The organism is Acidovorax sp. NB1 (assembly GCF_005405905.1).
GTDB lineage: Bacteria > Pseudomonadota > Gammaproteobacteria > Burkholderiales > Burkholderiaceae_C > Acidovorax.
This window is the reverse complement of sequence record NZ_BJHU01000057.1, coordinates 279821-331542: the sequence shown is the minus strand read 5'-3', so window position 1 is coordinate 331542 and position 51722 is coordinate 279821. Positions and strand designations below refer to the sequence as shown.

General features: G+C 66.8%; 43 protein-coding genes (1 of these 43 cut by a window edge). 31 read left to right on the top strand and 12 right to left on the bottom strand.

Translation table 11 applies throughout. From position 1 onward, the window contains the following. The 6 genes from AvAM_RS24175 to AvAM_RS24150 all read left to right on the top strand — a co-directional run. A partial coding sequence (locus tag AvAM_RS24175; protein WP_283202048.1) for a SwmB domain-containing protein occupies positions 1 to 1352 on the top strand: 1352 nt, incomplete at its 5' end. Between the two features lie 65 nt (positions 1353 to 1417). After that, complete coding sequence (locus AvAM_RS24170) at positions 1418 to 2173, top strand: hypothetical protein (protein ID WP_137749439.1); 756 nt, start codon at positions 1418 to 1420, stop codon at positions 2171 to 2173. Positions 2174 to 2279: 106 nt separating this feature from the next. Continuing rightward, a complete protein-coding gene (locus AvAM_RS24165) occupies positions 2280 to 4007 on the top strand; it encodes a type I secretion system permease/ATPase (protein ID WP_137749438.1) in 1728 nt (575 codons plus the stop codon). A 27-nt stretch (positions 4008 to 4034) separates the two neighbouring features. After that, positions 4035 to 5780 (top strand): type I secretion system permease/ATPase, encoded by a 1746-nt coding sequence (locus tag AvAM_RS24160; protein ID WP_137749437.1) that lies wholly within the window; start codon positions 4035 to 4037, stop codon positions 5778 to 5780. A 49-nt stretch (positions 5781 to 5829) separates the two neighbouring features. Continuing rightward, a complete protein-coding gene (locus AvAM_RS24155) occupies positions 5830 to 7188 on the top strand; it encodes an HlyD family type I secretion periplasmic adaptor subunit (RefSeq protein ID WP_137749436.1) in 1359 nt (452 codons plus the stop codon). A gap of 89 nt (positions 7189 to 7277) precedes the next feature. After that, positions 7278 to 8549, top strand: a complete 1272-nt coding sequence (locus AvAM_RS24150; protein ID WP_249368365.1) for a TolC family outer membrane protein — start codon at positions 7278 to 7280, stop codon at positions 8547 to 8549. A gap of 111 nt (positions 8550 to 8660) precedes the next feature. Here AvAM_RS24150 and AvAM_RS24145 read toward each other — a convergent pair whose 3' ends face one another. The 3 genes from AvAM_RS24145 to AvAM_RS24135 all read right to left on the bottom strand — a co-directional run bounded on the left by AvAM_RS24145 (position 8661) and on the right by AvAM_RS24135 (position 12287). After that, positions 8661 to 10178, bottom strand: a complete 1518-nt coding sequence (locus AvAM_RS24145; RefSeq protein WP_137749434.1) for a CoA-acylating methylmalonate-semialdehyde dehydrogenase — start codon at positions 10176 to 10178, stop codon at positions 8661 to 8663. Between the two features lie 79 nt (positions 10179 to 10257). Continuing rightward, positions 10258 to 10896, bottom strand: coding sequence for a DJ-1/PfpI family protein (locus AvAM_RS24140; protein ID WP_137749433.1), 639 nt, complete (start codon positions 10894 to 10896; stop codon positions 10258 to 10260). A 29-nt stretch (positions 10897 to 10925) separates the two neighbouring features. Beyond that, a complete protein-coding gene (locus AvAM_RS24135) occupies positions 10926 to 12287 on the bottom strand; it encodes an aspartate aminotransferase family protein (RefSeq protein ID WP_137749432.1) in 1362 nt (453 codons plus the stop codon). A 230-nt stretch (positions 12288 to 12517) separates the two neighbouring features. Between AvAM_RS24135 and AvAM_RS24130 the strand changes: the two genes are divergently transcribed. Both AvAM_RS24130 and AvAM_RS24125 read left to right on the top strand, forming a co-directional pair. Beyond that, complete coding sequence (locus AvAM_RS24130; RefSeq protein ID WP_137749459.1) at positions 12518 to 13408, top strand: LysR family transcriptional regulator; 891 nt, start codon at positions 12518 to 12520, stop codon at positions 13406 to 13408. A gap of 94 nt (positions 13409 to 13502) precedes the next feature. Continuing rightward, positions 13503 to 13808, top strand: coding sequence for a flagellar basal body protein (locus AvAM_RS24125; RefSeq protein WP_015016359.1), 306 nt, complete (start codon positions 13503 to 13505; stop codon positions 13806 to 13808). A 235-nt stretch (positions 13809 to 14043) separates the two neighbouring features. On the opposite strand, the gene AvAM_RS24120 is transcribed toward AvAM_RS24125, so the two are convergent. Continuing rightward, positions 14044 to 14316, bottom strand: coding sequence for a DUF2061 domain-containing protein (locus tag AvAM_RS24120; RefSeq protein ID WP_137749431.1), 273 nt, complete (start codon positions 14314 to 14316; stop codon positions 14044 to 14046). A gap of 272 nt (positions 14317 to 14588) precedes the next feature. Between AvAM_RS24120 and AvAM_RS24115 the strand changes: the two genes are divergently transcribed. From AvAM_RS24115 to AvAM_RS24055, 12 genes are all read left to right on the top strand, one after another. Continuing rightward, positions 14589 to 15629 carry an SPFH domain-containing protein gene (locus tag AvAM_RS24115; RefSeq protein WP_137749430.1) on the top strand — a complete coding sequence of 347 codons (1041 nt, stop codon included), beginning with the start codon at positions 14589 to 14591 and terminating at the stop codon, positions 15627 to 15629. A 129-nt stretch (positions 15630 to 15758) separates the two neighbouring features. Beyond that, a complete protein-coding gene (locus AvAM_RS24110) occupies positions 15759 to 17270 on the top strand; it encodes a DUF4178 domain-containing protein (protein ID WP_137749429.1) in 1512 nt (503 codons plus the stop codon). Positions 17271 to 17364: 94 nt separating this feature from the next. Then, entirely contained in the window at positions 17365 to 17583 is a 219-nt protein-coding gene (locus AvAM_RS24105) for a DUF350 domain-containing protein (protein WP_171012392.1), read from the top strand. Between the two features lie 67 nt (positions 17584 to 17650). Next, a complete protein-coding gene (locus AvAM_RS24100; RefSeq protein WP_137749427.1) occupies positions 17651 to 19216 on the top strand; it encodes a polyamine aminopropyltransferase in 1566 nt (521 codons plus the stop codon). Positions 19217 to 19352: 136 nt separating this feature from the next. After that, a complete protein-coding gene (locus tag AvAM_RS24095) occupies positions 19353 to 23114 on the top strand; it encodes a PAS domain S-box protein (RefSeq protein ID WP_137749426.1) in 3762 nt (1253 codons plus the stop codon). After that, positions 23111 to 24103 carry a two-component system response regulator gene (locus tag AvAM_RS24090; protein ID WP_137749425.1) on the top strand — a complete coding sequence of 331 codons (993 nt, stop codon included), beginning with the start codon at positions 23111 to 23113 and terminating at the stop codon, positions 24101 to 24103. Before AvAM_RS24095 ends, AvAM_RS24090 begins: the two co-directional genes overlap by 4 nt. Positions 24104 to 24132: 29 nt before the next feature. Then, positions 24133 to 25836 carry an FAD-dependent oxidoreductase gene (locus tag AvAM_RS24085; RefSeq protein ID WP_137749424.1) on the top strand — a complete coding sequence of 568 codons (1704 nt, stop codon included), beginning with the start codon at positions 24133 to 24135 and terminating at the stop codon, positions 25834 to 25836. A 24-nt stretch (positions 25837 to 25860) separates the two neighbouring features. Then, the gene (locus AvAM_RS24080) at positions 25861 to 26382 is read left to right on the top strand and encodes a L,D-transpeptidase (protein ID WP_137749423.1); all 522 of its coding nucleotides are present in this window, start codon (positions 25861 to 25863) and stop codon (positions 26380 to 26382) included. Then, a complete protein-coding gene (locus AvAM_RS24075) occupies positions 26379 to 27749 on the top strand; it encodes an MATE family efflux transporter (RefSeq protein ID WP_137749422.1) in 1371 nt (456 codons plus the stop codon). The genes AvAM_RS24080 and AvAM_RS24075 overlap by 4 nt, the downstream gene beginning before the upstream one ends. Before the next feature lie 156 nt (positions 27750 to 27905). Further along, positions 27906 to 29264, top strand: a complete 1359-nt coding sequence (locus AvAM_RS24070) for an esterase-like activity of phytase family protein (protein WP_137749421.1) — start codon at positions 27906 to 27908, stop codon at positions 29262 to 29264. Between the two features lie 257 nt (positions 29265 to 29521). Further along, positions 29522 to 30226 carry a riboflavin synthase subunit alpha gene (locus AvAM_RS24060; RefSeq protein ID WP_094289742.1) on the top strand — a complete coding sequence of 235 codons (705 nt, stop codon included), beginning with the start codon at positions 29522 to 29524 and terminating at the stop codon, positions 30224 to 30226. Positions 30227 to 30243: 17 nt separating this feature from the next. Continuing rightward, on the top strand, positions 30244 to 30756 hold the full coding sequence (locus tag AvAM_RS24055; protein ID WP_137749420.1) for a GNAT family N-acetyltransferase: 513 nt from the start codon (positions 30244 to 30246) through the stop codon (positions 30754 to 30756). A gap of 3 nt (positions 30757 to 30759) precedes the next feature. Here AvAM_RS24055 and AvAM_RS24050 read toward each other — a convergent pair whose 3' ends face one another. Next, positions 30760 to 31653 (bottom strand): LysR substrate-binding domain-containing protein, encoded by an 894-nt coding sequence (locus AvAM_RS24050; protein ID WP_137749419.1) that lies wholly within the window; start codon positions 31651 to 31653, stop codon positions 30760 to 30762. A 131-nt stretch (positions 31654 to 31784) separates the two neighbouring features. Here AvAM_RS24050 and AvAM_RS24045 point away from each other — a divergent pair, with 131 nt between their 5' ends. The 4 genes from AvAM_RS24045 to AvAM_RS26095 all read left to right on the top strand — a co-directional run bounded on the left by AvAM_RS24045 (position 31785) and on the right by AvAM_RS26095 (position 35543). Continuing rightward, complete coding sequence (locus AvAM_RS24045; RefSeq protein WP_137749418.1) at positions 31785 to 32708, top strand: DMT family transporter; 924 nt, start codon at positions 31785 to 31787, stop codon at positions 32706 to 32708. Between the two features lie 107 nt (positions 32709 to 32815). After that, positions 32816 to 33304 (top strand): NUDIX hydrolase, encoded by a 489-nt coding sequence (locus AvAM_RS24040; protein WP_137749417.1) that lies wholly within the window; start codon positions 32816 to 32818, stop codon positions 33302 to 33304. 142 nt (positions 33305 to 33446) lie between these two features. After that, the gene (locus tag AvAM_RS24035; RefSeq protein WP_171012387.1) at positions 33447 to 33740 is read left to right on the top strand and encodes a hypothetical protein; all 294 of its coding nucleotides are present in this window, start codon (positions 33447 to 33449) and stop codon (positions 33738 to 33740) included. A gap of 144 nt (positions 33741 to 33884) precedes the next feature. Then, positions 33885 to 35543, top strand: coding sequence for a DUF692 family multinuclear iron-containing protein (locus tag AvAM_RS26095; protein ID WP_137749416.1), 1659 nt, complete (start codon positions 33885 to 33887; stop codon positions 35541 to 35543). A 37-nt stretch (positions 35544 to 35580) separates the two neighbouring features. On the opposite strand, the gene AvAM_RS24025 is transcribed toward AvAM_RS26095, so the two are convergent. The 7 genes from AvAM_RS24025 to AvAM_RS23995 form a co-directional block, all read right to left on the bottom strand. After that, entirely contained in the window at positions 35581 to 36561 is a 981-nt protein-coding gene (locus AvAM_RS24025; RefSeq protein ID WP_137749415.1) for a tripartite tricarboxylate transporter substrate binding protein, read from the bottom strand. A 36-nt stretch (positions 36562 to 36597) separates the two neighbouring features. Then, positions 36598 to 37779, bottom strand: coding sequence for a tricarballylate utilization 4Fe-4S protein TcuB (tcuB, locus tag AvAM_RS24020; protein WP_137749414.1), 1182 nt, complete (start codon positions 37777 to 37779; stop codon positions 36598 to 36600). After that, positions 37766 to 39259 (bottom strand): FAD-dependent tricarballylate dehydrogenase TcuA, encoded by a 1494-nt coding sequence (gene tcuA, locus AvAM_RS24015; RefSeq protein WP_137749457.1) that lies wholly within the window; start codon positions 39257 to 39259, stop codon positions 37766 to 37768. The genes tcuB and tcuA overlap by 14 nt, the downstream gene beginning before the upstream one ends. A 137-nt stretch (positions 39260 to 39396) precedes the next feature. Continuing rightward, positions 39397 to 40347: a LysR substrate-binding domain-containing protein gene (locus AvAM_RS24010; RefSeq protein ID WP_137749413.1), complete on the bottom strand. Its 951-nt coding sequence runs from the start codon at positions 40345 to 40347 to the stop codon at positions 39397 to 39399. Between the two features lie 57 nt (positions 40348 to 40404). Beyond that, a complete protein-coding gene (locus AvAM_RS24005; protein WP_137749412.1) occupies positions 40405 to 41469 on the bottom strand; it encodes a porin in 1065 nt (354 codons plus the stop codon). A gap of 80 nt (positions 41470 to 41549) precedes the next feature. Continuing rightward, a complete protein-coding gene (locus AvAM_RS24000; protein WP_137749411.1) occupies positions 41550 to 42548 on the bottom strand; it encodes a tripartite tricarboxylate transporter substrate binding protein in 999 nt (332 codons plus the stop codon). Between the two features lie 87 nt (positions 42549 to 42635). Further along, the gene (locus tag AvAM_RS23995; RefSeq protein ID WP_137749410.1) at positions 42636 to 43727 is read right to left on the bottom strand and encodes a 4-oxalomesaconate tautomerase; all 1092 of its coding nucleotides are present in this window, start codon (positions 43725 to 43727) and stop codon (positions 42636 to 42638) included. A gap of 190 nt (positions 43728 to 43917) precedes the next feature. Between AvAM_RS23995 and AvAM_RS23990 the strand changes: the two genes are divergently transcribed. From AvAM_RS23990 to bcsB, 7 genes are all read left to right on the top strand, one after another. Further along, entirely contained in the window at positions 43918 to 44838 is a 921-nt protein-coding gene (locus AvAM_RS23990) for a LysR family transcriptional regulator (RefSeq protein WP_137749409.1), read from the top strand. Positions 44839 to 44855: 17 nt separating this feature from the next. Beyond that, on the top strand, positions 44856 to 45977 hold the full coding sequence (mnmA, locus tag AvAM_RS23985; protein ID WP_137749408.1) for a tRNA 2-thiouridine(34) synthase MnmA: 1122 nt from the start codon (positions 44856 to 44858) through the stop codon (positions 45975 to 45977). A gap of 338 nt (positions 45978 to 46315) precedes the next feature. Continuing rightward, positions 46316 to 46792: a cellulose biosynthesis protein BcsD gene (bcsD, locus tag AvAM_RS23980; protein ID WP_249368362.1), complete on the top strand. Its 477-nt coding sequence runs from the start codon at positions 46316 to 46318 to the stop codon at positions 46790 to 46792. A gap of 45 nt (positions 46793 to 46837) precedes the next feature. Then, on the top strand, positions 46838 to 47398 hold the full coding sequence (bcsP, locus tag AvAM_RS23975; RefSeq protein ID WP_137749407.1) for a cellulose biosynthesis protein BcsP: 561 nt from the start codon (positions 46838 to 46840) through the stop codon (positions 47396 to 47398). Beyond that, positions 47395 to 48177 carry a cellulose biosynthesis protein BcsQ gene (gene bcsQ / locus AvAM_RS23970; RefSeq protein ID WP_137749406.1) on the top strand — a complete coding sequence of 261 codons (783 nt, stop codon included), beginning with the start codon at positions 47395 to 47397 and terminating at the stop codon, positions 48175 to 48177. The genes bcsP and bcsQ overlap by 4 nt, the downstream gene beginning before the upstream one ends. Beyond that, positions 48174 to 50360, top strand: a complete 2187-nt coding sequence (gene bcsA / locus AvAM_RS23965; protein WP_137749405.1) for a UDP-forming cellulose synthase catalytic subunit — start codon at positions 48174 to 48176, stop codon at positions 50358 to 50360. The genes bcsQ and bcsA overlap by 4 nt, the downstream gene beginning before the upstream one ends. Before the next feature lie 64 nt (positions 50361 to 50424). Beyond that, positions 50425 to 51722 carry the 5' portion of a cellulose biosynthesis cyclic di-GMP-binding regulatory protein BcsB gene (gene bcsB, locus AvAM_RS23960; RefSeq protein ID WP_137749404.1) on the top strand. 1021 nt of this gene lie beyond the right edge of the window, so 1298 of the gene's 2319 nt are visible here — the first part of the coding sequence; the start codon lies at positions 50425 to 50427; its stop codon lies beyond the right edge, outside the window.

Below are 51722 nucleotides of genomic sequence, written 5' to 3'. Positions count from 1 at the left end.
CTTCAGCCAGCGCCAATGGCGCCAGCCTGGTGCTGACCTACACCGACGCCAGCGACCTGGACGCCGTCAACCCGCCAGCTACAGGCGCCTTCGCCGTGGTCTCCGGTGGAATCGCCAACACCGTGACCGGCGTGGCCGTGAACGCTGCCGCTAAAACCGTCACCCTGACCCTGGGCACCCCGGTGGATTATGGCCAGAGCGTCACCGTCGCCTACACCGACCCCACGGCAGGCAACGACGCCAACGCCATCCAGGACATCCAGGGCAACGACGCAGCCAGCCTGGGCGTAACCACTGTCACCAACAACACACTGGATACCACCCCCCCGGTGGTGAGCACAGCCACCGTCAACGGCAATCAACTGGTGCTGAGCTACACCGAGGCGACCACACTGGACGCCGTGAACACCGCGCCCGTTGGCGCCTTTGCGGTGACGGCGGGAGGCTTTGCCAATGCTGTCACCGGCTTAGCTGTCAACGCAGCCGCCAAGACCGTCACCCTGACCCTTGCATTCGTTGTGGGAGCAGGCCAGACCGTCACGGTCGCTTACACCGATCCCACAGGCGGCAACGACACCAATGCTGTCCAGGACGCAGCAGGCAATGACGCAGCGAGCTTCGCCGCGCGGCCTGTGACCAACCTCACCCCCGCAGACCCCGACCCGACCCCGGTTCCCCCAGTGCCTACGCCTAACCCGGTACCCGGAGTGCCGGACAACGACGGAGTACCTAACGCCATAGAAGACCTGACCCCAGGGATCCCTGGCCCCGGTGGCACCACAACCCCCGGGGACGGCAACGGAGACGGCGTCAGGGACAGCGAACAGCCGGGAGTGGCCTCGACAGGCTTCGTGCTCAGCCCCACAGGGCAGAGCAACCCCGGAAGTGCGCCACCCACCTTCACGACGCTGGTGGCCAGCAGCACCAATGGCAAGGTGGGCAGCGGCAACGACAATGCACGCATCACGAGCCTGATGCAAAAGGATGCACCGACGGGGCTGCCAGCGGGCCTGCAAATGCCGATAGGGCTGGTGAGCTTCACGGTGGAGCTTGGAGCGGGCAAGACGGGAGAGAACTTCAGCCTGTACGTAGACCCGGCGCTGGGGGTGAACGGCTACTGGAAGCAGGACAGCCACGGGCAATGGGTGAACCTTGCGAGCGAGCCGTACGGGGGCAAGATGGTGATGGAAGGGGGACGGGTAAGGCTGGACTTCCACATCGAGGACGGAGGGCAGTTCGACGCGGACGGCAAGGCGGACGGCATCATCACGGACCCAGGGGCGCCAGGGCACATGGCGCTGTCCATCGTGGGGCTGGCGCCGGATGTGGGATCCCATCCTTTCTGGTTCTGAGTAGCCCCGCATACTGGCAACAGCCTCATCCTTACAGATTTGACAACATGAAACGGAGAACATCGATGACAACCAACATGCTCATGGCGGCACCTCGGTACGCTTTGCGCAAGCTGCCTGCAGCAGCACTCGTCCTGAGCGGCCTGCTGGTGGCTTGCGGAGGCGGTGGTGGGGGCGATGCTTCCGGCCCCACCATCGACCCCGCCCAGCTCAAGGGACGCTGGGTCACCGCTGCAGGCGTGGCACCGGCCACGACCGCCGTGGTGGTGCCCGAGGCCAACGGAACCGCCAGCGCCTGGCTGTTGGCCCAGGACGCCAGCCGGCTGGTCAAGCTGGTGGTGCGCAGTGACAGCAGCGCCAACGGGAAAAGCTACGCGCTGGGGCAAGCCAACGCCACTGGCCAGGCGGTGACAGGCCAGGTCAACGCGGCACTTGCGGCCAGCCCCAAGACGATTGCATTCACGGGCCTGAACACGGGGACCCTGACCCAGAGCGATGCACTGGCCACGCCGGCCGTCCAGACGGAAGTGCAGGGCAACTGGAGTGCCACATTGGGAGGCAATGCCCAGACCGTGCAGTGGAGTCTTGCGGCGACCGGCAGCATGACAGGGAGCTCGACCACGGGGTGTTCTTACACGGGCAACGTAGCGGCGATGGCCAGCACGGCTGCGTACAGCGTCAGCTTCAACGAAAGCTGTGCGGACGGGAGCAAGACTGCATTCAGTGGGGTGGGTACGCTCAACGTGGCCAAGAATGGGCTGACGGTGGTGGTGACGAGCGCGGACGAGACCCGAGGGACTGCGGTCTTCTTCGCAAAGTAATTTCACAGACAATTAAAACCATCCCAGGGCCTGGCTTTGCATTGGCAAATGCCGGGCGTTTGTACTGTGTGCACAGAAGCGTACACATTCACCAGATCTTTTCCGCATGTCCGTATCTGCAGCGCCATCCGAAATCCACCAGGCTCTGGCAAGGCTTACGCCCTATTTTTGGCGGGCTCTCTGCCTGAGTGTGCTGGCGGGGCTTCTGGTTCTGGCGCCTACTGTCTACATGTTCGAGGTGTACGACCGCGTGGTGAACAGCCGCAACGCCATGACCCTCGCCATGCTGACGCTGGCCGTGTTTTTGGCCATCGGTGTGATGGAAGTGCTGGAATGGGCTCGTTCGGAAACCTTGCGTGAGGCGGGTGCGGCCCTGGACCGTGCGTTGGCCCCCCGTGTTTTCACAGCCATTCATGCTGCGCATCTGAGGCAGGGGGGGGCTGCGGGAGCCCAACCCTTGATGGATTTGCGGGCCGTGCGTGACTTTTTTCACGGACCTGCACTGGGGGCTGCGATGGAAACGCCGGTGGCCCTGGTGATGTTGGTTCTTCTGTTTGTGATTCATCCACTGCTGGGGTGGGTATCCCTTGCTGGTGCTCTGCTTCAGGTTGGACTCTCGTGGCTGAACGAGCGCAGCACCAGTCCAGCCTTGCTGCGGGCCAATCAGTCGGACATGGGCGCGCGGGCCTATGTGGATGGCACCTTGCGCCACAGCGACGTGATTGCGGCCATGGGCATGGAGAAAAACATGCGCCGCCGCTGGTTGGCACAGCACGAGGAGGGTCTGGGATTGCAGTCACTGGCGTCTGACCGTGCAGGGGTGTTGCAGGCGCTGGGCAAGATGCTGCAGACGACTTTGTCGTCGGCGCTTTTGGGCTTGGGTGCCTGGCTTTTGATGCATGACCAGTTGCTCGGCGGGCCTGGGATGCTGATCGTGGGGTCGGTGCTGGGCGGGCGTGTACTGGCGCCTCTGGTGCAAATGGTGTCGCAGTGGCGTGCGGTGGTGCAGGCGCAGGCTGCATGGGGGCGGCTTGGGCAGCTTCTGGAGCGGTTGCCGCCCCCTGTGCAGGGGATGCCACTGCCCAAGCCACGGGGGCGTGTGACGGTCGAGAGCCTGGTCGCAGGGGCTTCTGCTGGTGCACCGCCTTTTGTCAAAGGGGTTGCCTTTTCATTGCAACCGGGGGAAGTGCTTGCGGTCCTGGGCGCGTCTGCTGCGGGCAAGACCACCTTGGCCCGCATGCTGATGGGGCTGTGGCCTCCCGTGGCGGGCAGCGTCCGGCTGGACGGAGTGGATGTCAGTGTGTGGAACAAGGCGGAGCTGGGGCCCCACGTGGGTTATGTGCCGCAGGACGTCGAACTGTTGGAAGGCACGCTGGGCGAGAACATCGTCCGCTTTGGCGAGGTGGACGAAAAGGCCATGGTGGATGCCGCACAGGCGGTGGGTGTGCACACCTGGATCACATCGCTCCCACAAGGTTATGCCACCCCTGTGGGGGCGGCCGGCGTGATGCTCTCCGGCGGGCAACGCCAGCGAATCGCGTTGGCACGTGCTCTCTATGGCAATCCGGTTTTTGTCGTGCTGGACGAGCCCAACGCCAGCCTGGACGAGGATGGCAATATCGCATTGAGCCGGGCCTTACAGGAGTTCAAGGCCCGGGGCACCACTTTTGTGGTGATGACCCATCTGCCCAGCGTGCTGGCGGTGGCGGATAAATTACTCATCATGCAGGGTGGGGGGCAGCAGGCCTTTGGCCCCCGAGATGATGTGCTGGCGGCATTGCGAAATGCTTCTGCGGGTACTCCGGCTGCCGCCATCGCGCCGCGTGCCGCCTGATCCCCTTCTTCCAACCCAACTGACACCATGTCCATCAGCGGATTTTTCTCGCGCAGCGAAATCACCCAGGCCCTGCGTAGCCTGCAGCGTGAATGGGTCGTGATCGCAATTTTCAGCATGGTGGCCAATCTGCTCATGCTGGCACCCACGCTGTACATGCTGCAGATCTACGACCGTGTGCTGGTCAGCCGCAACGAGCTCACCTTGCTGGTGGTCTCGCTGCTTATCCTGTTCCTGTTTGCCGCCATGGCATTTGCGGAATGGGCGCGGTCCCGGCTGCTCGTGCGCGCGGGGGTGCGTCTGGACCGGTTGCTGGGGGAGCGTGTTTTCTCGGCAGGTTTCGCGCGCAGCGTCCGTGAGGGCGGGGGAAGCCCTGGCCAGTCGTTCACGGACCTGACGGAGGTGCGCCAGTTCCTGACGGGCCCCAGCATTTTTGCCTTTTTCGATCTGCCATGGGCCCCTATCTACATCGGGGTGCTGTTCTTGCTGCACCCCCTGCTGGGCGCCGTGGCCGTGGTCTTTGCTCTGATCCAGGCCGCCTTGGCATGGCTGGGGCACCAGCGCACGGTGGCGCCTTCCGAATCCCTGGCCAAGGCGCAGGGCCGGTCGCATGCCTACCTGAATGGCAAATTGCGCAATGCCGAGGCGGTTGAGGCCATGGGCATGTTGCAGCAGTTGCACCACCGTTGGGCGTTGCTGCAAGCGCGCTATGCCGAACTGCACGCGGCAGCCCAGGGCCTGACGCACCGCATCACGGCCTGGAGCAAGTCTGTGCGTTATGCGCAGCAGGCGCTGTCGTTGGCGGTGGGTGCTTTGCTGGTGATCGATGGCCAGCTATCGGCCGGAGCCATGATTGCTGCCAACGTGCTGATGACCCGCGCCTTGGCTCCGATTGACCAGGTGGTGAGTGCGTGGCGCGGCTTTTTGGGGGCCCGCGCGGCCTTCTTTCGGTTGGAGCAACTGCTGCAAGAGCATCCGCCGTTGCCCAAGATCTCTGCAGCCCCGCGTCTGCAAGGGGATGTTCAGCTGCGCGATGTGCATGCCACTGCGCCGGGGCGGGTGACGCCGATTCTTCAGCAGGTGGACCTGCATGCTCCGCCGGGTTCGCTGACGGTGGTGTTGGGCCCCTCGGGTTCCGGCAAATCCACGCTGGCGCGCGTGCTGGTGGGAGTCTGGCCCGTATCGCAGGGAGAGTTGTTGTTTGATGGCCAGCCCCCCACCGCCTGGAGCCATGAGACCTTGGGCCCTCAGGTAGGTTACCTGCCACAGGATACGGTTTTGTTCGGCGGGACGATTGCCGAGAACATCGCACGTTTTGCAGCGGTGGATTCTGCCAAGGTCATTGCTGCGGCCCAATGCGCGGGCCTGCATGAGATGGTGCTGAGATTCCCCAAAGGCTATGACACGCCGATTGGAGAGGGCGGGCGCTTGCTTTCGGGGGGGCAACGCCAACGCATCGGACTGGCCCGGGCTCTGTACGGTGATCCAGCGCTCTTGGTGCTCGATGAGCCCAACGCCCACCTGGACGACGTGGGCGAAGCGGCCTTGCTCGGGGCCATGCGCCAGCTCAAGGAGCGCGGCAAGACCGTCGTGATGGTGACGCATCGGGCGGGAGTGCTTGCACTTGCAGATCAGGTGCTGGTTCTGCAGGACGGTCAGGTACAGCTGAAAGGCCCGCGTGACGAAGTCCTGGCGCAGCTGCAGGCGGCACGCCAAGCCCCCTCCCCTTCAGCTGCTGGGTCTTTGCCTGCCCCGCAGCCGCTGCCCGCCTGAACGCGCTGTGCGCATTCGATACGAGCGAACATTTTCTGAACATCCGCCCATGGCCCACACTGAACCCTTGAAACAAGCACCTTCGATCTCCTCACTGCCGGGAGCCCGATCGGCGCCCCTGCCTCCCTCGGATACCGGGCGTGCGGCGCGCACTGGGCTGTGGGTGCTGGGCCTGGGCCTGGGGGGATTTTTGCTGTGGGCGGCTGTTGCTCCCCTGGACGAGGGGGTGCCCAGTCAGGGCGTGGTTGCGATCGACACCAAACGCAAAGCGGTGCAGCACCTCAGCGGGGGCATCGTCAAGCAGGTCTTTGTGCGCGAGGGTGACGTGGTGCAGGCGGGGCAACCGTTGATATCTCTGGATGACGCGGTGGCCAAGGCCAACTACGAGGCGGTCCGCCAGCGGTACCTGGGTTTGCGGGCGGTCCAGGGGCGGTTGCTGGCCGAGCAATCGGGTGCTGCCGCCATCGTGTTTCACCCGGACTTGCAGGCTGCGGTGGCAGACCCGCTGATTCAGCAGCAGATGAAGAACCAGGAGCAACTGATCCAATCGCGGCGCGCGGCACTGCGTGCGGACCTGCAGGGCATCGAAGAGAGTATCCAGGGCCAGAACGCCTTGCTGCAGGCCTATGCGGGCATGCTGACCAGCCGACGTGGGCAACTGGCATCGCTCGAAGAGGAGCTGCGCCATACGCGCGAGCTGGTTAAGGAGGGCTACTCCCCCCGCAATCGGCAACTGGAACTCGAACGCATGGTGGCTGATTCCAACCTGGCCATCACGGAGTTGCTGGGCAACACGGCGCGCACGCAGCGCACGGTCGGGGAAATGCGCCAGCGGGCCCTGGCCCGGCAGCAGGAATACCGCAAGGAAGTCGAGACGAACCTCGCAGACATCACGCGGGAGGTGCAGTCAGATGCCGACAAGTTCACCGCGCTGAAGGCCGATCTGGATCGCACCGAAATCCGTGCGCCCGCTACTGGCCAGGTGGTGGGCCTTGCGGTGCAGACCGTGGGGGCGGTGGTCCAGGCGGGGCAGCAGCTGATGGGCATCGTCCCTCCTGATGAGCCTTTGGTGCTGGAGGCCCGTATTGCCCCCCACCTGATCGACAAGGTGCGCCCGGGCCTGCATGCCGATGTGCGTTTCAGCGCGTTTGCCCACTCGCCGCAACTGGTGGTGCAGGGAGAGCTGGCCTCGGTCTCTGGGGATCTGCTGACGGATGCACAAAGCAACCAGACCTATTACCTTGCGCGGGTCAAGGTCACGCCGGATGGTATGAAGACGCTGGGCGCACGCCACTTGCAGCCAGGCATGCCGGCCGAGGTGGTCATCAAGACCGGCGAGCGCACCATGCTGACCTATCTGCTGGGCCCCTTGCTCAAGCGTGTGTCGGGCTCCCTGAAGGAAGAGTGAGCATGCTAGCTTTTTCTTCCTCGCCGTCGAACGCCTTGCGGGCGGTTTCGCTCTCCGTCTTGGCGGTATGCGCAGGACCTGCCTGGTCCATGGACCTCCAGCAGGCATACCAGGCAGCATTGCAGCAGGACGCCACCATTCGAGCCGCCCGTGCGGCCGCCGATGTAGGGGATGAGCGGGTAGAGCAGGCCAAGGCCATGCGCTACCCCAATGTGGCATTCAGCGCAGCTCGCAACCGCAACGACCTGAGCAACACGCAACGCAACGTCCTGGGCCGGTCGGTGACCGTGGATGAAAACTACACCAGCCACAACGCCACCTTGACCCTGCGCCAACCTGTCTACCGCAAGTCACTGTCAGTAGGGCTGGAGCAGGCCCATCAGATGCGCGCTGAAGTGGGCGCGCAGTTGGACCGGGAGCTACAGAGCCTGGGAGTGCGCGTGACCGACGCCTACCTGCAGCTGTTGCTGGCGCAAGACCAGCTGGCCCTGGCGCGTGCGCAGAAGAACACCACCACCACCCAGTTGGACGCCGCGCGCAAGCTGCTGGTGGCGGGCAGTGGCACGCGCACCGACATCGACGAAGCCCAGGCCCGACTGGACATGGCCGTGGCGCAGGAGTTGGAGATACGGCAGCAGCTGGACTACGCGCGCCGCCAGCTGGAGACACTGGTCAACCAGCCAGTGGAGACGCTCAGCCCACTGGATGAGGCCAAGTTCGCAGCCTGGACGCCCGAACAGCGCAGCGTGCAGGACTGGCTGGCCCTGGCAGAAGACAGCAGTCCTGAAATCCGGCAACAGAAAGCGCGGCTGGATGTGGCCCGGCTGGAGATCGAGAAGGCCCGCACCGGGCATCTCCCTACGCTGGATGCCGTGGCCCAATGGACGCGCAGTGGCAGCGAGAACGTCACCACGCCCAGCTCCAGCTATACCAACCGTGTGATTGGCCTGCAGCTGAACATGCCCCTGTTTGCGGGTGGCTATGTCAACTCCACGGTGCGCCAGGCGGTGGCGGAGCAGGTGCAGGCCCGCGAACTGCTGGAGGCGGCGCGCCGGGACCTCAGCCTGCGCATCCACACCGAGTTCCGGGGGGTCAGCGAAGGCCGCCTGCGCATCCTGGCGCTGGAGCAGGCTGCACGGTCCGCCACGCAGTTGGTGGTGTCCAGCCGCCGCTCGTTTGAGGGTGGTGCCAGAACCCTGGTGGACATCCTGAACGCAGAGCAGCAAAAAGAGCTGGCCCTGCGCGACCTGGCCCGGGCGCGTTATACCTACCTGGTGTCTTGTGTGCGCCTCCAGGCCCTGGCCGGCGGGGATCGGGATGGCAGCATTGCTGCTGTGAATGCACTGCTCAAGGCGCCCTGAGTCCACATTGCGGGAGCGGCGAGTAGAAAAAGCCCCCTGCTCTGTGAGGTGCAGGGGGCCAGCGCGTGAATAAGTTCTGTGCAACGTCTGGAGCGCTGTGGCGCCCCGCGCTCAGCGGCTGCTCGGAAAGCTGAACACCGCCCCCTCACGCACGCCAGCCGACGGCCAGCGCTGCGTGATGGTCTTGCGCTTGGTATAGAAACGCACGGCGTCCGGGCCGTAGGCGTGCAGGTCGCCGAACAGGCTGCGCTTCCAGCCGCCGAACGAGTGGTAGGCCACGGGCACGGGCAGGGGCACGTTCACGCCCACCATGCCGACCTGGATGTGGTCGGTGAAGTAGCGGGCGGCCTCGCCGTCGCGGGTGAAGATACAGGTGCCGTTGCCGTATTCGTGGTCGTTGATGAGCTGCATGGCTTCCTGCAGCGTCTTCACGCGCACCACGCCGAGCACGGGGCCAAAGATTTCTTCCTGGTAGATCTTCATGCCGGGCTTGACGTTGTCGAACAGGCAGGCGCCCAGGAAGTAGCCTTCTTCATGACCGGCGACCTTCACCGAGCGACCGTCCACCACCAGCGTGGCGCCCTCGGCCACGCCGCTGTCCACATAGGCCTTCACCTTCTCGAAGTGCGGCTTGGTGACCAGCGGGCCCATGTCGTTGCTGTTGTCGGTGCCGGGGCCGACCTTCATCTTGGCGATCTCGGTCTTCAGGCCCGCGATCACCGCGTCACCCACTGCGTCGCCCACGGCCACCAGCAGCGGGATGGCCATGCAGCGTTCGCCGCACGATCCGTAGGCCGCGCCCATCAGGGCGCTCACGGCGTTGTCCACGTCCGCGTCGGGCATGAGCACGGCGTGGTTCTTGGCGCCGCCCAGGGCCTGCACGCGCTTGCCGTGCTTGCAGCCTTCGGCGTAGATGTACTCGGCAATGGGCGTGGAGCCCACAAAGCTCACCGCCTTGACGCGCGGGTCTTGCAGCAGCGTGTCCACGGCCAGCTTGTCGCCGTTGACCACGTTGAGCACGCCGGGCGGTAAGCCTGCCTCCAGCGCCAGTTGTGCGATGAACAGGGTGCTGCTGGGATCGCGCTCGGACGGCTTGAGCACAAAGGTGTTGCCACAGGCCACGGCCATCGGCCACATCCACAGCGGCACCATGGCCGGGAAGTTAAAGGGCGTGATGCCGGCAGTGACGCCCAGCGCCTGGAATTCGGACCACGAGTCAATCGATGGACCGACATTGCGGCTGTGCTCGCCCTTGAGCAGTTCGGGCGCGTAGCTCGCGTATTCCACGTTCTCGATGCCGCGCTGCAACTCGCCGTGCGCATCGGCCAGCACCTTGCCATGTTCCGCTGTGATCAGGGCGGCGATCTTGTCGGCGTTTTCTTCTAGCAGCACCTTCAGCTTGCTCATCACGCGGGCGCGCTTCAGCGGCGGCGTGTTGCGCCAGGCGGGGAAGGCGGCCTCGGCGGAGGCGATGGCCGCTTCGACCGTGGCCTGGCTGGCCAGCGCCACGCTGGTGGTCGATTGGCCGGTGGCGGGGTTGAACACCGGCTGCGTGCGCTCGGTGTCTGCAACGAGCTTGCCGTCGATCAGGTGGCCGATGGTGGTGGTGACGTTCTTGTCGTGGTTCATGGTGATTTCAAAGAAAAATTGCCGTTTCCGCGCACTGGGTGTGTGCTGATAGCTATAAAAAAGTGAGTAAATACGCTGTCTATGCCACTGCGGGTGCCGCTGCCTGGGCCTTCAGCGTTGGTAGCACGTGGGCCATGGCGCGGTCGATGAATTCCTGCTTTTCGCCCACCGGGGCAAAGTAGTGCAGCACCTCGCGCGCCGCGTCCAGCCCCTTGAGGCGGGCCAGCAGCCACGCCACCAGGTACTGCGACGCCAGGCAACCGCCCGCCGTGGCCACGTTGCCGTGGGCCGCAAACGCGCGGGGCACCACATCGACGCCCGACTCCACCACCCAGGGCTTGCTGGTCAGGTCCGTGCAGGCGGGCGTGCCGCTGAGCAGGCCCAGGCGGCTGAGCAGGAAGGTGCCCGAGCACTGCGCCGCCAGCAACTGGCGTTCAGGGTTCAGCGCACGCAGCTGCTCCATCAGCGCCGGGGTGTTCGCCACCTCACGCGTCTTCATGCCGCTGCCCACCAGCACCGCATCGGCCTGGGCCAACTGGCTCAGGTCTTCGTGCGCGTCGATGGTGAGGCCGTTCATGGACGTGACGCGCGGCGTGGGGCTCGCAATGCGCACCTGCCAGTCTGTGTCGCCCAGCAGCGCGATGCGGCTGAGCATGCCAAACGCCACCAGCGAGTCGAGGTCGTTGAAGGCGTCGAAGGTGAGGATGGAAATGCGCATGGAAGGGCTGACAGGCTGGCGAAGGACGCTCAGGCGGTTTCTTGCAGGGCGTCGCCCAGTGCGCTGATCAGGCGGTCGATTTCGGCCTGGGTGCTGATGAAGGGCGGTGCCAGCTGGATGGTGTCGCCACCGTAGCGCACATAAAAGCCCTTCTTCCAGCAGTTCATCGCAATCTCGTACGGGCGCTTGGCGGGCTCGCCGGGCAGCGCTGCAATGGTGAAGCCTGCCGCCAGGCCAAAGTTGCGGATGTCGGCCACATGCTTGGCGCCCTTGAGGCTGTGCACGGCGTTCTCAAAGTACGGGGCCAGCGCTTTGACGCGGCCGATCATGTCTTCCTTTTGCAGGATGTCGAGCGCCGCAATGCCCGCAGCGCAGGCCACGGGGTGGGCCGAGTAGGTGTAGCCGTGTGGGAATTCGAGCATGTACTCCGGCCCGCCTGCCGCCATGAAGGTGTCGTAGATCTCCTTGGTGGCCACCACGCCGCCCAGCGGCTGCGCGCCGTTGGTGACTTGCTTGGCAAAGTTCAGGATGTCGGGCGTCACGCCAAAGGCCTCGGCACCCGTCCAGGCGCCGCTGCGGCCAAAACCGCTGATCACTTCGTCAAAAATCAGCAAGATGTTGTTTTGTGTGCAGATCTCGCGCAGGCGCTGCAGGTAGCCCACCGGCGGAATCACCACGCCGGCCGAGCCCGAGAAGGGCTCGACGATCACGGCAGCGATGTTGCTGGCGTCGTGCAGCGCAATCACTTCCAGCAGGCGGTCGGCCAGCTCCTTGCCCGTGGGCGGCATGCCCTTGTGGAACGAGCCCGCAGGTGGCTGGGTGTGGGGCAGGTGGTCGGCCTCCACGCCCTGGCCAAACAGCTTGCGGTTGGCCACGATGCCACCCACCGAGATGCCACCAAAGTTCACGCCGTGGTAGCCCTTTTCGCGGCCGATCAGCCGCGTCTTGGTGCCCTGGCCCTTGGCGCGCCAGTAGGCACGCGCCATCTTCAGCGACGTGTCGGCCGACTCGGAGCCCGAGCCGGTGAAGAACACGTAGTCCAGACCGGCTGGGGTCAGCTCCTTCACGCGGTTGGCCAGCTCAAACCCCAGCGGGTGGCCGAACTGGAAGGCGGGTGCGTAGTCGAGCTTCATCGCCTGCTTGCCGATGGCCTCGGCGATCTCGCGGCGGCCATGGCCCAGGCCAGCGCACCACAGGCCTGAGAGGCCGTCAAAAATCTTGCGACCGTCCGCATCGGTGTAATAGGCGCCGCTGCCCTCCACGATCATGCGTGGGTTGGCCTTGAACTGGCGGTTGGCCGTGTACGGCATCCAGTGCGCGTCCAGCCACTCGGCGTCCATGCGGGGGCCTTCGGCACCGGCGGCGGGTTTTTCGATGTTGACGAAGCTCATGGGGTTCTCCAGTGCAAAGGCGGCGACAAAAGGGCGAGAAAAGCAAAGTTGCCCCAGCGGCCTGGGGCTTGACGTAGGGCATTGTTGCGCCGCCTGTTAATCTCTCAAATAATCCAATATCAATGTTTACTTGACGATTTATGCAAGTAAAAGACCCCGCTCCAACCCCCCAAATCTCCGTGCCTGCCGCACCGGGCAAACACCGCGCCGTGCTGGGCCAGCTCAGCGACATGGACTTGCGGCTTCTGCAGGTCTTCAAGAGCGTGGTGGAGTGCGGCGGCATGTCGGCCGCCGAGCTGGAACTGAACATCGGCACCAGCACCGTCAGCCGCCACATCAAGGACCTGGAAGCCCGCCTGGGCCTCACGCTGTGCCGCCGGGGGCGGGCGGGGTTTGCGCTGACGGCCGAGGGGCAGCGGGTGTATGACGAAACCCTGCGCCTGCTGGCCTCGGTGCGCAGCTTTCGCGACAGCGTGGACGACATCCATTCGCGCATGGGCGGGCAGCTGGCCGTGGCGGTGTTCGACAAGACCGCCAGCAACCCGGCCGCCCGCATTGGCGAGGCGATTGCCGCCTTCACCGCCCAGGCGCCCGATGTGCAGTTGCAGCTGCATGTGGGCTCCATCAACGCCATCGAGCGCGGCGTGATCGACGGCAGCTACCAGGTAGGCATCATCCCCGCGCACCGCAGCTCGCAAAGCCTGGCCTACGCCGACCTGTTTGGCGAGACCATGCTGCTGTATTGCGGAGCGGGCCACCCGCTGTTCGGGGCGGCTGCGCCCCCGGCCGACTGGCACGCCGTGCGCGGCTACCAGTTTGCGGGGCTGGGCTACCACTCGCCCAACATGGAGCTGAGCCACCAAGCCCGGCTGCAGCGCGCGGCCACGGGGTTTGACCAGGAGTCCATCGCCACGCTGATCCTGTCGGGCCGCTTTCTCGGGTTCTTGCCCGACCACTACGCCGAAGCCTTTGAGCGCCAGGGCCGCATGCAGGCGGTGAACCCGGCGCTGTTCCACTACCACTGCCAGTTTGTGAGCCTGATGCGCCGCTCGCCCGCGCCCGCCCGCGCGGCCCAGGCGTTTGCGCAATGCCTGGAAGACGCGCACCGCCCCGGTCGCTGACAGGGGCATTGCGGGGCTGCGGCTTGCCAGCGGCCGTGGCGAGGCGGACAATTCGACTTCTTTGCAACATTGTGTGACATCGGGAGCAGCGCCCATGGCCAGTATTTCCTCCATCGGCAGTTCAGGCCTTCAGGCCGCCCAGTTGCGGCTGGACGCGTCGGCCAACAACGTGGCCAACATGAACACCCCCGGTTACCGCCGCGAGGTGGTTGCACAAGAAGAAGTGGCCGAAAGCGCCGGCGTGCGCGCCACCGTGCAGCGCGAACAGGACGCCAAGGGCGTGGCGCTGGAGCAGGAAGCGGTGGAACAGATGTCCGCCACCTACGCTTTCAAGGCCAATCTGCAGACCATCAAAACGCAGGACGAAATGATGGGCTCCTTGCTGGATGTGAAAGCCTGAGCCGAGGCTTGTCCAGCGGTTCTCTTCTCTGCGCACCGCCTCACCCCATCCCCACATGCCCCGCCAGACGGGGCATGGTTGTTTCTGAGGCCAGCCTCAAGGCACTGAAGCGGGCTCAGCCGCCATGGGCCAGCCCCGCGAGGCGCTGGACCAGCCAGCGTTGAAAGGCCAAGCCGGTGGCGGTGCGGCTGCGCAGTGGAATGGTGTGCATGGTGGTGATCCTCGATGACGATGTTCAGGCGCCCTGAGTAGCGGGGTTGTTGCTGGGCGATGGGGTGGCGCTTTGACGTGCAGCGCGACGACCCACCCGGTCCCACGCCTTTTCATGAAAGAAGAAAGCGACCGCCTGCACCGTGGGCTCCAGCAGGCTCAGGGTGAGCGAGGCCCACAGGTTGCCAGTGACGGCATAGGCCACCAGGGCGGCCACGCAGATGTGGATCAGGTAGTAGCTGGCCGTCTTCATCAGCATGGTTTGGTTCTGGCGGGCAACGCGGCGGATGTGGGACATGGCGGGTTCCTTGTTCTTCAGGCTGCGGGGGGTGTGCAGCGATGGAGAAATGGTAGTGATTCGCAATAGCAAAGGCCAATTGATCATCGCTAAAGCGCAGATAGCCGCTATCCAATGACGCTGTGCGAAGCGCCAAGGCGTTTATCCCAAACAGACTGGTTCTGCGTGTGAACTAGTTCACGTTCAAGGGCTGAAAAAAGCCGCTGCCACCAAAGCCCCCGTTGCTATGATGGCCGCTCTTTTCAACCCCCTCTTTTGCTTTGGGAGCACACATGGCCCTCATGGACTTCATCAAGAAACAGTTCATTGACATCATTCAGTGGACCGAGGAGGGGGACGGCACGCTGGCCTGGCGCTACCCCATGGCCGGCATGGAAATCCAGAACGGCGGCACGCTGGTGGTGCGTGAATCGCAGATGGCGATTTTTGTGAACGAAGGCCAGGTGGCCGACGTCTTCGGCCCCGGCACCTACAAGCTCACCACGCAGACGCTGCCGGTGCTCACGTACCTCAAGAACTGGGACAAGCTCTTCGAGTCCCCCTTCAAGAGCGACGTGTACTTCTTCAGCACACGCCAGCAGATCGACCAGAAGTGGGGCACGCCCCAGCCCATCACGATCCGCGACAAGGACTTTGGCGCCGTGCGCCTGCGCGCATTCGGCAACTACGCCTTCCGCATTGCCGACCCCAAGCTGTTCCACACCGAGATCTCGGGCACGCGCGAGTCTTACCCCGTGGCGGACCTGGAAGGCCAGCTGCGCGGCATGGTGCTGCAGAACATCAGCAACGCCATTGCGGGCAGCGGCCTGCCGTTCCTGGACCTGGCGGCCAACCAGGTCATGTTTGCCGATGCGCTGACCAAGGAACTCGCGCCCATCTTTGCCAAGCTGGGCATCCTGATCGAGTCCCTCACGGTGCAGAACGTCTCGCTGCCCGAAGAGCTGCAGAAGATCCTTGACCAGAAGATCGGCATGGGCATGGTCGGCAACGACATGGCCAAGTTCATGCAGTACCAGACGGCCCAGGCCATCCCCAAGTTTGCCGAAGCCAGCGGTGGTGGCGGCGGCATTGCGGGCGATGCCATGGGCCTGGGCGCGGGCGTGGCGCTGGGCCAGGTGCTGGCGCAGAACCTGCAGCAAGGCCTGCAGGCCCCGGCGGCTCCCGCAGCGCAGGCTGCAGCCGCCCCGGTGGGTGTGAAGCCCGAAGAAGTGATGGCCACGCTCGAAAAGCTGGGCGACCTCAAGTCCAAGGGCATCCTCACGCAGGAAGAATTCGACACCAAGAAGGCCGAGCTGCTCAAGAAGCTGGTCTGACTAAGGCGTCACACACCTCGTGATTCAATTGCTATCATAAATATAGCTGTCTTCGCAGGAGGGACGCGCGCAAGGGGCCTGAAAAGCCCCAAAGCCGCGTGATGCGGCGCAGGCAGGACACTCCACACGATGGCCACCGACCCCACCCAGCGCTATTACCGCGCGCCCTGCCCTGGCTGCGGCGCGCCGGTGGAGTTCAAGAGCGCGCAGTCCACGCACGCCGTGTGTGGCTACTGCCAGAGCACCGTGGTGCGCAGCGGCGAGGTGCTCACGCGCCTGGGCAAGATGGCCGAGCTGTTCGACGACCACAGCCCGCTGCAGCTCATGGCCAGCGGGCGCATCCAGCTTGATGGCAAAGAGGAGCCCTTCACCCTCATCGGCCGCCTGCAGTACAAGGGTGATGCGGGTACGTGGACCGAGTGGGCCGCCTTCCTGAACGATGGCACGCTGGCCACGTTGGGCGAGGACAACGGCGCCTATGTCTTCACCCGGACCATCGACCCGGGCCGTGAGATGCCCGCGCCCGAGCGCTTCCGCATCGGCACCACCACGGCCATCAACGGCAAACCCTACAGCGTGGCCTACACCGGCCAGGCGCAGCTGATTTCGGCCCAGGGCGAGTTGCCCAAGTTGCCGCCGCTGGGCCAGCCGTTCGGCATGGTCGAGCTGAGGAGTGCCGATGGCGAGGTGGTCAGCATCGACTACGGCCATACCCCGCCCAACGTCGAGCGCGGCAAGTCCGTGCTGCTCGAAGACCTGCAGCTCAAAGGCCTGAAAGACGAATCCGCGAAGGACGAAAAAGGCCGCCAGTTCAACTGCCCGCACTGCGGTGCGCCGGTGCAGGTGCAGCTGTCCACCTCCAAGAGCATCACCTGCGGCTCGTGCGCCAGCATCATCAGCCTCGATAGCGGCGTGGGCGGCGAGCTGCGCTCGGCCGAGCAGGACGAACCCGTGCAGCCCCTGATCCCGCTGGGCAGCAAGGGCCAGTTGCAGGGCGTGCACTGGCAGGTGGTGGGCTTTCAGCACCGCATGGGGGTGGAGCCCGGCGATGACGAGCACTTTGGCTGGAGCGAGTACCTGCTCTACAACCAGAAGCGCGGTTTTGCGTTTCTCGTCGATTCGGAAGAAGGCTGGAGCATGGTGCGCCCCACCACGGGTGCACCGCAGATGGCGTCCACGGGCCGCTCGGCCACCTACATGGGCACCAAGTACGACCTCAAGTACACCTACGAGGCCGAGACAACCTATGTGCTGGGCGAGTTCTACTGGCAGGTCACGCGCGGGCAGAAGACGACCAACCGCGACTTTGCCAGCAGCAAGGGCCTGCTGTCGATGGAGCAAAGCCCGAACGAGATCACCTGGTCTGCGGGCGACAAGCTGTCCAGCGACACGGTGGCCAAGGCCTTCAAGCTCGAAGACAAGAAGGACGTGCTGCAGCGCGACGACCCGGGGCCTTTTGTGGCCAAGTCCGGCCTGGGCTGCGGCACCATCATCCTGCTTGCGATCGTCATCCTCATCCTGCTGTTGCTGCTCAGCCGGTGCAGCCGCTGCGACCCCCGGGTAGAAAATTGCTCCTCATCCAGCTACCGCAGCTCGGGGGGCTCGTATGGCGGGTACTCGTCCGGCGGCAGCCACAAGTAGCAACAAGCAAATAAGCAAGCAAGTCGCAGGCGCACCGCCCGGCCCCGTCCCTTTTTTAATAGACAGACAACCCTTCCAAGGAGATCACACCATGATGGGATTCGAATGGCTCAAACCCGCAGCGTTTCTCGGGTCCATCCTCTACGCCGTCATTGGCGTCATCATCTTCTGGCTGTGTTTTGTCATCGTGGACAAGATCACGCCCTACGACCTGTGGCGTGAGATTGTTGAAAAACAAAACCAGGCCCTGGGCTTGGTGGTGGCCGCGATGTGCCTGGGCATCAGCATCATCGTGGCGGCAGCGATCCACTGACCCCCTGCCCGCAGCCTGATGCCGCGCCTGCCACAGGCGCGCGCTGGTGACCGCCTTGGAACCTGACTTGACCCCTTCTGCCTCCCCGCCCGAGGCCCCGGCCGCTCCGACCGGTCCCCGCCCCATCGAAATCGCCCTGCTCATCAGCGTCTTTGTCGTGGCCGCATGCGGGCTGCTGTACGAGCTGGCGGCAGGGGCGCTGGCGTCCTATGTGCTGGGCGACTCGGTGCTGCAGTTCAGCACCATCATCGGCACTTACCTGTTTGCCATGGGCGTGGGCTCGTGGCTGTCGCGGTACTTTGAGCGGCAGCTGCCTGCGCACTTCCTGCGCATCGAACTGCTGGTCGCGCTGATTGGCGGCGCGCTGCCGGCCACACTTTTTTTGGCCAACGCCTACACGCCTGGCGCGTTCCGGTTTCTGCTGTACGGCATGGTGCTGATGGTGGGCACGCTGGTGGGGCTGGAGATCCCGCTGGTCATGCGTATCCTGAAGCGCAACGTGGCGCTCAAGGACCTGGTTTCGCAGGTGCTCACGTTCGACTACCTGGGCGCGCTGGCGGTGTCGATGGCGTTCCCGCTGCTCCTGGTGCCACAACTGGGGCTGATCCGCACCGGGCTGCTGTTCGGGGTGATGAATGCGGCCGTGGCGCTGTGGGCGGTGTGGCTGTTCCGGCATGAGCTGCGGCGGCTCAAGGCACACCTGGTGGCCTGCGTGATGGTGCTGGGCATCTTGCTGGCCGGGCTGGCGGGGGCCGAGCACATCACGAGTTTTGCCGAGGACAAGTTCTACCAGGACCGCATCGTGTTCAGCACGGCATCGCCCTACCAGCGCATTGTGGTCACCCAGGGGCGCTCGGGGCACCGGCTCTACCTCAACGGCAACCTGCAGTTCTCCGAGAGCGACGAGTACCGCTACCACGAGGCCCTGGTGCACCCCGCCATGGCCGCCCACGGCGCCGCCAAGCGCGTGGCCGTGCTGGGCGGCGGCGACGGCATGGCGGTGCGCGAGATCCTCAAGTACCCCTCGGTCGAGTCCGTGACGCTGGTGGAACTGGACCCGGCGATGACAAAAATCTTCAGCGAGAACCCGCGTCTGGCGCAGCTCAACGGCCATGCGCTGCAAAACCCGAAGGTGAAGATCGTCAACACCGATGCGTTTGGCTGGTTGCAGCAGGGCGCGCCGGACGAGCTGTTCGATGTGATCGTGGTGGACTTTCCAGACCCCACCAACTTCTCGATTGGCAAGCTCTACACCAACAGCTTCTATGCGCTGCTGGACAAGCGCCTGGCCGCCAGTGGCTATGCGGTGGTGCAGACCACCTCGCCCCTGGTGGCGCGCAAAAGCTACTGGACGGTGGTCCAGACCATCGAATCCGTGGGCCTCTCGACAGCGCCGTACCACGCGCATGTGCCCAGCTTTGGCGAGTGGGGTTTCATCATCGCCAGCCGCCGACCCTGGCGCGTGCCCGAGGCGCTGCCGGAGGGCCTGCGGTTCATGGGCGCCGACACGCTGCCGCTGCTGTTCGACTTTCCGCTCGACATGGCGCGTGTGCCGGGCGAGGTGAACCGCCTGTCCAACCAGGCGCTGGTGCACACCTATGAGCGCGAGTGGGGCAAGGTCGTGGCGCACTGAACGGCTGGCACCTGCTTGCGTGCCCTGTGTGGGCGGGCGCAGGTTCTGAGGGAATTGGAGGATTTGTCCCGCCCCTGGTGGCCTCACAATCCCGGACAAACACCGCGCGATGACCTGATTGCCGCAGGCGAACCCCATGCTGGACTCCTTTTTTCTCTCCAACGCCCCGGCCTACCCCCTGCTGTGGGCGAAGCACGACCCCTGGCTCGTGGCCCTGTCGGTGCTGATGGCGGTGCTGGCCTCGGTGCTGGCACTGCAGATGGCGGCACTGGCCCGGCGGGCGGACACTGGCTTCATGCGCCAGATGGCCCGGGGCTCGGGCGCACTGGCGCTGGGCGGGGGCATCTGGGCCATGCACTTCATCGGCATGCTGGCCTTTGCCGTGTGCGCGCGCGGGCAATTTGATGCGGCCACCACGGTGGTGTCCATGCTGCCCAGCGTGCTCGCCTCGTGGATTGCGCTGGGGCTCCTGATGCGCCGCACGGTCGGCCGCATGGCCCTGGTGGTGGGCGGGGTGCTGGTGGGTGCGGGCATTGGCGCCATGCACTACATCGGCATGGCCGCCTCGCAGTGGGCCACGGTAATGCGCTACGACCCCTGGGGGTTTGTGGCCTCGGTGCTGGTGGCGGTGCTGCTGGCCATCGTGGCGCTGTGGGTGCGCTTCGGGCTGGAGCGTGTGGTGCAGTGGCGCCCCTTGTACCTGAACAGCGCGGCCGGGGCGGTGATGGGCCTGGCGATTGCGGGCATGCACTACACGGGCATGGCGGCGCTGCGGTTCACCGACGCACCCGATGAACTGGTGCTGCTAGCCGCTGCCGAAAGCACCTCGCTCGCTGTGGCCGTGGCGGTGGTGGCTGTGGTCATCGGCCTGCTGGTGGTGGCCATCAATGCGGGCCTGCGCTACCGGCAGATGTTCATGAAGGTGCGCCAGAGCGAGTCGCGGCTGCGTGCGATTGCCGAAACCACGGTGGACGGCATCGTGATGATCGACGCCCAGGGCGTGGTGCAGTCGTTCAACGCGGCGGCCGAGCACATCCTGGGCTGGCCCGCTGCCGAGGTGCTGGGACAGAACGTGTCCATGCTCATGCCCGAGCCCGACCGGTCCCTGCACGACGGCTACCTGCAGCGCTACTTGGGCGGGCAAGGCGGCGGCGTGGTAGGCGGCAGCAGCCGCGAGGTGCGGGCGGTACGGCGCGATGGCAGCACCGTGCCCATCCGCATTTCGGTGGGGCGTGTGCAGCTCGATGGCGACCCGCTGTTTGTGGGCTTCATCGGCGACCTGAGCCAGCGCCACGCCATGGAGCAGGAGCTGCGCGACAGCGAGCAGCGCCTGCGCTCGCTGATGGACAACATTCCGGGCGTGAGTTTTCGCTGCCGCTACGACGCGGACTGGACCATGCTCTTCATCAGCGACGCTGTGACGGCGCTCACAGGCTGGGCACCGGAGGACTTTCTGGAAGGCCGCGTCAACTTCACGCAGCTCACGGTGCCCGACGAGGTGCCGCGTCTGTGGAACGAGGTGTCGGCCGCCATCGCGCTGCGCCGCCCCTACCACGTGGAGTTTGGCCTGGTGGACCGCCAGGGTCGCATGCGCTGGGTGTCCGAAAGCGGCCGCCCCGTGGTAGGCGCGGGTGGCGAGGTGCAGTGGATCGACGGCGTGATCATGGACATGACCGGCTTCAAGGAGCGCAATGCCGAGTTCGAGAGCACCGTGCGCGCTATCGACCGCGCACTGGCCGTGGCCGAGTTCGACCTGCAGGGCCATGTGATCACCGCCAACGCCAACTTCCGCGAGCTGATGGACTACCGGCTCGACGAGATCGTGGGCCAGCACCACCGCATGTTCTGCGAGCCCGCCTACGCCCAGAGCGCGGCCTACGCCGAGTTCTGGCAGCAGCTGCGCGAAGGCCGGTTGGACGGCGGTGAATACCTGCGCCTGGGCCGGGACGGGCGGCGCATTTGGATCCAGGCCACCTACAACCCCATCTTCGACGCCCAGGGCAGGCCCTTCAAGGTCGTCAAATTTGCCACCGACCTCACCCAGCGCCGAGCGATGGAGCATGAGCTGCGCGCCGCCAAGGACCGCGCCGAGCAGGCCGCCGCCGCGCGCAGCACCTTCCTGGCCAACATGAGCCACGAAATCCGCACGCCCATGAACGCCATCATCGGCTTCACCGAGGCCCTGCTCGACACCCCCATGGACGCCCAGCAGCGCCGCCACCTGGGCACGGTGCAGCACTCGGCGCGCTCCATGCTGCGGCTGCTCAACGACATCCTGGACACGGCCAAGCTCGAAAAAGGCGCGGTAGAGCTGGAGATCGCCGACTTCTCCCTGCCCGAGGTGTGCGACCAGATCCTGGCCTCGCTGCGCATCCACGCCGCCAAGAAGCGGCTGGAGCTGCAGTGCCTCACCACCGAGCAGGTGCCGCCCTACCTGCGCGGCGACGCGCTGCGGCTGCAGCAGGTGCTGCTCAACCTGCTGGGCAATGCGCTCAAGTTCACCCAGCGCGGCCATGTGCTGCTGCGGCTCGACTACCGGGACGGCACCCTGGTGGTGGAGGTGGAAGACACCGGCATCGGCATCGCGGCCCAGCACCTGGACCGCATCTTCGACCCCTTCGCGCAGGCCGATGCCTCCACCACCCGGCAGTTTGGCGGCACCGGCCTGGGCACCACCATCTCGCGCCAGCTGGTCGAGCTGATGGGCGGCAGCATCAGCGTGCGCAGCACCCTGGGTGTGGGCACCACCTTCACCGTGTGCCTGCCGCTGCCCCTGGGCCAGGCCACCGAGGCCGTGGCCACCACCAGCCATGCGGTGCAGCTGCCCCCGCTGCGCATCCTGGCGGTGGATGACGTGCCCGCCAACATCGAGCTGCTGCAGATCCACCTGGACAAGGGCCGCCACCAGACCACCGTGGCCCGCGACGGCGAAGAGGCCGTGGCGGCTTTCCAGTCAGGCCGCTTTGACTTGGTGCTGATGGACCTGCAGATGCCCGGCATGGACGGCCTGGAGGCCACGCGCCGCATGCGTGCGTTTGAACAGGAGCAGCGCCGCAAACCCGTGCCCGTGATCGCGCTGTCGGCCAGCGTGCTGGAGCAGGACCGGCGCAACGCACGCGCTGCGGGCATGGACGGATTTGCGAGCAAACCCCTGGAGCCCGCCCGCCTGTTCCGCGAGATCGCCCGCGTGCTCAAGCTGCAGCCCGATCCCGCCACATCGGGCTGGGGCGCGCTGACGGCGGCGTCCTCGCTGGCCAGCCTGGCCCCCGTGCCATCGCCCACGGCGCAGGCGCACACCGCCATCGACTGGGAGCGCGGCACTCGCCTGTGGGGCCAGCGCGCGCTGCTGCGCGACGCCATCGCCCGGTTTGTGGGCGACTACGAGGCCACCCCTGCCACCCTGCAGGCCCTGGTGGCCCGGCACGACATGGATGGCGCCCGCGCCCTGGCCCACCGCCTGCGCGGGGCGGCGGGCAACCTGGCGCTGGCGCCCATGCAGACGCTGGCCCAGCGCATCGAAGAAGCGGCCCACACGCTGGACCGCACCGCCCTGGGCTCGCTGGTGCCCGCGCTGCCCGCCGCCCTGTTGGCCGTGCAGCAGGCCCTGGCCCAGGAGCTGGACGCCGCCACGGCATCCGCCCCCGGCGTGGGCCAGCACATGCCCCTGGCACCTGCGCAGCGCGCCCAGGCCGATGCGGCCGCCCAGGCGCTGCAGCAGGCCCTGGCCCGTTCCGAACTGGCCCAGCCGCCGCTGGACGAACTGGCGCAGCTGCTGCCCGCCGATGCCATGGAGCGGCTGCAGGAGGCCATCGACACCTTTGACTTCGACCAGGCGCTGGCGCAGCTGCAGCAGCTGCGCACGCACTGGATCGATGCGCCCACGGAGAACCCCGTATGAACCCCACCCCCGACCTGCGGCCCCGCCTGCTCCTGGTGGACGACGAACCCACCAACCTGCAGGTGCTGCGCCACGTCCTGCAGGCCGACTACCGCCTGCTGTTTGCCACCGATGGCGAACGCGCGCTGCAGGTGGCGCGCGAGCAGCGGCCCGACCTGGTGCTGCTCGACATCATGATGCCGAACATGGACGGCTATGCCGTGTGCCGCACGCTCAAGGCCGATGCCGCCACCGCCGCCATCCCGGTGATCTTCATCACCGCCCTCACCGACAGCCAGGACGAAACCGCCGGGTTCGATGCGGGTGCGGTGGACTACATCACCAAACCCGTGAGCCCGCCCGTGGTGCGCGCGCGCGTGCGCACCCACCTGTCGCTGGTGCGGCTGGACGAGCTGCGCGAGACCCGCCTGCAGATCGTGCAGCGCCTGGGCCGCGCGGCCGAATACAAAGACAACGAAACCGGCATGCACGTGATCCGCATGAGCTACTTCGCGCAGCTGCTGGCGCTGGCCGCAGGCTGCAGCCCGGCCTGGGCCGAAGACCTGCTCAACGCCGCGCCCATGCACGATGTGGGCAAGATCGGCATCCCCGACGCCGTGCTGCGCAAGCCCGGCCCGCTGGATGCCGACGAGTGGGCCACCATGCGCCGCCACCCCGAGATCGGCGCCGAGATCATTGGCGAACACCCGGCCGGGGTGCTGCAGCTGGCGCGCGAGATTGCGCTGGCCCACCACGAAAAGTGGGACGGCAGCGGCTACCCCCGGGGCCTTGCGGGCGAGGCCATCCCGCTGTCGGCGCGCATCGTGGCCATTGCCGACGTGTTTGACGCCCTCACCACCCGCCGCCCCTACAAGGAGCCCTGGCCCGTGCAGGCGGCGCTGGACCACATCGCCGCCCAGGCGGGCCAGCATTTCGACCCCGCCCTGGTGTTGCTGTTCGCCCCGCTGCTGCCCCAGCTGCTGGAAGTGCGTGCGCGCTGGGCCGATTGAATGATTGAGACCCTGCGAGGCCCCACCCCATGACCGCATGGACCCTGCAGCGCCGCCAGTTTGTGGCGGGCGCTGCCGCCCTGGCCACGGCCGCCCTGGGCGGGTGTGAGCGCGCCGCAGCGCCTTTGCTGGGCGGCTTCACCGGCATCGACATCACACGCGGCCACCAGCTGCGCGACCTGCTGAAAACCGGCAACCTGCCCGCACCCGCCGTGGTGCGGCGCGCGCAGGTGATCATTGCGGGCGGTGGTGTGGCCGGGCTGGCAGCAGCACGTGCGCTGCGGCTGGCGGGCGTGCACGACTTTGCGCTGCTGGAGCTGGAAGACGCCCCCGGCGGCAACAGCCGGGGCACGGTGGTGGGCGGCCTGCCCTGCCCGCAGGGCGCGCACTACCTGCCCGTGCCCGGCGACGACGCGCGCGAGGTGCAGGCCCTGCTCGAAGAACTGGGCGTGCGCCGCCGCGTGGCCGGGCGCTGGCAGTACGACGAACGCCACCTGTGCCACAGCCCGCAGGAGCGTTTGTTCTTTGACGGCGAATGGCAGGAGGGCCTGCTGCCCGTGCACGGCGTGGGCGAGGCCACGCTGGCGCAGTACCGCCGCTTTGCGCGCGCCGTGGACGCCGAGGCCCGCGCCGCCCGGTTTGCCATGCCTGCGCTCAAGCTCTGGAGCCAAAAACAGCCGCTTGCGCTCGCCCATCAAGCGCTGGATGCTATTACTTTTGATAAGTGGCTGGCAGCGCAGGGGCTCGATGATGTGCACCTGCGCTGGTACCTCGACTACTGCTGCCGCGATGACTATGGTGCGGGCGCCCACCGCGTGTCGGCCTGGGCGGGCATCCACTACTTTGCCAGCCGCCATGGTTTCCATGCCCCCGGCGAGGCCCCGGACGAAGCCCGCGAAAGCGTGCTCACCTGGCCCGAAGGCAACGGCTGGATCACCCAGCGCCTGGCCGAGCCGCTGCGTGCACAGGGCCAGCTGCGCACCGCCACCAGCGTGCTGCGCATCACCGAAGGCCGCCACGGAGTGGAGGTGGACGCCCTCAACCACAGCACCGGCAACGTGGAGCGCTGGGTGGCGCCGCAGTGCATCGTGGCGCTGCCCGTGCTGCTGGCGGCGCGCGTGGTGCAGCAGCCGCCCGCCTTCCTCACGGGCGCGGCGCAGCGCCTGCAGTGGGCGCCCTGGCTGGTGACCAACATCCACATCGGCAGCCCGCTGGCCGACCACCCCGGCGCCGCGCCCGCGTGGGACAACGTGCTCTATGCCGACCCCTCGGCCGGAGGCCTGGGCTACGTCAACGCAGGCCACCAGCGCCTGGACACCCGCGCCACGCTCGCGGGCCCTACCGTGCTCACCTACTACCAGGCGCTGGGCGACCTGGCCGACGGCCGCCAGCAGCTGGCCACCCAGCCCTGGCAGCACTGGGCCGATGCCGCGCTGGCCGCACTCTCTGTGCCCCACCCCGACCTGCGCGAACGCGCCACACGCGTGGACATCACCCGCTACGGCCACGCCATGGCCATCCCCACACCCGGGGTGCTGGAATATTTGAGCCAAATTGGCCTTCTCCGCGCATCCAGTAAGCGCAAGCAGCTATCAAATGCAGAGCAATCGGCGTGGATCCCCACCCCCCGCACCGCGCGGCTGGCATTTGCGCACAGCGACTGGTCGGGCTATTCGGTGTTTGAAGAAGCCTTCACGCGCGGGCACGGCGCGGGCCTGGTGGCCGCAGGCTGACCCCCGATGGCAGGGATGGCAGGGATGGCAGGCCCCGAAGTGCACATCGACGTGGCGCAGCAGCGGCTGCACCTGGTGGTGCGCGGGGCCACAGAGCGCAGCTACACCATCTCCACCGCGCTGAACGGCGTGGGCGAACGCAACGGCAGCGGCTGCACTCCACGCGGCCAGCACCGCGTGCGCGCCAAGGTGGGCGCAGGCTGCGCGCCTGGCACGGTGTTTGTGGGGCGCCGCGCCACGGGCGAGGTGTATTCGCCCGCACTTGCTGCCGCCCACCCCGGGCGTGACTGGATCCTCACCCGCATCCTGTGGCTCACCGGCTGCGAGCCGGGCGTGAACCGGGGCGGCGCGGTGGACACGCTGCGCCGCTACATCTACCTCCACGGCTGCCCCGATGACTGCGCGATGGGCGTGCCGCTGTCGCACGGCTGCGTGCGCATGACCCATGCCGATGTGATCGACCTGTTTGACCGGGTGGTGGTGGGCACGCGGGTGACCATCCATGGCGCCTGGAATCCTTGGCTCCCGACGGACCCGCCGCCATGACAACGCCTCCATCGCCCTCATCGCCTTCGCTCGACCGCCGCTTTCTCGTCTTCCTGGGCCCGCTGGTGCTCAGCAACATCCTGCAGGCACTCACCGGCACGGTGAACCACATCTACGTGGGGCGGCTGCTGGGCGCGGGCCCGCTCGCGGCCGTGGCCTCGTTCATGCCGCTGTTCCTGCTGCTCAGCGCCTTCATCTTCGGGCTGGGCACGGGGGCGTCCATCCTGGTGGGCCAGGCCTTTGGCGCGCGCAACCCTGCGCGCCTGCATGCGGTGGCGGGCACCACGCTGTGCGCCGGGGTGCTGCTGGGCCTGGTGCTGGCTGCCGTGGGTCTGGTGGCCGTGCAGCCCCTGATGTTGCTGCTGGGCACGCCAGCCGATGTGTTGCACCAGGCGGTGGCCTATGCGCGGGGGATGGTGCTGCTGTTCCCCGTGCTGTTCACCTCCATGCTCACGGCCGCGCTGCTGCGCGGCACGGGCGACACCGTCACACCCCTGCGTGCGCTGGTGGTGTCGCTGGCGGTCACGCTGGTGTGTGCGCCGCTGTTCATCCGGGGCGTGCCTGCCCTGGGGCTCCCTGCGCTGGGCATTCTGGGCGGTGTGGCCGCGCTGCTGCTGGCCACGCTGTGCTCGCTGGGCTACACGGCCTGGCACCTGCGGCGCTGCGCCCATGTGCTGGCCCCCACGCGGGCGCTGGCCGCGCAGCTGCGGATCGATGCAGCCTTGCTGCGCACCCTGGTGCGGCTGGGCGTGCCCACGGGGCTGTTCTTCATCACCGGATCGCTGGCCGACCTGGGCCTGCTCAGCCTGGTCAATGCCCATGGCGCGGCGGCCACGGCGGCCTGGGGCACAGCCAGCCAGGTCATGTCGTACGTGTTGTTCCCGGCGATGGCCGTGGCCATGGCGTCGTCGGTGTTTGCGGCCCAGGCCATTGGCGCGGGGCAGGGCCAGCAGCTGGCGGCCGTCACGCGCACCGGCATGCGCATGAACCTGTGGCTCACCGGCGGCCTGGCCGTGCTGATGTTTGCCGCAGCGCCCTGGGTGGTGGGCCTGTTTGTGGCCGATGCGCGGGTGATCGACATCGCGGGGCAGGTGCTGCGCATCACCGTGTGGGGCGCGGTGTTCTTCGGGCTGGCCAGCGTGTACTCGGGCGTGATGCGCGCCAGCGGCACGGTGCTGGTGCCCACGCTCATCTCGCTGGGCTGCCTGGCCTGCCTCATCGTGCCGCTGGGCTGGATGCTGGGCCGCCAGTGGGGCCTGGTCGCTACCTGGGCGGCGTACCCCGCCACTTACCTGTGCGCGATGGTGCTGCAGGGGCTGTACTTCCATGGCGTGTGGCGGCGCCAGGCGGTGCAGCGTCTGATCTGATCGAAAAAGGGCTCCTGCGCCTGATGGGTAAGCCTGAATAGCTATAAAAATAATAGCTTTCCCGGAGCCCTGCCCGCCAAGCCAGCGGCATGGCCGTCACAGCGCCGTCACGCGCTCGCGGCATCGTGGCCGCTTTACTTTTTTGCCCTTGCCACCATGTCCCGATTTTCTGCCCTGGCCGCTTGCGCCGCGCTGGCCTGCGCCGCCGCTTCTTCCCCTGCCATCGCCCAGCAGGCCTACCCCGCCACCCTGGCCGGCCACGCCGTGCTACCCGCCCTCACTGTGATTTCCGCGCCCAAGGACGCGCCACAAGACCTGCAGGTGGCGGGCAAGTTCACCACCCCGCGCCGCGTGGACGCCGTGGGCAGCGTGATGGGTCGGTCGGGCGGCCGCGACACCGGCGTGTCACTGCCTTTCCAGGGCCAACCCATCCAGGGCCACTCGGGCATCAAGCGCATGGCCGACGGCTCGTTCTGGATCCTCACCGACAACGGCGCGGGCTCCAAGGCCAACTCGCCCGACTTCATGCTGCACCTGAGCCACTACACCGTGGACTTCAAGTCGGGCCAGTTCAACCGCCTCAAGACCCTCTTCCTGCACGACCCCGACAAGAAGATCCCCTTCCGCATCACCCACGAAGGCACGGCCACGCGCTACCTGACCGGCGCCGACTTCGACCCCGAGAGCTTCCAGTTCGCCGGTGGCGCGCTGTGGATCGGTGACGAGTTTGGCCCCTTCCTCATCAAGGCCGACCTGAACGGCAAGGTGCTGGGCGTGTTCGAGACGCAGGTGGACGGCAAGGTCGTGCGCTCGCCCGATGCGCCCGGAGTGTTGATGCCCGGCGCCCCCGACGCCAAGCCCACGCCGTTTGAAGTCAAGCGCTCCAAGGGCTACGAAGGCATGGCCTCCAGCAAAGACGGCAGCAAGCTCTATGCGCTGCTCGAAGGCGCGCTGTGGAACGACAACGCCAAGGCGTACGAAAACCTGGGCGGCAAGCAGTACCTGCGCGTGCTCGAATTTGATGTGAAGACGGAGCAATGGACCGGCCGCCACTGGAAGTACGTGCTGGAGGCCAACCACCACGCCATTGGCGACTTCAACATGATCGACGGCACGACAGGTTTGATCATCGAGCGCGACAACGGCGAAGGCACGGCCGACAAGGCCTGCCCCGAGGGCCAGAAGCGCACGGACTGCTTCCACGACCTCGCCAAGTTCAAGCGTGTCTACAAGGTCGAGATGAGCGACGCCAACGTGGGCGGCGAGATCCGCAAGGTGGGCTTCATCGACCTCATGAACATCCAGGACCCCAAGCGCCTGGCCAAAAAGCCGCTGAACAACGGCGTGCTCACCTTCCCGTTCTTCACCATTGAAAACGTGGACATCGTGGACGGCACACACATCGTGGTGGGCAACGACAACAACCTGCCTTTCAGCAGCAGCCGCGACCCGAACAAGGCGGATGACAACGAGCTGGTGCTGCTCGAAGTGGGCGAGTTGCTGCGCGCAAGGTAAGAGGCCCCCCCCCTGAGACGCTTCGCGTCTTCCCCCCGCTCTCGCGCTGCGCGCGGGCAGGGGGACGCAGCCCTCGCTGCGGGGCGGCCCTTGCTCGGCTGCCCCGGGCTGGGTCGTGCCAGTTTTGGGCGCTGCGGGCAGGTGCGAGGCCTCGTTAAGACCGGTGTGTGGGGGCTCCAACCCTTGGGACACCTTTGAATGCTGCGGGTGGCAAAATTCCCGGTTCCCGTTCCAACGTACCCGGAAGCCGCGCCACCATGTTCACAGGCATCGTCCAAGCCACGGCAGGCATTGCCGCCATTCACGACCGCGCAGGGCTGCGCACGTTCACACTCGATTTCCCCGAGGGCTTCTGCCAGGACCTGGCCATTGGCGCCAGCGTGGCCACCGATGGCGTGTGCCTCACGGTCACCGAGATCCTGTCGCCCACGCAGGCCAACTTCGACGTGATGCTGCAGAGCCTGAACATCACCACGCTGGGCAGCTACGCGCAGGGCGACCGCGTGAACGTGGAGCGCGCGGCCAAGGACGGCGCCGAGATCGGCGGCCACCCGTTGTCGGGCCATGTGGACTTCACCGGCACGCTCATCGAACGCCGCGAGTTCGACAACAACCTGGTCTGGCGCGTGGCCGTGCCCGAGGCGTTTCGCCGCTACATCTTTGCCAAGGGCTACATCGCCATCCACGGCGCCAGCCTCACGGTGGCCGAGGTGAACCGGCAAGAGGGCTGGTTCGAGATCTGGATGATCCCCGAGACCCGCCGCGCCACCGTGTTTGAAAACAAAAAAGTGGGCGACCGCCTGAACATCGAGATCGAGCGCAGCACCCAGGTGGTGGTGGACACCGTGCGCGAGGCCGTGCAGGAGAGCCTGGGCCGCCTGCAGCCCGTGCTGGAGGCGCTGCTGAAGGAAAAGGGCCTGTCACTCGACGACTTTGTGCAGGCCCCTGTGCTGCCGCACTGACCCAGCGAAGCTCTCCCATGTCCGTGGTGGTGCGCCCGCTGGCGCTGAGCGATCTGGCCGACTTGCTGGCCGTGCAACTGGCTTGTTATGGCGAAGGGTTTGTAGAAAGTGGCGAGGTGTTTGCCCGCCGCCTGGCCAGCCCCGCCAATTGTTCGCTGGTGCTGGAGCAGGGCGGCACGGTGTGCGCCTACCTGGCGGCCTACCGCAGCGTGCGTGGCAAGGTCACCCCGCTGCATGGCGACTTTGAAGCCACATCTGCAGCCGACACCCTGTACCTGCACGACATGGCCGTGTTGCCCACCCGCGCGGGCCAGGGACTGGCGCAGGCGCTGCTCACGCCGCTGTGGGCGCGTGCTCAGCAAGAAGGCTTGCGCCACACGGCGCTGGTGTCGGTGCAGGGCTCGCAGGGCTACTGGGCGCGCCACGGCTACGTGCAGCAGGTGCTGCAGGACGCTGCGCAGCGCCAGCGCCTGGCCACCTATGGCGAGGGCGCGTGTTACATGGTGCGCAGCCTGGCGGCAGCGCTGTAGCCGTCACCCCGCGCTGATGCCTTCGGCCTGCGCGCCCTCGTCCAACACCCAGTCGCGAAAGCGCCGCAGCGCAGGGTCGATCAGGGCCTCGGGACGGTAGACCAGGCGGTAGCCCAGTGGCGCTGCCACCCGTGGGGCCTGCAGGCCGACCAGAGCGCGGGTGGCCAGGGCCCGTGCCACCTTGGTGCGTGTCACGAGTGCAAAGCCCTGCCCCGCCAGGGCGGCCTCCACGGCACCACTGGCGCCCGCAAACACCACACCCTGGCCGCTGTCCACCCGTGCCAGGCCCTGGGTGCGGCACCACAGGCGCCAGTCGTCGCGTTGCCCGTCGTGCAGCAGCCGGGGGCCGGTGATGTCCGCCAGCTGGGCCCAGAGGCGGGGCGCCACCAGGCGCGGGCTGCACACGGGCACCAGGTCGTCGTCCAGCAGCCACTCTGCGTGCAGGCCCGGGTAGGGGCCGATGCCATGGCGCACCGCGAAATGCATGTCCTCGGCCAGCAGGTCCACCGCGCGGTGGGTGCTGTTCACGTGCACATCCAGCTCGGGCGCGTGCTGCAGAAAAAGCTGCAGGCGTGGCACCAGCCACCGTGCCGCGAAGTCGGGTGTGCAGCTCACCCGGACCACGCGGCGCGCACCTGCGGCCAGCCGGGCGGTGGCGTGGCCGATGCGGGCCAGCGCCTCGCCGCAGGCGGCCTGGTAGTCCATGCCTGCGGGGGTGAGGGCCAGGCCGCGCGGCAAGCGCTCAAACAGCGCACAGCCCAGGAAATCCTCCAGGCGCCGCACTTGCTGCGACACCGCCCCGGGCGTGACGTGCAGCTCGCGCGCAGCCTCGCGCACGCTGCGGTGGCGCGCCGTGGCTTCGAAAAAGCGCACGGCAATCAGTGGAGGGAGTTTCATCGGTGCGGGCCCAGGCTGTTCATCGCTGCTAAACAGCCGTAGAGGATAAATCGTTTGCCAGAAATCAACGCAGTTTCAACAATACACCGCATGTTCTCCAGTTCCCGCTGACCGACCTTCCAGGTGCCGATATGCCATTGCCCAGTTTCCTGCGACTCCTTCTGCTGGCTGCCCTCTGGGGCGGCAGCTTCTTGCTGATGCGCGTGGCCGCGCCCGTGCTGGGCGCCCTGCCCACCACCTTTGCCCGGGTGCTGCTTGGCGCCACGGGGCTGGCGTTGCTGCTGGTGGTGCTGCGCTTGCGCCCGCGGTTTGGGGGCAAGCTGGGCGCCACGCTGGTGCTGGGGGTGGTGAACTCGGGCATCCCTTTCCTGATGTTTGCGATGGCAGCACGCAGCCTTCCGGCGGGCTACAGCGCCATCCTCAACGCCACCACACCGCTGATGGGCGTGCTCATCGGGGCGCTGGCGTTTGGTGAGCGCATCACGGCGGCGCGTGTGGGTGGGATGGTGCTGGGCATGGCGGGCGTGGCGGTGCTGGCCCAGGCCGGGCCGGTGGCACTCACGCCCGAGGTGCTGGGCGGCATGGGGGCCTGCCTGGTGGCCACGGCCTGTTATGGGCTGGCGGGGTTTCTCACCAAGCGCTGGATCACTGAGCGCGGGGGGCTCGACAGCCGCATCGTGGCCCTGGGCAGCCAGATGGGGGCTGTGCTGGTCCTGGTGCCGGTGGTGGCCTGGGAGCTGCTGCGCCAGCCTGCCGCCGCAACAGCCTGGCTGGCGGCCCCGGCGCCCGTGTGGGGTGCGCTGCTGGGGCTGGGATTGTTGTGCACGGCCCTGGCCTATGTGCTGTATTTCCGGCTGATTGCCGACGTGGGGCCGCTCAAGGCGCTCACCGTCACCTTCCTGATCCCGCTGTTTGGTGTGGCCTGGGGCTGGCTGCTGCTGGGCGAGCCCGCGACCCTGGCCCATGTGGCGGGCGGTGGCCTGATTGCTGCGGCGCTGTGGCTGGTGTTGCGGCCCGTGCCAGCGGCACCCGTGGCGCTGAGCGGCGCCCGCTGATGCGCGGCCTGCCATCCGATTGAGCGGGCGACGGCGGGCGGGGTTGAGTGGCCCCAGAAGGCGTGAGCGCTGCCCCGCCGTCACACGGCATGGTCATAATGCGCGCCATGCCCCACCGCTGGAAACCCAACGTCACCGTGGCCGCGCTCATCGAGCGCGACGGCCGCTTTCTGCTGGTCGAGGAAGAAACCACGGACGGCCTCAAGCTCAACAACCCCGCAGGCCACCTGGACCCGGGCGAGTCGCCCATCCAGGCCTGCGCGCGCGAGGTGCTGGAAGAAACGGCCCACGACTTCGAGCCCACAGCGCTGATTGGTGTGTACCTCAACCGCTTCACCAAAACCCGCACGGGCGATGACCTCACCTACATGCGTTTTGCGTTTGCGGGCACGCTGGGCACGCACCACGACTGGCGCACGCTCGACACCGGCATCGTGCGCACGCTGTGGCTCACGGCCGACGAGATCCGTGCCTGCCCCGAGCGCCATCGCAGCCCGCTGCTGCTGCGCTGCCTGGAGGACTATCTGGCGGGCCAGCGCTTTCCGCTGACCCTGGTGCACACCGACATTTCGGTGACGGAACCCGCAGCGCAGTAGCGCTGGGCCCCAACGCAAAATTTTTCTGGACTGCATGTAACCCGCAACGCGCGGGGAGCGAATTACCAGGCAGAGAGCGCGGCACTGTGTCGCGTGATCTACCCGCTTGATTTGTTCCTCAACGTTTACGGAGTCATCCACCATGCTGTCCACCCACGCCAAGTCCACCGCCTCTTTCGCCCTGTCTGCTGCCCTGCTGGCATTGGCGTCCACCAGCTTTGCGGCCGATGCGCCCAAAGGCTCCAAGGGCGCGGCCGTTGCCGCCAACGACAAGGTGCACTGCTACAACGTGCACGACTGCAAGGGCAACAGCGACTGCTCCACCGCCGAGCACAGCTGCAAGGGCCAGAACGCCTGCAAGGGCCACGGTTTCAAGGCCAAGACGGCCGCGCAGTGCCTCATGGAAAAGGGCACCATCGGCGATATCAAGGGATAAGGCAAGAAGCCCCCCTGAGGCGCTGCGCGCCATCCCCCCAGGGGGACACCGCCAGCGCGGCGGGGCGGCCCTTGCGCGGCGGTGCTCGCCTTGGGGCGCGCCAGTTGCATCGCACTCGGCCGATGCGCCCCCTTTGATTGAGTCATGGCATACGAACCCATCGCCACGCGCGGCACTGGCTTTGGCCTGGGGCTGCGCACGCAGCACTACGCCGATTTCCTCGCGCGCCAGCAGCCGCTCGACTGGCTGGAAATCATCACCGACAACTACCTCATCGACGGCGGCAAGCCGCTGGCGGTGCTCGATGCCATCCGGCGCGACTACCCCGTGGCCATGCATGGCGTGGCGATGTCGATTGGCGCAGCGCAGGGCGTGGATCTGCCGTATCTGCAAAGCGTGAAGGCACTGGCCGACCGCATCGAGCCGCTGTGGGTGTCCGACCATCTGTGCTGGACAGGCCCCGGCCCCGAGCAGCTGCACGACCTCTATCCGCTGCCCTACACCGACGAGTCTGCGCGGCATGTGATTGCGCAAATCCGCCGTGCGCAGGATGTGCTGGGCCGCAGGCTGGTGCTGGAGAACGTATCGAGCTACATCCGCTACCGGCACGACAGCGCGAGCGAGTGGCAGTTCCTGGCCCATATTGCGCAAGAGGCCGACTGCCTGCTGCTGGTGGATGTGAACAACATCTACGTGAGCAGCGTGAACCATGGCTTTGACCCGCTGACCTACCTGCATGCCCTGCCTGCGCACCGGGTGCAGCAGATCCACCTGGCCGGGCACAGCAACAACGGCGACCACATCATCGACACGCACGACCACCCGGTGGCGCAGCCTGTGTGGAATCTGTACGCCCAGGCCTGCCAGCGCTTTGGCGCCGTGGCCGCGATGATCGAGCGCGACGACCACATCCCGCCGCTGGCCGAGCTGCTCGATGAAATGGCGACGGCGCGGCGCATAGCGGCGGAGCATGTGGCCTCGCCTGAATCCGCCACCGCTGTGGCCATGGCCTGGGCCCCAGCGGCGGACCCGTTGCCACTGGCCGCAGTGCAGCGCCACTTTGCCGACTGCGTGCTGGCAGAAGCGCTACCGCCCAGCACCACCGAAGACCCCATCACCGGCCGCCTGCGCATCTACCACCACGCCTACCGCGCGCGGCTGGCCGAGGTGCTGGCCGACACCTATGCCAAGACGGCTCTCTACATGGGCTCCGACACCTTCGAAACACATGCGCGCGACTACGCCGTGGCCCACCCGCCCTGCACGCACAGCCTGAACCGGTACGGCGAAGGCCTGGTGCATGCGCTGCGCACCGCCTATCCCGACAACCCCGAGCTGCACGAGCTGGCCCAGCTCGATTGGGACCTGCGCACCCGGTTTGACACAGCAGACATGGCGGTGCTGGACCTGGACAGTGCCTCCACCTGCGGCGACTGGACCACCTGGGCCGATGTGCTGCACCCCAGCGCCTTGCTGCGCACCGTGACGACCAACGTGGTGAGCCTGTGGAATGCCATCCATGCAGACGATGATGTGCCCGAGTCCACCGCCTTGCCCGCGCCCGCTACGCTGCTGGTCTGGCGCAAGGGCCACCAGCCGCATTTCCAGACGCTGGAGGGCGCGCAGGCGGCCTGGCTCGGCCACCTGCATGCGGGAGCATCGGTGCAAGACGCCTGTGCCGCATTGCTCGAATCGGGCCAGTGGAGCGGTGATGCCAGCGTGCTGGGGCCCTGGCTCGCGCAGTTGCTGAACGACGGCCTGGTGCGCCGGGATGGTGGGGCCTGCCTCCTTGGGGCCGCGTAGATAGGCCCTGGCCCCGCGCCGGGCCCGTCGCGGCGGGTCACTCTGCGGTGAGCTTGCGCTCCTTGATGATGGTGGCCCATTGCGTCGATTCCTTCTTCATGAAGGCCGTGAGTTCCGCACGGGTGGTGGGCTGGGGCGTGAGGCCGTGTTTGTTCAGTGCCTCCTTCACGCCTGCGTCGTTCAGCACCTTCACGATCTCCTGGTTCCAGCGCTCCAGCAGCGGCACGGGCGTCTTGCCGGGGGCCACGAAGGCGTACCAGTTGAGCGCTTCAAACCCCGGGTAGCCCGCCTCTGCCACGGTGGGGATGTTGGGCATGTACGAGGGCCGTGTGAGGCCGGTGGTCGCCAGGGGGATGAGCTTGCCGGCCTCGATGTGCGGCAGCGCGGTGGGCGGTGCGGCAAAGTACGAGGTCACGCGCTCGCCCAGCAGGTCCTGCAATGCCGGGGCGCCCCCCTTGTAGGGCACATGGGTCATGTCGATGCCCGCGCGCTGGTTGAACAGCTCGCCCGCCAGGTGCGATGCCGAGCCTGCACCGGTGGAGGCAAAGTCCACGCTGCCGGGCTTCTTCTTGGACAGCTGCACAAACTCGGCCAGCGTCTTGGCGCCCGCGCCCTTGTGCACCACCAGCACGTTGGGGAAGTTCACCCCGCCCGACACTGCAGCCAGGTCCTTGAAGGGGTCGTAGGTCAGCTTCATCAGGTGTGGCGCAATGGTCAGCGGCCCCACCGATCCGAGCAGCAGCATCGAGCCATCGGCGGCTGCATTGGCCACAAACTGGTGCGCGATGTTGCCGCCCGCGCCACCCTTGTTGTCCACCACCACCGACTGGCCGATGTTTTCGCCCAGCTTCTTGGCGATGAGCCGCGCCGCCGCATCCGCCGCGCCGCCTGCGGCAAAGCCCACGACCAGCGTGACGGGCTTCTTGGGCGGGAAATCCTGCGCGTGGGCTGCGCCAGACAGCGTCGCGGCAGCGGTGGCGAGTGCCAGTGCGCTCATCAAGAGGGTGCGTTTTTTCATGGGGTCTCCTTCATCGTGGATGGTGGGGTGCAGCGATCAGTCGGAACCGAGGCCGATAGGGTTGGGCTGGCGCTTTTCCACCGCGTGGCGCAGCAGCGAAGCGGTGCGGAAGATGCCGTGCGCAAACTTGCCGTAGGGCATGGTGGCGAACAGCGCCATCACCGCGCCCAGGTGCAGGCACAGCAGCAGTGGCAGGCCCGCGGTGCCGCGCGCTGCCCAGAGCAGCAAGCCGCTGGTGGCGGTGAGGAACAGCAGCGCAATGAAGGCGCGGTCCATGGGCTTTTGCGCGGCATCGCCGTGTTGTGAGTGGCGGCGCAGGTTCAGCCGCCACAGGCCTGCAGTGCCCATCGCCAGGCTGATGCCGCCCACACCGCCCAGCAGCTTGGGCAGACTGGGCAGGTCGTAGGGCGCGGGCATTGCCAGCAGGTAGTGGTACAGCGTGGCCACGCTGGTGGCCGCAAAACAGAGCATGAAGCCGTAGAACGTGAGGTGGTGAAACCGCCTGCGCGAGAGGGTGTAGGCGTCGTCCTCGTTGTGGCAGCCGTCGCCATGACCGCCGTCCAGGTACTTGAGGCGCAGCACGGCATCGGTGGCCTCGGCCGTGGCGGGGGCGCTCAGCGGCGCGCCGCTGGTCGCGGGCGTGATATCGCGCCAGAAGCGGCGCACGCCCAGGCCCAGCGCCAGCACGGCAAACAGGAACACGGGTGCGAACAGGCCCACCAGCAGGTTGTGCGGGAAGATGCCATAGAAGCCGCCCACGGGCGCGTGCCACAAGGCTGCCAGCCCCTGGCCATGTAGCACCACGGCCAGCAGCAGGAACAGCGTGAGCCCGGCCACCAGCGCCAGCGCCAACGTGAGGCCGTTGCGCTGGTAGAGCTGTCCCAGCGCGGGCGGCCAGGCGTAGTCGGCATAGGTCTGGCCGCGCACCTGGGCCATGGCCTGCGGAATGTTCACCGCAAACTCGTGCGGCGGCGCGTACTGGCAGGCATGCAGGCAGGCGCCGCAGTTGTGGCACAGGTTGGCGACGAAGTGGATGTCGGCCTTGCCAAACTCCAGCCGCCGCGTCATGGCCGGGAACACGGCGCAAAAGCCTTCGCAGTAGCGGCAGGCGTTGCAGATCTGCAGCTGGCGCGCCACCTCGGTTTCGGGGGGCGAAAGCACGACATCACCGTTCGCCAGCGCGCGGGCGTCGCGTGCCAGGGCCTCAAGCGTTTGCATGGTTTGCTCCTGATTTAATAGCTATTGAGGCAATACCATCAGGCGGTAAGCCCTGTTTTGATGCCAAGGCGGCACGCGCCGCCTGTGTGCCCGCAATGCGGCCAAACGCGGTGCCGATGCTCATGCCCACACCGGCCGTGTAGCCCTTGCCCAGCACGTTGCCCGCCATCATTTCGCCCGCCACAAACAGGTTGGGGCTGGGCTGGTTGTCAAAGCGCACGGCAGCCGTGTCGTCGGTGTGCAGCCCCAGGTAGGTGAAGGTGACGCCGGGTTTGAGCGCGTAGCCATAGAACGGCCCGGTGTCGATGGGCCGGGCCCAGTGCGTCTTGGCGGGCGCCACGCCTTCGGTGTGGCAGTCGTCCAGCGTGGTGTGGTCAAACTGGCCTACGCGGCAGGCGGCGTTGTAGGCATCGAGCGTGTGCATGAACGTGTCCACGGGCAGGCCGAGCTTCTGCGCCAGCTCGGGCAGGGTGTCGGCCTTCACGCCTGGGAACACGGGCGGCATGAAGCGGCCAATGGCCTTGCTGTCGATGATGGAGTAACCAATCTGCCCCGGCTGCTGCGCCACCAGACGGCCCCAGATGGCATAACGCTTGGGCCAGAAGTCCTCGCCCTCGTCGTAGAAGCGCTCGCCATGGCGGTTGACCACCACACCCAGCGACACGCAGTCGATGCGTGTGCAGATGCCGCCGTCGTACAGCGGCGCGCGCGCGTCGATGGCCACCATGTGCGCTTGCGTGGGGTCGCCAATGCGGTCGGCGCCATGGTCGTCGAGCAGGTGCTTGAGCAGCACGCCCTTGTTGTACGCCGTGCCGCGGATCAGGAAGTTGTCCGCAGGCCACTCGCCGCGTTCGTTCTGGCCCCAGGCTTCGCGCAGCCACTCGCGGTTCGATTCAAAGCCGCCCGCAGCCAGCACGCAGGCCTTGGCGGCAATGCGCTCGCCGTTCGCCAAGTGCGCGGCGATGAAGCGGCGGCCTTCCATCTCGATGCGCTCCACGGGCGCTTCGTAGCGGATCTGCACGCCCAGCTGCTCCGCGCTGCGGTAGTAGGCATTGACCAGCGCCTTGCCGCCGCCCATGAAGAATGCATTGGTGCGCGCCACATGCAGCGTGCCCGCCAGCGCGGGCTGAAAGTGCACGCCGTGGCGGCGCATCCACGGGCGGCAATTCGACGATGCGCGGATCACCAGGCGCGCCAGGTGTTCGTTGGTCAGCCCGCCCGTCACCTTGAGCAGGTCCTGCCAGAACTCTTCTTCGGGGTAGGCATCGACCAGCACATCTTGCGGCGCATCGTGCATGCAGCGCAGATTGCGGGTGTGGGCCGAGTTGCCGCCGCGCCAAGCGCGCGGGGCCGATTCGAGCAGCAGCACGCTGGCGCCCGCTTCGCGCGCCATCAGGGCGGCGCACAGGGCGGCGTTGCCACCGCCGATGACCAGCACATCAACCGGGGGCGGCGCGGGGACTGATGGAGTGGGAGGGATAGGCACCGGGGAGCTTCCGTTCGTGGGGTTGGGCGCCACTGTAGGAATTTCGCCCCGGTATGGGCAGGCCCGAACGGGCAAGGGGCCATCACGGATCGTGATGGCCTGGCATGGGGTTGAACCTGTGAGGGTCTGTTTTAAGGCAGAGGCGGCGCGAGCGTGGCGCCTACCCACGTGCCCGACTGCACCAGGCTGCGTGCGCAATCTGCCAGCACCACGCGCGTGGCCAGGGCGGCGGGCGAGAGTTCATCGTCCGACAGGCTGCACAGTGCCGCCGGGCGGCTGGCAGGCGTATCAGCCAACTCCGCCAGGTCAAAACGGGCGCTGGCATCGGGGTAGCGTCCCACGGCCGCCCAGGGCTGCAGGGTGCTGCCCAGGCCCGCGTTCACCGCGTCCATCAGCATCGCCAGCGAGTCGATCTCCATCGCCACCTGCGGCACCACCTTGGCGGTGGCAAAGGCGGCGTCGATGCGGCTGCGCAGGCCGTGCGGCCCGGTGGGCAGGATGAGGGGTTCGGCCTTGAGCTGGGCCAGGCGCAGGCGCCGAGGCAGTGTGGCGGGCAAGGTGCTGGCGCCACCGTGGGCGCTGCGGATGAGGAACAGGCGCTCCTCCAGCAGCGGCAGCACGCTCCAGCGGCGCGCGGGCTGGGTGTCGAACAAAACGGCCAGGTCCAGCTGGCGCGCGTTGAGCATGTTGGAGAGGTGGCCCGACAGGCTCTCGACCATGTGCAGCCGCACATCGGGGTAGCGCTCGCGCATGGCGCGCATCAGGGGCACGCCCAGCACCGACGCCGTGGTGGGCGCCAGGCCCACGCTCACGGTGCCTGACAGCCGGGCCTGCCGCGCGGCGCGCGCCGCCTGGTCGGCGTGGCGCAGGGTGAGTTGCGCCTCGCGGAAAAAGGCCAGCCCGGCTTCGGTGGGCACAGTGCCTTTGCTGGTGCGCTGCAGAAGCCGGGTGCTCAGCTCACCCTCCAGCCGACTGATCTGCTGGCTCAGGGCCGACTGCACCATCTGCAGGTCGAGCGCAGCGCGGCCCATGGAGCCGAGTTCGACGATGCGGACGAAGTAGCGAAGCTGGCGCAGTTCCATGGGGCGATGGTCGCACAGTCCCACCAGTGCCGGTGCAACCGCGCCCCGCGTTGCGCCTCAGAAGGTGTGCACCACACCGGCGGAGATGCCGGTGGCGGTCGCCTTGTTGACCGCGCCCTGGAAGCCGTTGCGCCAGCGGGTGTTGTCCAGCTCGGCATACACCTTGGTGCGGCGCGAGAGCTTGTACTCGGCAAACGCCACCAGGCGGCCGTAGCCGTCATCGGCAGCGCCGGTGCGCGAGCGGTCCACCTTGTAGTAGGCCGCTGTCAGGTCCACCCAGGGTGTGGCCGCCCAGGTACCACCGGCCGACAACACGCGCTGCACGGTGAAGCGGCCTGCGGCCGTCTCGGCCTTGTTGCGGCCTGCATTGGCGGCCAGGCGCACCGTGCCCCACTGGTATGCGGCGCCCAGGGTGCTACCGTCCAGTGAGCGTTTGTTCACGTCGTTGAAGCTCTGGTACGCGCCCGACACCACCAAGCCATCGGCAGCCCAGGCCAGGCCCACGCCGCGTGACGACAGGGCCGAGGCCTGCGATGTGACTTCGCCAATGCCCCACATCGCGCGTGCCGTGAAACCGCCGAAGCGGCCCGTGTACTTCACTGAATTGTCCAGCCGGTACGAGCCCGAGTTGGCGCCCGCGCTGCCGTATTCGATGCCCAGGCCGTGCTGGCTCAGCGCCGTCACGCCGATGTTGGGGTTGAAACTGGCAAAGCGCATCGCCAGCGGGTCCACCGGCGAGATGGCGTCGGCGAGGGTGGTCGTCTGCCGGCCCAGAGCCAGCGTGCCCCAGCCGCCCTGCAGGCCCACCCAGGATGCGCGGTCGAAGTATTTGCTGGCATTGGCGGGTGCGCCGGTGTCGGCGTTGAGCCCGCTCTCCAGGTTGAACAGCGCCTTGGCGCCACCGCCCAGGTCTTCGCTGCCCCGCAGGCCCCAGCGGCTGGTGGTGTGGATGCCGCTGCCCAGGCTGTGGGTGGAACCGGCCGCAGGCGCGTTGGACGCGGACAGGCCGCTGCCGTTGCGCACGCCCAGGTCCACCACGCCGTACAGCGTCACGCCAGCGGTTTGCGCCATGGCGCAGTGGGCGGCGAATGCGGCGCAAGCCGCTGCCACGATGGTTTTCATGCATGTCTCCTGTTGTTGATATGTACGGATGGGCAGCGTGGTGCCCACGCTGGCCTTTCGGCCTCCCTTTCAGGCACCGGTCAGTCTGGTGTGAGCTGGGCTTTCAGCACCACGCCCTTCCACTTGGCGAGTTCCTGCTTCACGGTCAGGGCCAGTTGCTCGGGCGTGCTGGTGTCCACCACGGCGCCTTGTTCCTCGATGCGGCGCACCACGTCCTTGTCGGCCAGCGCTGTGTTCAGGGTCTTGTTGAGCAGGTCGATCACGGGGCGCGGCGTCTTGCCGGGCGCGAACAGCGCGTACCACTGGGTGATCTCCACACCCTTGACGCCTGCTTCTTCGAGCGTGGGCACATCGGGCAGCAGCGACGAGCGCTTGGGCCCGGCCAGGGCCAGCGCGCGCAGCTTGCCGTTCTTGACGTGCGGGTAGGCAGAGAACAGGCTGGGAAACATCACCTGCGTCTGCCCGGCCATGGTGTCGTTCATCGCGGGCGCCGCGCCCCGGTAGGGCACATGGGCCATCTGGGCGCCGCTTTCCAGCTTGAAGATCTCGGCCGAGAAGTGTGGGGCCGTGCCGTTGCCCGCCGAGGCGTAGTTGAAGTCGTTGGGCTTGGCCTTGGTGAGCGCGACAAAGTCGCTGACCGTCTTGGCAGGCACCTTGGGATTGACCACCATCAGCGTGGGCGAGTAGCTCACCATGCCGATGGGCTCGAACTGCGTGATCGGGTCGTAGCGCAGCTTCTGCAGTGCGGGGCTCATGCCGTGGGTGCCTATGTAGCCGAACAGGATGGTGTGCCCGTCCGGTGCGGAGCGCGCCACGTATTCGGCCGCAATGGCGCCATTGGCTCCGGCCTTGTTTTCCACAATGACCTGCTGGCCCAGCAGGGTGGAGAGCTTGATGGCCACGACGCGCGCCATGCCGTCGTTGCCGCCGCCCGCAGCCGTGGGCACGACCAGCGTGATGGGCTTGTCTGGGTAGGCGGCGTGGGCGGTGCCGGCGGCCCAGAAGGCGCTGGAGGCGAGCGCCAGCGCAGCCGTGGCCAGCGCTGTGCGGCGCGTGGTGGAGTGAATGAAACGGGTCATGGTTTGTCTCCTGTCGTAATGGTTGAAATCGTCGAAATCGTTGAAGTCTTTGAACGGGCGCTGCGCAAGCAGCGCCTGGAAAAGCACTCAGTGCGCCGCAGCGCTTTCAGGAACGAACAGCGTGCCTTCCAGAATCTTTCGGGCGGTGCGCACCAGCGCGGCCTGCACCAGCTTGAACTGGCCATCCACCTCGCTGAGCTCCACCTCCACCTGGATGCGGCCTGCCGGGTGTTGCACCTCCACACGGCGCAGTCCGGCGCTGGGTGCATGCCGTTCGTCGGTGGCCACCGTGCCCGGCAGCACCGAGGCCGCCGCCACGCCAATGGCGCCTGTCACGGCATGCGAGCGGTGGCATTGGTGGGGGGTGAAGTAGCGCGACACCACACTGCCCGGCGATGTGCCTGGGGACACGATCACCGGCTTGGGCAGCACGCTGTGCGTCACATCGCCCATGCCCATGCGTTGGCCGGCTTCGAGGCGCAGCGCCTCCAGTCGGGTGAGCAAGGCGGTGTTGGCATCCAGTTCAGCCGGTGTCTCGTCGCCGCGCAGGCCCAGGTCAGTGGCGCGCACCAGCACCATCACCTGCGCTGCGTCGATGCAGGTGACCTGCAGGCCCTGGATGGTGTCGATGCGCTGGCCGGTGGGAAAGATCTGCCCGGTGACGGCGCCCCAGGCGTCCAGGAAGTTCATGAGCACGGGGGCTGCCGTGCCCTGCACACCGTCAATGCGCACATCGCCGTCGTAGTGCACCTGGCCACCCGCCGTGCACACCTGCACGTCGATGCGGGAGCGGGTGTTCACGTTGTAGACCCGCACGGTGGTGGTCTGACCCTTGTGGTCAGCGGGCACCAGTCCCTGCTCGATGGCAAAGGGTCCCACACCGGCCAGCATGTTGCCGCAGTTGGGCCTGGTGTCCACACGGGCCTCCTGCACGCTGACCTGGGCAAACAGGTAGTCCACATCGCAGTCGGGTTGCGTGGAGCGCGAGACGATGGCGACCTTGCTGGTCAGCGAGTTACCGCCGCCCAGGCCGTCGATCTGCAGCTCGTGCGGCGAGCCCAGGGCTGCGATCAGGGTGCGGTCGCGGGCTTCAGGGTCGCGTGGCAGCCAGTCGGCCAGGAAGAACGGCCCCCGGGAGGTGCCGCCACGCATCAGAACGCAAGGAATGTTGGTGCTCATGGGTCGGCATGGTGCTGCGCCATCGCTGATCTGTGAATTGCATTGTTGGCAATGATTGATGCATGCTGTGCAATAGGCTCAGGCGGCTTGTACATGCTCCAATCACGGCCGTGAATTGCAATGTTCTGATCGTTTGATGCACGGCATGCAACGCTGAAAACACCCTGAATAGCGCTTGGAGAACGCCCTGATGAACAACAAATTCGACCTCGCCGACATCCAGGCCTTTGCGGCGGTGGCCGAGCTGCAGAGCTTTCGTGCGGCGGCCGAAGCCATTCACCTGTCGCAGCCCGCGTTCAGCCGCCGCATCGACAAGCTCGAAGAAGCCCTGGGAGTGCGCCTGCTTGATCGCACCACGCGCCGCGTCACGCTCACGGCCGTGGGCCGCGACTTTGCACGCAAGACCCGTGTGTGGCTCGACGACCTGGACGGCATGCTCATGGGCCTGGGCGATGTGGCGGCGCGGCGTATGGGCGAGGTGACGATCGCCTGCGTGCCCTCGGCCGTGTATTACTTTCTGCCGCAGGTGGTCAAGCGCTACCACGAGCGGTTTCCGAAGATCCGCGTGAAGGTGCACGACGCCAGCGCCAACGAGGTGCTGGTGGCCGTGGCGCAGGGCGACGCGGACTTCGGCCTGAACTTCATCGGCAGCCAGGAGGCCGAGATCGAATTCAAGCCTGTGCTGGCTGAGCGCTTCGTGGCCGCGTGCCGGCGCGACCATGTGCTGGCGCGGCGCAAGAAGGTGAGCTGGGCCGAGCTGGGCCAGCACGACTTCATGTCGGTGGGCAAGACCTCGGGCAACCGCCTGCTTATGGACCTGGCGCTGGCCAACGTGCCCGACCGGCCGCAGTGCCTTTACGAGGCCAAGCATGTGACCACGCTGCTCGGCCTGGTGGAGGCGGGCCTGGGCGTGGCGGCCGTGCCCAGCCTGGCCATGCCGGGCAAGGACCACCCCACCCTGGTCAGCATTCCGCTGGTGGAGCCCATCGTCACGCGGCAGATGGGGCTCATCAAGCGGCGGGGCAAAACCCTCTCGCCGGCCGCGCAGCAGCTGTATGACCTCTTGGTTGCTACGCGTTCTGTGCGCCCGCGCAAGGCGACGGCGGCCTGAAAAATACAATTGGGGCAATGACAGCACCCACCAAACAGCGCGTCGTCGTCGGCCTCTCCGGCGGCGTGGACTCGGCCGTGACCGCCCACCTGCTCAAAAAGCAAGGCCATGAGGTCGTCGGCATCTTCATGAAAAACTGGGAAGACGATGACGACAGCGAATACTGCTCGTCCAACATCGACTTCGTGGACGCAGCCGCCGTGGCCGATGTGATCGGCATCGAGATCGAGCATGTGAACTTCGCGGCCGACTACAAGGACCGCGTGTTTGCGGAGTTCCTGCGCGAGTACCAGGCGGGCCGCACGCCCAACCCCGATGTGCTGTGCAATGCCGAGATCAAGTTCAAGGCCTTCCTCGACCACGCCATGCGCCTGGGCGCCGAGAAGATTGCCACGGGGCACTACGCCCGTGTGCGGCACAACCCGGCCACGGGCCTGCACGAACTGCTCAAGGGGCTGGACCCCAGCAAGGACCAGAGCTACTTCCTGCACCGCCTCAACCAGGCGCAGCTGGCCAAGACCTTGTTCCCGGTGGGCGAGTTGCACAAGACCGAGGTGCGTCGCATCGCCGAGGAAATTGGCCTGCCCAATGCCAAGAAGAAGGACTCGACGGGTATCTGTTTCATTGGCGAGCGGCCCTTCCGCGAGTTTTTGAACCGCTACATCAGCCACGCGCCCGGCCCCATCCTGGATGACCGGGGGCGCAAGCTGGGCCAGCATGTGGGCCTGTCCTTCTACACCCTGGGCCAGCGCCAGGGGCTGGGTATTGGCGGGGTGAAGGAAAAAGGCGCTCAGCGGGGCGGTGGCGCACACGAGCCCTGGTTTGTGGCCCGCAAGGACCTAGAGAAAAACACACTGCGCGTGGTGCAGGGGCATGACCACCCCTGGCTGCTGTCGCACCGCCTGGTGGCGCAAGACGTGAGCTGGTGCGCGGGCCAGGCCCCGGCGCCCGGTGCCTACGCCGCCAAGACGCGCTACCGCCAGCAAGACGCGGCCTGCCGTCTGGAGGCTGTGCCCGAGGGCTTTGCACTGGCTTTCCCGGAGGCCCAATGGGCAGTCACCCCGGGGCAGAGTGCGGTGCTGTATGACGGCGACGTGTGCCTGGGGGGGGGGGTGATCCAGTCCGCCGTCGCCGACTAACCCCGTTGCTTCCTGGCGCGGTGGCTGGCCGGATGAGGGGTCGCCTGGGTTGGTGACAGGGATATAGAGGTGGTTGTAAAAACTATTGAAGTTCTTATTTGATAGTTGATAATTATTTTGTGTGGTACTGCACCCACACCCATCGGCATGGATGGCGCCGTTGAACGAAGTTGACCTTTGGTTTGGCGACCGAAGGGTTATTTTTCGGGGCAAGCCTCCTAGAATTCCGCACAAACTGTTTGAAACCACATGTATCAGACGATGCATGGGGTATCTCCCTTGAGTCCACCCCCGCGAGGGCCGCTGAACCGGGCCCGATGCTTGCTCGTGCGCACGCCATGTTTTCAACTGCTTCCCTGCCTGCCAACCCCGACATCACCCAACGTCTCATCGATCAGCAATGTTCAGTGCAATGGAGAGGGTTCCTGCATGCCCTGGCGGCAGAGTTTGCAGCCGCGCTGCCCCCTGAGGATCTGCGCGCGCTGATGTTTCGGGTGGGAGCACGGTTTGCCGCCGAGCACCCCCTGCCCGCATGTGCCACCCTGGATGACCTGCAGAGCAGCATGGCGGCTGTGTGGGACCGCATCGGCTGGGGGGGCGTCCGCCTGCAGCAGGCAGCGGCGCAGCTGGACATTCACCACGACCTTTCTCCCTTGTCGGCGGCCTTCGGGTCGGGCCATGCCGCATGGTCCGGGGGCTTCCTGGAAGGGGTCTACCAGAGCTGGTTCGAACAGGCTGGCGCCGCCCAGCTCCGCGTGGCCCAGTCCGCTCCTGCGGATGCCTGGGGCTGCGTCCACTTCCAGCTGGCACGCTGAGCCCTGCGGGCTCGGTTTCCCACGTTATGCGATTGGCGGTGACCCGTGAAGCAATCTGACGACATCGTGAACCTCTTCCAGCAGTTTGGCGGCAAGGCCGACCCTTACCAGGAGCTGGCCCGCAAACAGGAGCACCAGCGCTCCAGCGAACGCTGGCCGCTGGTGTCTGCCGTTCGGGGCGCCGTAGCGGCAGATGTGCCCGCGGTGGACCGGCGCCCCGGCGGGTTGACGGCCCCCGTGCCGCACAACCCGCCCGCGCCTGCCGCCAGCGCGCCCGCTCCTGCGGGTTGGATGCAGCCCGTCAGCGAACGCCCGGCGCCGCTGCCAATGCCCACCACGCTGCCAGAACCCGCGCCTACCCCTGCCCCGGCGATGGCGCCAGCCCAGGCGGCAGTGCCCCGCGCGCCTTCCCCCGCGCTCGCATCCCGTTCCCCCCTGGCCGGTTTGGCCGGTCTGCGCGGATCTGCAGCGCCAGCGCTGCGTGACGAGCCCGCTGCGCCACAAGACCCTCTGCCCGCAGACCTTCCGTCGGTGTTTGCACGCCTGGCCGGAGAGCCACAACCCCTGCCCGCTGCCGCCTGGCAGCCCCGCAAGGGCCAGCCATGAAGGTGATTTCCGTTGTTTCGGCCAAGGGCGGCGTGGGCAAAACCACTTTGACCGCGAACCTGGCCACGGCCCTGCACCGCCTGGGGGTGCCCACGGTCCTGGTGGTGGACCTGGACCCGCAAAATGCGCTGGGTCTGCATTTCGGCGCTGACCCGGGCGCACTCGCGGGAGTTTCCCGCGCCAGCCTGTCGGGTGACAGCTGGGGTTCGGTTTGCCAACAAAGCCCCTCGGGGGTGCATGTGCTGCCCTACGGTGTGGTGAACGAGGCCGATCGCGTGGCCTTTGAGCGGCACCTGGAGGCCCACCCGGATTGGCTGGCGCAGCAGTTGCAAAGCCTGGAGCTGCCACCCGATGCACTGGTGCTCATCGACACGCCTCCCGGCCCTTCGGCCTATATGCAGCAGGCACTCACAGCGGCCCAGGTGGTGGTGGTGGTCAACCTGCCCGACGCGGCCTCGTATGCCGCACTGGCCCTGATGCAGCGTCTGGTGCACACCTACTGCACACCGCGCCCCGACTTTGCCGAAACCCTGCATGTCCTGAACCAGGCCGATGGCGCGCGCCAGTTGTCCAAGGACATCACCCGGGTGATGCAGGACAGCCTGGGCGACCGGCTGATCGGTGTGATCCACGAAGACCAGGCGGTGCGCGAGGCCCTGGCCTATGACCAGAGCGTGCTGGAGTACGACACCCATGGCCAGGCGGCCGATGATCTGCGCAAATGTGCGCTGGTGCTGGCGCAGCGCCTGGGCTTGCCACTGCCAGGGGGCGCGCGATGAGCGTGGACCAGCGCCCCCAGGCCGACGAAGTCGCCGACGCCAATTCCCACAGTCCGCAGGCGCGTTGGCGCACTGTGGTGCATGCCATCACGGGCTGGGAGATCTGGCAACACCCCACGGCCCGCGTGGTGGCGGTGGTGTTCAGTGCCCTGTTGATGGGGTTGGTCATCAGCGTGCCGCTGGACCTGCAAGGGCAGATCCTGTTTTCGCTGGGTTCGTTCGGGGCGGCGCTGCTGCTGAGCAAGACCCCGGGGCGCCTGTCCACGCTGGCCATGATCGTGCTGTCGATCTCTGCCTCGTCTCGCTATATCTACTGGCGCTTTACCGACACCATCGGCTTCACCCACTGGATGGATGCAGCCTTTGGCTATGGGCTGGTGCTGGCCGAGCTGTATGCCTTTGCGGTGCTGCTCATCGGGTACTTCCAGACCGCCTGGCCACTGCAGCGCCGCCCGGTGCCCATGCCGGCCGACGTGAGCACCTGGCCCAGCGTGGACATTTTCATCCCCAGCTACAACGAGCCGCTCGAAGTGGTGCGCCAGACAGTGTTCTCGGCCATGAGCCTGGACTGGCCCGCCGACCGCCTGCATGTGTACGTGCTCGACGACGGTCGCCGCACCGAGTTCCGCGAGTTCTGCGAAGAGCTGGGCGTGGGCTACCTCATCCGCGACAACAACCACCACGCCAAGGCGGGCAACATCAACGCGGCCCTCCAGGTCACGCACTCCGAATACATCGCGATCTTTGACTGTGACCACATTCCCACGCGTTCCTTTCTGCAGGTGTGCATGGGCTGGTTCTTCAAGGACACCAACCTGGTGATGCTGCAGACGCCGCACGTCTTCTTCTCGCCCGACCCCTTCGAGCGCAACCTGGACACCTTCCACCGCATGCCCAACGAGGGCGAGCTGTTCTACGGCATCGTGCAGGACGGCAACGACCTGTGGAACGCCTCATTTTTCTGCGGCTCCTGCGCCATCATCCGCCGCAAGGAACTGCTGGAGGTGGGCGGCATTGCGGTGGAGACCGTGACCGAAGACGCACACACTGCGCTGAAGCTCAGCCGCCTGGGCTACAACACCGCCTACCTCGAAGTGCCGCAGGCTGCGGGCCTGGCCACCGAGAGCCTGTCGGGCCATGTGGGCCAGCGCATCCGCTGGGCGCGGGGCATGGCGCAGATCGCGCGCACCGACAACCCGTTGTTCGGCAAGGGCCTGCACTTTGGCCAGCGGCTGTGTTACCTCAACGCGATGCTGCACTTCTTCTACGGGCTACCGCGCCTGGTGTTTCTGACCGCACCGCTGGCCTACCTGTTTTTTGGGGCCCATGTGTTCCAGGCCTCCGCGCTGATGATCACGGCCTATGCCCTGCCACACCTGGCCCATGCCAGCGTGACCAACTCCCGCATCCAAGGGCGGTTCCGCCATTCGTTCTGGAACGAGGTGTACGAATCGGTGCTGGCCTGGTACATCATGCGGCCCGTGCTGGTGGCCGCCATCAACCCCAAGCTCGGCAAGTTCAACGTCACGGCCAAGGGCGGGGTGATCGAGAAGGCCTACTTTGACTGGACCATCGCCCGCCCCTATGTGGTGCTGCTGTTGATCAACCTCGTGGGCATGGCCGTTGGAGTCTGGAAGCTGTTCTCGTCGGCCGGTGACGAGACCACGACCCTGGTCATCAACATGGTCTGGACGGTCTACAACATCATCTTGCTGGGGGCCAGTGTGGCCGTGGCCAGCGAGACGCGCCAGATCCGGGGCACGCCGCGCGTGGCGGCCAGCCTGCCGGCAGTGATCCGGTTCGAGAACGGCCGCACCCTGGTGTGCAAGACCGAAGATTTCTCGCAACATGGCCTGGGGCTGGCCGTGCCGCCCGATGTGGACATCCCCATGGGCAGCAGCCTCTCGGTGTCGCTGTTCCGCTCGGACGAAGAGGGTGTCTTCCCGGCCATCGTCACGTTCAGCGGCAAGGGGCGCCTGGGTGTGAAGTTCGACAACCTCAGCCTGCACCAGCAGGCCGAACTCGCCTCGCTGACCTTTGCGCGCGCTGATGCCTGGATCGCCACCTGGGGCACGGGCCAGCGCGACAAGCCGCTGCGCTCGCTCAAGAGCGTGATCGTGATCGGGCTGCGTGGCATGGGGCAGCTGACCACCACGGCCTTCAAGTCCCTCAAGCCCCGCTAGCCCCCGCTAGCGCGTGCACAACACCCTCTCAGCCTTTCCTGTTTCCAAAGACGCCTTCCTCACCATGATTTCCACACGACATCCGACAGCGCGGCTGCCACGCCTGCGCATGCTGCCTGCCATGCTGGCCCTGGTGCTGACAGGCGCTGCTGTGCCCGTTTCGCAGCTGGCGGCCGCGCCTGCCCCCGTGGCTGCCCCGGCCCCTGCAGCCGTGCCACCTGCCGAGTCGGGCGTGCGTGTGCACCGGGCCAGCCTCAAGGAGCTGGGCGCACTGTTTCCGCTGCAGCTGCGTGGGGTGGATGGCACCAGTGGCGTGGCCTTCAGCGTGCGCAACGATGAGGTGGTCGTTGGCGCCAAGCTCAAGCTCAACTACTCGTATTCACCCGCGCTGCTCACCAACCTGTCGCACATCAAGGTGCTGGTGAACGAGCAGGTGGCGGCGACGATTCCCGTGACCACGCAGCAAGCCGGTGAGAACCTGCAGCGCGAGATCAGCATTCCTCCACGCCTCATCACCGAGTTCAATCGGCTGAACCTGCAGCTCATCGGCCACTACACCATGGAGTGCGAAGACCCGCTGCACTCCAGCCTGTGGGCCAACATCGGCAACGACAGCGTGCTGGAGCTGACCGTGGCCCCCGTGGCCCAGACGAACGACCTGGCGTTGCTGCCCCAGCCCTTCTTCGATCGCCGGGACGTGCGCCCGCTCGAACTCCCCATCGTGTTCAATGCAGCGCCTAATGCGGGCACCCTGCAGGCGGCGGGCACGATGTCGTCCTGGTTTGGTGCGCTGGCGGGTTTCCGTGGCGCGAAGTTCCCGTCCCTCACCGGCGAGCTGCCCCCGCGCGGCAACGCCGTGGTGATGGTGGCCGGCCGGGCCCAGGCGCCCGCAGGCCTGGCGCTGCCCGAAATCTCGGGCCCCACGGTGGCGGTGGTGAGCCATCCGGGCGACCGCAATGGCAAGCTGCTGCTGGTCATGGGGCGCGACGATGCCGAGCTGGCCGTGGCGGCCAAGGCGCTGGCGATTGGCTCCTCGGCCCTGTCCGGCCCGCTTGCGCGCATCACTGAGGTCACCGAACTCAAGCCCCGCAAGCCCTACGACGCCCCCCATTGGCTGGCCAGCGACCGGCCCGTGAAGTTTGGCGAACTGGCCGAGGCCCAGGCGCTCAATGTGTCCGGCTATTCGCCCGACCTGATCCGCGTGAACTTCTTCCTGCCGCCCGACCTGTTCGGCTGGCGCGAGAAGGGCATCCCGGTGGACCTGCGCTACCGCTACACCCCGCGCCCCAACGCCGACAAGTCCACGCTCAACATCAACGTGAACCAGCAGTTCCTGCGCTCGCTGCCCCTGCGGGCCGTGAA

Excerpts from the sequence above, each read along its gene's own strand:
- AvAM_RS24170 (WP_137749439.1), top strand. The coding sequence starts at position 1,418 with ATGACAACCAACATGCTCATGGCGGCACCTCGGTACGCTTTGCGCAAG.
- AvAM_RS24165 (WP_137749438.1), top strand. The coding sequence starts at position 2,280 with ATGTCCGTATCTGCAGCGCCATCCGAAATCCACCAGGCTCTGGCAAGG.
- AvAM_RS24160 (WP_137749437.1), top strand. The coding sequence starts at position 4,035 with ATGTCCATCAGCGGATTTTTCTCGCGCAGCGAAATCACCCAGGCCCTG.
- AvAM_RS24155 (WP_137749436.1), top strand. The coding sequence starts at position 5,830 with ATGGCCCACACTGAACCCTTGAAACAAGCACCTTCGATCTCCTCACTG.
- AvAM_RS24150 (WP_249368365.1), top strand. The coding sequence starts at position 7,278 with ATGGACCTCCAGCAGGCATACCAGGCAGCATTGCAGCAGGACGCCACC.
- AvAM_RS24145 (WP_137749434.1), bottom strand. The coding sequence starts at position 10,178 with ATGAACCACGACAAGAACGTCACCACCACCATCGGCCACCTGATCGAC.
- AvAM_RS24140 (WP_137749433.1), bottom strand. The coding sequence starts at position 10,896 with ATGCGCATTTCCATCCTCACCTTCGACGCCTTCAACGACCTCGACTCG.
- AvAM_RS24135 (WP_137749432.1), bottom strand. The coding sequence starts at position 12,287 with ATGAGCTTCGTCAACATCGAAAAACCCGCCGCCGGTGCCGAAGGCCCC.
- AvAM_RS24130 (WP_137749459.1), top strand. The coding sequence starts at position 12,518 with ATGGACTTGCGGCTTCTGCAGGTCTTCAAGAGCGTGGTGGAGTGCGGC.
- AvAM_RS24125 (WP_015016359.1), top strand. The coding sequence starts at position 13,503 with ATGGCCAGTATTTCCTCCATCGGCAGTTCAGGCCTTCAGGCCGCCCAG.
- AvAM_RS24120 (WP_137749431.1), bottom strand. The coding sequence starts at position 14,316 with ATGTCCCACATCCGCCGCGTTGCCCGCCAGAACCAAACCATGCTGATG.
- AvAM_RS24115 (WP_137749430.1), top strand. The coding sequence starts at position 14,589 with ATGGCCCTCATGGACTTCATCAAGAAACAGTTCATTGACATCATTCAG.
- AvAM_RS24110 (WP_137749429.1), top strand. The coding sequence starts at position 15,759 with ATGGCCACCGACCCCACCCAGCGCTATTACCGCGCGCCCTGCCCTGGC.
- AvAM_RS24105 (WP_171012392.1), top strand. The coding sequence starts at position 17,365 with ATGGGATTCGAATGGCTCAAACCCGCAGCGTTTCTCGGGTCCATCCTC.
- AvAM_RS24095 (WP_137749426.1), top strand. The coding sequence starts at position 19,353 with ATGCTGGACTCCTTTTTTCTCTCCAACGCCCCGGCCTACCCCCTGCTG.
- AvAM_RS24090 (WP_137749425.1), top strand. The coding sequence starts at position 23,111 with ATGAACCCCACCCCCGACCTGCGGCCCCGCCTGCTCCTGGTGGACGAC.
- AvAM_RS24085 (WP_137749424.1), top strand. The coding sequence starts at position 24,133 with ATGACCGCATGGACCCTGCAGCGCCGCCAGTTTGTGGCGGGCGCTGCC.
- AvAM_RS24080 (WP_137749423.1), top strand. The coding sequence starts at position 25,861 with ATGGCAGGCCCCGAAGTGCACATCGACGTGGCGCAGCAGCGGCTGCAC.
- AvAM_RS24075 (WP_137749422.1), top strand. The coding sequence starts at position 26,379 with ATGACAACGCCTCCATCGCCCTCATCGCCTTCGCTCGACCGCCGCTTT.
- AvAM_RS24070 (WP_137749421.1), top strand. The coding sequence starts at position 27,906 with ATGTCCCGATTTTCTGCCCTGGCCGCTTGCGCCGCGCTGGCCTGCGCC.
- AvAM_RS24060 (WP_094289742.1), top strand. The coding sequence starts at position 29,522 with ATGTTCACAGGCATCGTCCAAGCCACGGCAGGCATTGCCGCCATTCAC.
- AvAM_RS24055 (WP_137749420.1), top strand. The coding sequence starts at position 30,244 with ATGTCCGTGGTGGTGCGCCCGCTGGCGCTGAGCGATCTGGCCGACTTG.
- AvAM_RS24050 (WP_137749419.1), bottom strand. The coding sequence starts at position 31,653 with ATGAAACTCCCTCCACTGATTGCCGTGCGCTTTTTCGAAGCCACGGCG.
- AvAM_RS24045 (WP_137749418.1), top strand. The coding sequence starts at position 31,785 with ATGCCATTGCCCAGTTTCCTGCGACTCCTTCTGCTGGCTGCCCTCTGG.
- AvAM_RS24040 (WP_137749417.1), top strand. The coding sequence starts at position 32,816 with ATGCCCCACCGCTGGAAACCCAACGTCACCGTGGCCGCGCTCATCGAG.
- AvAM_RS24035 (WP_171012387.1), top strand. The coding sequence starts at position 33,447 with ATGCTGTCCACCCACGCCAAGTCCACCGCCTCTTTCGCCCTGTCTGCT.
- AvAM_RS26095 (WP_137749416.1), top strand. The coding sequence starts at position 33,885 with ATGGCATACGAACCCATCGCCACGCGCGGCACTGGCTTTGGCCTGGGG.
- AvAM_RS24025 (WP_137749415.1), bottom strand. The coding sequence starts at position 36,561 with ATGAAAAAACGCACCCTCTTGATGAGCGCACTGGCACTCGCCACCGCT.
- tcuB (WP_137749414.1), bottom strand. The coding sequence starts at position 37,779 with ATGCAAACGCTTGAGGCCCTGGCACGCGACGCCCGCGCGCTGGCGAAC.
- AvAM_RS24010 (WP_137749413.1), bottom strand. The coding sequence starts at position 40,347 with ATGGAACTGCGCCAGCTTCGCTACTTCGTCCGCATCGTCGAACTCGGC.
- AvAM_RS24005 (WP_137749412.1), bottom strand. The coding sequence starts at position 41,469 with ATGAAAACCATCGTGGCAGCGGCTTGCGCCGCATTCGCCGCCCACTGC.
- AvAM_RS24000 (WP_137749411.1), bottom strand. The coding sequence starts at position 42,548 with ATGACCCGTTTCATTCACTCCACCACGCGCCGCACAGCGCTGGCCACG.
- AvAM_RS23995 (WP_137749410.1), bottom strand. The coding sequence starts at position 43,727 with ATGAGCACCAACATTCCTTGCGTTCTGATGCGTGGCGGCACCTCCCGG.
- AvAM_RS23990 (WP_137749409.1), top strand. The coding sequence starts at position 43,918 with ATGAACAACAAATTCGACCTCGCCGACATCCAGGCCTTTGCGGCGGTG.
- mnmA (WP_137749408.1), top strand. The coding sequence starts at position 44,856 with ATGACAGCACCCACCAAACAGCGCGTCGTCGTCGGCCTCTCCGGCGGC.
- bcsD (WP_249368362.1), top strand. The coding sequence starts at position 46,316 with ATGTTTTCAACTGCTTCCCTGCCTGCCAACCCCGACATCACCCAACGT.
- bcsQ (WP_137749406.1), top strand. The coding sequence starts at position 47,395 with ATGAAGGTGATTTCCGTTGTTTCGGCCAAGGGCGGCGTGGGCAAAACC.
- bcsA (WP_137749405.1), top strand. The coding sequence starts at position 48,174 with ATGAGCGTGGACCAGCGCCCCCAGGCCGACGAAGTCGCCGACGCCAAT.